Source organism: Tumidithrix helvetica PCC 7403, from assembly GCF_965232925.1.
Taxonomy (GTDB): domain Bacteria; phylum Cyanobacteriota; class Cyanobacteriia; order Pseudanabaenales; family Pseudanabaenaceae; genus Tumidithrix; species Tumidithrix helvetica.
This window is the reverse complement of sequence record NZ_CBDDRA010000013.1, coordinates 1-57,671: the sequence shown is the minus strand read 5'-3', so window position 1 is coordinate 57,671 and position 57,671 is coordinate 1. Positions and strand designations below refer to the sequence as shown.

Annotated in this window: 44 protein-coding genes and 2 pseudogenes (1 of these 46 running past the window's edge); 25 read left to right on the top strand and 21 right to left on the bottom strand. The window is 46.0% G+C overall.

All coding sequences use genetic code 11. The annotated features are described in order from the left end of the window. From ACP2WE_RS13370 to rlmN, 4 genes are all read left to right on the top strand, one after another. Window positions 1–727, top strand: partial view of a FecR family protein gene (locus ACP2WE_RS13370; RefSeq protein WP_425216052.1) — the 3' portion only. The gene continues 125 nt to the left of window position 1, outside the view; only the last 727 of its 852 coding nucleotides appear in the window; its start codon lies off the left edge, out of view; its stop codon occupies window positions 725–727. After that, on the top strand, window positions 708–3,134 hold the full coding sequence (locus tag ACP2WE_RS13365; RefSeq protein ID WP_425216051.1) for an EAL domain-containing protein: 2,427 nt from the start codon (window positions 708–710) through the stop codon (window positions 3,132–3,134). The genes ACP2WE_RS13370 and ACP2WE_RS13365 overlap by 20 nt, the downstream gene beginning before the upstream one ends. A gap of 47 nt (window positions 3,135–3,181) precedes the next feature. Continuing rightward, the gene (locus tag ACP2WE_RS13360; RefSeq protein WP_425216050.1) at window positions 3,182–3,721 is read left to right on the top strand and encodes a L,D-transpeptidase; all 540 of its coding nucleotides are present in this window, start codon (window positions 3,182–3,184) and stop codon (window positions 3,719–3,721) included. Window positions 3,722–3,787: 66 nt separating this feature from the next. Beyond that, window positions 3,788–4,831 carry a dual-specificity RNA methyltransferase RlmN gene (rlmN, locus tag ACP2WE_RS13355; protein WP_425216049.1) on the top strand — a complete coding sequence of 348 codons (1,044 nt, stop codon included), beginning with the start codon at window positions 3,788–3,790 and terminating at the stop codon, window positions 4,829–4,831. A gap of 370 nt (window positions 4,832–5,201) precedes the next feature. On the opposite strand, the gene ACP2WE_RS13350 is transcribed toward rlmN, so the two are convergent. Then, a complete protein-coding gene (locus ACP2WE_RS13350; protein ID WP_425216048.1) occupies window positions 5,202–7,037 on the bottom strand; it encodes a two-component system response regulator in 1,836 nt (611 codons plus the stop codon). A 274-nt stretch (window positions 7,038–7,311) separates the two neighbouring features. Further along, entirely contained in the window at window positions 7,312–10,791 is a 3,480-nt protein-coding gene (locus ACP2WE_RS13345) for a PAS domain S-box protein (protein ID WP_425216047.1), read from the bottom strand. A gap of 411 nt (window positions 10,792–11,202) precedes the next feature. Here ACP2WE_RS13345 and ACP2WE_RS13340 point away from each other — a divergent pair, with 411 nt between their 5' ends. Then, complete coding sequence (locus tag ACP2WE_RS13340) at window positions 11,203–11,703, top strand: porin family protein (RefSeq protein ID WP_425216046.1); 501 nt, start codon at window positions 11,203–11,205, stop codon at window positions 11,701–11,703. Between the two features lie 61 nt (window positions 11,704–11,764). On the opposite strand, the gene ACP2WE_RS13335 is transcribed toward ACP2WE_RS13340, so the two are convergent. The 3 genes from ACP2WE_RS13335 to ACP2WE_RS13325 form a co-directional block, all read right to left on the bottom strand. Beyond that, window positions 11,765–13,426 carry a SulP family inorganic anion transporter gene (locus ACP2WE_RS13335; RefSeq protein ID WP_425216045.1) on the bottom strand — a complete coding sequence of 554 codons (1,662 nt, stop codon included), beginning with the start codon at window positions 13,424–13,426 and terminating at the stop codon, window positions 11,765–11,767. 226 nt (window positions 13,427–13,652) lie between these two features. Then, window positions 13,653–14,282 carry an NADPH-dependent F420 reductase gene (locus tag ACP2WE_RS13330; protein ID WP_425216044.1) on the bottom strand — a complete coding sequence of 210 codons (630 nt, stop codon included), beginning with the start codon at window positions 14,280–14,282 and terminating at the stop codon, window positions 13,653–13,655. Window positions 14,283–14,374: 92 nt separating this feature from the next. Next, a complete protein-coding gene (locus ACP2WE_RS13325; RefSeq protein ID WP_425216043.1) occupies window positions 14,375–15,115 on the bottom strand; it encodes a type 1 glutamine amidotransferase domain-containing protein in 741 nt (246 codons plus the stop codon). Window positions 15,116–15,192: 77 nt separating this feature from the next. Between ACP2WE_RS13325 and ACP2WE_RS13320 the strand changes: the two genes are divergently transcribed. Further along, a complete protein-coding gene (locus tag ACP2WE_RS13320) occupies window positions 15,193–16,119 on the top strand; it encodes a LysR family transcriptional regulator (protein WP_425216042.1) in 927 nt (308 codons plus the stop codon). Window positions 16,120–16,269: 150 nt separating this feature from the next. Here ACP2WE_RS13320 and ACP2WE_RS13315 read toward each other — a convergent pair whose 3' ends face one another. Beyond that, window positions 16,270–17,232, bottom strand: coding sequence for a ParA family protein (locus tag ACP2WE_RS13315; protein WP_425216041.1), 963 nt, complete (start codon window positions 17,230–17,232; stop codon window positions 16,270–16,272). A gap of 204 nt (window positions 17,233–17,436) precedes the next feature. On the opposite strand from ACP2WE_RS13315, the gene ACP2WE_RS13310 reads away from it, so the two are divergent. Next, window positions 17,437–19,296 carry a hypothetical protein gene (locus ACP2WE_RS13310; RefSeq protein WP_425216040.1) on the top strand — a complete coding sequence of 620 codons (1,860 nt, stop codon included), beginning with the start codon at window positions 17,437–17,439 and terminating at the stop codon, window positions 19,294–19,296. A gap of 1 nt (window position 19,297) precedes the next feature. Here ACP2WE_RS13310 and ACP2WE_RS13305 read toward each other — a convergent pair whose 3' ends face one another. Both ACP2WE_RS13305 and ACP2WE_RS13300 read right to left on the bottom strand, forming a co-directional pair. Further along, the gene (locus tag ACP2WE_RS13305) at window positions 19,298–19,960 is read right to left on the bottom strand and encodes a retron system putative HNH endonuclease (protein ID WP_425216039.1); all 663 of its coding nucleotides are present in this window, start codon (window positions 19,958–19,960) and stop codon (window positions 19,298–19,300) included. Further along, window positions 19,938–21,266 (bottom strand): AAA family ATPase, encoded by a 1,329-nt coding sequence (locus tag ACP2WE_RS13300; RefSeq protein ID WP_425216038.1) that lies wholly within the window; start codon window positions 21,264–21,266, stop codon window positions 19,938–19,940. Before ACP2WE_RS13300 ends, ACP2WE_RS13305 begins: the two co-directional genes overlap by 23 nt. A gap of 63 nt (window positions 21,267–21,329) precedes the next feature. Between ACP2WE_RS13300 and ACP2WE_RS13295 the strand changes: the two genes are divergently transcribed. The 3 genes from ACP2WE_RS13295 to ACP2WE_RS13285 all read left to right on the top strand — a co-directional run bounded on the left by ACP2WE_RS13295 (window position 21,330) and on the right by ACP2WE_RS13285 (window position 27,223). After that, window positions 21,330–23,081 carry a DNA repair helicase XPB gene (locus ACP2WE_RS13295; RefSeq protein ID WP_425216037.1) on the top strand — a complete coding sequence of 584 codons (1,752 nt, stop codon included), beginning with the start codon at window positions 21,330–21,332 and terminating at the stop codon, window positions 23,079–23,081. 51 nt (window positions 23,082–23,132) lie between these two features. Next, on the top strand, window positions 23,133–24,155 hold the full coding sequence (locus ACP2WE_RS13290; protein ID WP_425216036.1) for a glucokinase: 1,023 nt from the start codon (window positions 23,133–23,135) through the stop codon (window positions 24,153–24,155). Window positions 24,156–24,310: 155 nt separating this feature from the next. Further along, a complete protein-coding gene (locus ACP2WE_RS13285; protein WP_425216035.1) occupies window positions 24,311–27,223 on the top strand; it encodes an ATP-binding protein in 2,913 nt (970 codons plus the stop codon). A gap of 64 nt (window positions 27,224–27,287) precedes the next feature. Here the strand turns inward: ACP2WE_RS13285 and ACP2WE_RS13280 are convergent, their stop codons facing one another. Then, window positions 27,288–27,668: a cupin domain-containing protein gene (locus ACP2WE_RS13280; RefSeq protein WP_425216034.1), complete on the bottom strand. Its 381-nt coding sequence runs from the start codon at window positions 27,666–27,668 to the stop codon at window positions 27,288–27,290. A 455-nt stretch (window positions 27,669–28,123) separates the two neighbouring features. Between ACP2WE_RS13280 and ACP2WE_RS13275 the strand changes: the two genes are divergently transcribed. From ACP2WE_RS13275 to ACP2WE_RS13260, 4 genes are read left to right on the top strand one after another with little or no spacing between them, the layout of a single operon-like run. After that, window positions 28,124–30,214, top strand: a complete 2,091-nt coding sequence (locus ACP2WE_RS13275; protein WP_425216033.1) for an ATP-binding protein — start codon at window positions 28,124–28,126, stop codon at window positions 30,212–30,214. Beyond that, window positions 30,211–31,224 (top strand): response regulator, encoded by a 1,014-nt coding sequence (locus tag ACP2WE_RS13270; protein WP_425216032.1) that lies wholly within the window; start codon window positions 30,211–30,213, stop codon window positions 31,222–31,224. Before ACP2WE_RS13275 ends, ACP2WE_RS13270 begins: the two co-directional genes overlap by 4 nt. Next, window positions 31,221–32,057, top strand: coding sequence for a VanW family protein (locus tag ACP2WE_RS13265; protein WP_425216031.1), 837 nt, complete (start codon window positions 31,221–31,223; stop codon window positions 32,055–32,057). Before ACP2WE_RS13270 ends, ACP2WE_RS13265 begins: the two co-directional genes overlap by 4 nt. 5 nt (window positions 32,058–32,062) lie before the next feature. Next, window positions 32,063–32,917 (top strand): YwiC-like family protein, encoded by an 855-nt coding sequence (locus ACP2WE_RS13260; RefSeq protein ID WP_425216030.1) that lies wholly within the window; start codon window positions 32,063–32,065, stop codon window positions 32,915–32,917. 53 nt (window positions 32,918–32,970) lie between these two features. Here ACP2WE_RS13260 and ACP2WE_RS13255 read toward each other — a convergent pair whose 3' ends face one another. The 3 genes from ACP2WE_RS13255 to ACP2WE_RS13245 form a co-directional block, all read right to left on the bottom strand. After that, window positions 32,971–33,996, bottom strand: coding sequence for a 2OG-Fe(II) oxygenase (locus ACP2WE_RS13255; protein WP_425216029.1), 1,026 nt, complete (start codon window positions 33,994–33,996; stop codon window positions 32,971–32,973). A 75-nt stretch (window positions 33,997–34,071) separates the two neighbouring features. Then, window positions 34,072–34,698 (bottom strand): 4Fe-4S single cluster domain-containing protein, encoded by a 627-nt coding sequence (locus ACP2WE_RS13250; protein WP_425216028.1) that lies wholly within the window; start codon window positions 34,696–34,698, stop codon window positions 34,072–34,074. A 179-nt stretch (window positions 34,699–34,877) separates the two neighbouring features. Beyond that, window positions 34,878–35,990 (bottom strand): NAD(P)H-dependent flavin oxidoreductase, encoded by a 1,113-nt coding sequence (locus ACP2WE_RS13245; RefSeq protein ID WP_425216027.1) that lies wholly within the window; start codon window positions 35,988–35,990, stop codon window positions 34,878–34,880. A 556-nt stretch (window positions 35,991–36,546) separates the two neighbouring features. Between ACP2WE_RS13245 and ACP2WE_RS13240 the strand changes: the two genes are divergently transcribed. Together ACP2WE_RS13240 and psbA are read left to right on the top strand one after the other, a co-directional pair. Further along, a complete protein-coding gene (locus ACP2WE_RS13240) occupies window positions 36,547–36,924 on the top strand; it encodes a winged helix-turn-helix transcriptional regulator (protein WP_425216026.1) in 378 nt (125 codons plus the stop codon). A 226-nt stretch (window positions 36,925–37,150) separates the two neighbouring features. Further along, window positions 37,151–38,230: a photosystem II q(b) protein gene (gene psbA, locus ACP2WE_RS13235; RefSeq protein ID WP_425216025.1), complete on the top strand. Its 1,080-nt coding sequence runs from the start codon at window positions 37,151–37,153 to the stop codon at window positions 38,228–38,230. A 142-nt stretch (window positions 38,231–38,372) separates the two neighbouring features. Here the strand turns inward: psbA and ACP2WE_RS13230 are convergent, their stop codons facing one another. Genes ACP2WE_RS13230 through ACP2WE_RS13220 form a run of 3 tightly spaced genes read right to left on the bottom strand, consistent with a single transcriptional unit; the run spans window position 38,373 to window position 40,618 of the window. Beyond that, window positions 38,373–38,771 carry a nuclear transport factor 2 family protein gene (locus ACP2WE_RS13230; RefSeq protein ID WP_425216024.1) on the bottom strand — a complete coding sequence of 133 codons (399 nt, stop codon included), beginning with the start codon at window positions 38,769–38,771 and terminating at the stop codon, window positions 38,373–38,375. A gap of 18 nt (window positions 38,772–38,789) precedes the next feature. Next, the gene (locus tag ACP2WE_RS13225) at window positions 38,790–39,812 is read right to left on the bottom strand and encodes a zinc-binding dehydrogenase (RefSeq protein ID WP_425216023.1); all 1,023 of its coding nucleotides are present in this window, start codon (window positions 39,810–39,812) and stop codon (window positions 38,790–38,792) included. An 8-nt stretch (window positions 39,813–39,820) separates the two neighbouring features. Beyond that, complete coding sequence (locus ACP2WE_RS13220) at window positions 39,821–40,618, bottom strand: aspartyl/asparaginyl beta-hydroxylase domain-containing protein (RefSeq protein ID WP_425216022.1); 798 nt, start codon at window positions 40,616–40,618, stop codon at window positions 39,821–39,823. A gap of 201 nt (window positions 40,619–40,819) precedes the next feature. Here ACP2WE_RS13220 and ACP2WE_RS13215 point away from each other — a divergent pair, with 201 nt between their 5' ends. The 3 genes from ACP2WE_RS13215 (at window position 40,820) to ACP2WE_RS13205 (ending at window position 43,862) form a co-directional block, all read left to right on the top strand. After that, the gene (locus tag ACP2WE_RS13215) at window positions 40,820–41,437 is read left to right on the top strand and encodes a Uma2 family endonuclease (RefSeq protein WP_425216021.1); all 618 of its coding nucleotides are present in this window, start codon (window positions 40,820–40,822) and stop codon (window positions 41,435–41,437) included. A 79-nt stretch (window positions 41,438–41,516) separates the two neighbouring features. Next, complete coding sequence (locus ACP2WE_RS13210) at window positions 41,517–42,992, top strand: dihydroorotase (RefSeq protein ID WP_425216020.1); 1,476 nt, start codon at window positions 41,517–41,519, stop codon at window positions 42,990–42,992. 48 nt (window positions 42,993–43,040) lie between these two features. Continuing rightward, a complete protein-coding gene (locus ACP2WE_RS13205; protein WP_425216019.1) occupies window positions 43,041–43,862 on the top strand; it encodes an alpha/beta fold hydrolase in 822 nt (273 codons plus the stop codon). A gap of 8 nt (window positions 43,863–43,870) precedes the next feature. Here ACP2WE_RS13205 and ACP2WE_RS13200 read toward each other — a convergent pair whose 3' ends face one another. Both ACP2WE_RS13200 and ACP2WE_RS13195 read right to left on the bottom strand, forming a co-directional pair. Beyond that, on the bottom strand, window positions 43,871–44,329 hold the full coding sequence (locus ACP2WE_RS13200; protein WP_425216018.1) for a RidA family protein: 459 nt from the start codon (window positions 44,327–44,329) through the stop codon (window positions 43,871–43,873). A 30-nt stretch (window positions 44,330–44,359) separates the two neighbouring features. Beyond that, complete coding sequence (locus ACP2WE_RS13195; RefSeq protein ID WP_425216017.1) at window positions 44,360–44,806, bottom strand: DUF3598 family protein; 447 nt, start codon at window positions 44,804–44,806, stop codon at window positions 44,360–44,362. A gap of 566 nt (window positions 44,807–45,372) precedes the next feature. On the opposite strand from ACP2WE_RS13195, the gene ACP2WE_RS13190 reads away from it, so the two are divergent. Then, window positions 45,373–48,024, top strand: coding sequence for a DNA/RNA non-specific endonuclease (locus ACP2WE_RS13190; protein WP_425216016.1), 2,652 nt, complete (start codon window positions 45,373–45,375; stop codon window positions 48,022–48,024). Window positions 48,025–48,234: 210 nt separating this feature from the next. On the opposite strand, the gene ACP2WE_RS13185 is transcribed toward ACP2WE_RS13190, so the two are convergent. Beyond that, complete coding sequence (locus ACP2WE_RS13185; protein ID WP_425216015.1) at window positions 48,235–49,653, bottom strand: aldehyde dehydrogenase family protein; 1,419 nt, start codon at window positions 49,651–49,653, stop codon at window positions 48,235–48,237. 92 nt (window positions 49,654–49,745) lie between these two features. Then, complete coding sequence (locus tag ACP2WE_RS13180) at window positions 49,746–50,783, bottom strand: nitrilase-related carbon-nitrogen hydrolase (protein WP_425216014.1); 1,038 nt, start codon at window positions 50,781–50,783, stop codon at window positions 49,746–49,748. Window positions 50,784–50,867: 84 nt separating this feature from the next. Between ACP2WE_RS13180 and ACP2WE_RS13175 the strand changes: the two genes are divergently transcribed. Together ACP2WE_RS13175 and ACP2WE_RS13170 are read left to right on the top strand one after the other, a co-directional pair. Then, entirely contained in the window at window positions 50,868–51,896 is a 1,029-nt protein-coding gene (locus tag ACP2WE_RS13175) for a VOC family protein (protein WP_425216013.1), read from the top strand. 52 nt (window positions 51,897–51,948) lie between these two features. Next, window positions 51,949–52,617 carry a hypothetical protein gene (locus tag ACP2WE_RS13170; RefSeq protein WP_425216012.1) on the top strand — a complete coding sequence of 223 codons (669 nt, stop codon included), beginning with the start codon at window positions 51,949–51,951 and terminating at the stop codon, window positions 52,615–52,617. A gap of 88 nt (window positions 52,618–52,705) precedes the next feature. Here the strand turns inward: ACP2WE_RS13170 and ACP2WE_RS13165 are convergent, their stop codons facing one another. Then, window positions 52,706–53,521: a DUF1838 domain-containing protein gene (locus ACP2WE_RS13165; RefSeq protein WP_425216011.1), complete on the bottom strand. Its 816-nt coding sequence runs from the start codon at window positions 53,519–53,521 to the stop codon at window positions 52,706–52,708. A gap of 116 nt (window positions 53,522–53,637) precedes the next feature. After that, window positions 53,638–55,377 (bottom strand): glycosyltransferase family 39 protein, encoded by a 1,740-nt coding sequence (locus tag ACP2WE_RS13160; RefSeq protein WP_425216010.1) that lies wholly within the window; start codon window positions 55,375–55,377, stop codon window positions 53,638–53,640. A gap of 194 nt (window positions 55,378–55,571) precedes the next feature. Here ACP2WE_RS13160 and ACP2WE_RS13155 point away from each other — a divergent pair, with 194 nt between their 5' ends. The 3 genes and pseudogenes from ACP2WE_RS13155 to ACP2WE_RS13145 all read left to right on the top strand — a co-directional run. Continuing rightward, window positions 55,572–56,921 carry a tetratricopeptide repeat protein gene (locus ACP2WE_RS13155; RefSeq protein WP_425216009.1) on the top strand — a complete coding sequence of 450 codons (1,350 nt, stop codon included), beginning with the start codon at window positions 55,572–55,574 and terminating at the stop codon, window positions 56,919–56,921. A gap of 206 nt (window positions 56,922–57,127) precedes the next feature. Next, window positions 57,128–57,438 (top strand): annotated as a pseudogene (locus tag ACP2WE_RS13150) (transposase family protein); the annotation flags it as partial. Between the two features lies 1 nt (window position 57,439). Then, window positions 57,440–57,671, top strand: a pseudogene (locus ACP2WE_RS13145) (ISAs1 family transposase); the annotation flags it as partial.

Here is a 57,671-nt window from a genome sequence, read left to right as displayed (position 1 = left end):
CGAGCAGGTACGTGGCGGAGCCGTAATTAGGAACCGCAATGGCATTCGTCAGGCGCAATTTGGCGATCGCTTGCAAGATGTGGGCGATGAAATCTCTACAGGCAACGATTCCAGCGTAGTGTTGAGAGTCGATACAGCGATTGGCTTCGTTCAAGTCGCTGAGAATACGACCCTTCGCATTTACTCGCTGCAAATGGCTTCAGACAACGGACGGATTACACAGTTGCAAATCTTGCGGGGTAGAGCGCGGTTGCAAGTCAGAAAGTTTACCAATTTTGGCTCCCGCCTTGAAATTTTTACGCCGACAGGAGTTAGCGGTGTCAGAGGTACGCAATTTGCAGTAGGGGTAGATCCGAGGGGCAAAACAACCGTGGCAACTTTAGAGGGAAGCGTGCTGACAGAGGCAAAGCGTCAAGGTGTTTTAGTCGGGGCTGGACAGCAAAATTTCACAATACCGGGAGAGCCCCCTAGCCCAGCGACCGTCCTAAATAACAATCCGCAGTTGTACTATGAAGTGATTAGAAACGTTAAAGGTTCCAATCGCCAAGTGTGGCTATCTGGGAAAATCGATCCGACCCATATGGTTACAGTCAATGGCATTCCTCAAAGTACCGATCGCTTGGGGCGTTTTTCAATTCCATTCCCTGCTACTTCGCGTATTCGCGCTGAAGTCATCGTAACCACTGCTTTGGGAAATCGGCGAGTTTATGAAATTACGCTTCTCTAATCTAGCTCGACGGTTACTTCCAGGCGGGGCGGCGATCGCGATCGTAGCGATTTTACTGCAACTGTCTGTATTTCAACCATTGGAATACCTCGCCTATAACAGTTTTACCAACTGGCGGGGCGAAAAGCCTTGGGACAATCGCATCGCGATTATTGCCATTGATGATTGGAGTATTGAGCGATTGGGGCGGTTTCCTTGGTCGCGCGATCGCTATGCCCAGCTTTTACAAAAACTTACGCCCGCCAAGGGTAGCGTCGTGGCAATCGATTTGCTGTTCTCAGAGACAAGCCCCCTAGACAAAAAGCTTGCCGATGCCATGGCAGGACATGGCAGTGTGGTGCTTGCGAATGCAGGGACGCAGCAAGGGCAATTCTTACCGCCAACCGAGGTTTTAGCCAATGCCGCGATCGCCACAGGACATATTCGCAAACATGAAGATATTGACGGTGTGACGCGAAAAATCATCCTGCAAGAACAGGGCGAGCCATCTCTAGCCCTATCGACGCTTCAAGCTTATACATTGGTGCACGCATCACCAAAACCCCTACCAGACTTAAATCATCCCCTGTGGCTCAATTGGATGCAGCGATCGCAGCAGATGCGGCAATATTCCTTTGTGGATGTGCTGGAAGGTAGGGTTCCAAGTAGTACGTTTCAAGACAAGATTGTACTCATTGGTGTTGCTGCCACGGGGCTAGATTCGCTACCAACTCCCTTCGATCGCAATCCCCCTGCCCACGGCGTTCACCTCCATGCTGCCATTTTACAAAACTTGCTCCAAGGTAATGCACTCAAAGTTGCCGATCCCCTCTGGTCTTGGGCGATCTTGCTTTTGGGTAGTGGACTGTTTTCGCTCTGCTTGCCTCGCGATCGCCCCATCAGACGATTTGTGGTTAGCATCGCCGCGATTTTAGGCTGGGCAATCCTTGGCTTTATCTTGTTTGCGAATGGCTACTGGATCCCAACGGCGATGCCGATCGCCCTGTTTGCCCTCACGGCAAGCGCGATCGCATTGCAAGAACAACTGCGGAGCAATCGCCTTCTGCGAGAGGCAAATGCTCATCTGACTAGGGATGCCTTTTACGATCGCCTCACGAACCTGCCCAACCGCGCCCTTTTTGTCGATCGCCTCCAACATGCGCTCGATCTCAACCTGCGACATCCTTACCTATTTGCCGTTATGTTTCTCGACCTAGATCGGTTCAAAACGGTGAATGATAGTTTTGGTCATTTAAGCGGCGATCGCTTACTGGCAGCCGTTGCCTATCGGTTAAATACCGCAATGCGTCCAGAAGATACCTTGGCAAGGTTTGGAGGTGATGAATTTGCCATTCTCGTAGAAGGTCTCACGGATTTAAGAGATGTGGTTGCGATCGCGGAGCGCATTCAAGAAGAACTAACTAAACCCCTCTTGGTGAACGAACGGGAGATGATCGTTACCGCCAGTGTCGGCATTGCCATTAGTTCGGAACGCTACCTTCGCTCTGAGGAAATGCTACGCGATGCCGATATCGCCATGTATCGCGCCAAATCCTTGGGTAAGTCTTGCTATCAGATTTTTGATGTCTCCATGCACGATCGGATTTTAGATCGGCTGCGGATGGAGAACGACCTGCGCCGTGCGATCGCCCAGACTTTCTCTCTAGAAGATTCCCAAGCGGTTCCAGAACTGCGGGTGGTCTATCAGCCGATTATTTCGCTCGAAACCTCAAAGATCTCTGGGTTTGAGGCCTTGATTCGCTGGCAACATCCCGAACTCGGTGCAATCTCCCCTGCGGACTTCATTCCCCTTGCCGAGGAGATGGGGCTGATTGTTCCCATTGGCTATTGGGTGCTGCGTCAGGCTTGCGCTCAGGTTCATGCTTGGCACGAACGCTTTCCTAGCGATCGCGATCTCACCCTCAGCGTCAATCTTTCGCCAAGGCAATTTTTGCAAGCCGATCTGGTCGAACAAATTGTAAAAACCATTCAGGAAACACAGTTTTCTGTAGCTTGCTTGCATCTGGAAATTACGGAAACCACGATTTTTAAAAATGCTACGCTCGGCGCAGACATCCTTGCCAATCTGAGAAAGTTGGGCATTCAGGTGTATATCGATGATTTTGGGACGGGTTATTCCTCGCTCGGTTATTTACATCGCTTTCCTGTAGATGGCTTAAAGATCGATCGCTCCTTTGTCCAAGATGATGATTGCCTTAAATCGGGAATCGTGGAAACGATTATTACGCTTGCCAACCAACTCAAGCTGAGTATTGTGGCAGAGGGTGTTGAAACCCTTCCTCAACTTGAAAGTTTGCGCGTGATGCTACATGAAAATGGGCAAGTGCAGGGCTATTTCTTTTTTAAACCCCTAGAAGTAGCGGAAGTAGAAACGCTTCTAGTCACAGGGTTGAAGCGTCAATCCTGATTTTTGAGATAATGATAGGTAGGATCTAGTTTGGGAGACGCACCCCTATGAAAAACTCGTTCAATTTCTCAAAACGCAAACCTTCGCAAAAATCTTGGCAAGTCACATGGTCGCGACTTGCTAGCACTGCCTTGATCGTTGCCGCGATCGCATTTGGGACAAATACTTTTTTAACGCCACTTGGTTCTGCTGCTAGCAACCCCAACGATACGGTCGCCAGTCTCAAGCGTTCTGAAAGACGTTGGATTGAAATTAAGTTACGCAGTCAACGCCTGTTTGCTTGGGAAGGCGATCGACGCATTATGGCTGTGATTATTTCCACAGGTAAAGCTGGCACTCCCACGCCCAAAGGTTCCTTCAGCGTTCAATCAAAACATCGCGTCGCCAGAATGCAAGGAGAGGACTATAACGTGCCTGATGTGCCCCATGCCATGTACTACTACGGTAACTATGCAATTCATGGTGCTTATTGGCATAACAGTTTTGGCATTCCCGTCAGTCATGGTTGTATCAATGTTGCCCCAGATCACGCAGCATGGTTGTTTAATTGGGCAACAGTGGGGACACCTGTGGTCGTAAGAGATTAAATAAATTCCAGTTTTTGATCCCCAGACTACAATAGTGGATGGATTATTTTATTTTTAGGAAGTCGGATGACTACTTCTGTCGTTGCAAAAAACACGCCGCTTTTAGGTTTATCTAAAGCAGAGCTGAGTGATTGGGTCGAAGAACGCGGACAGCCTCGCTATCGGGGTAGCCAACTCCACGATTGGCTTTATCACAAAGGCGTGCGTAGCCTTGAGGAAATCTCGGCATTTCCCAAAGCTTGGCGGCAGCAAGTAGCTAAAACCTTCGTAGGGCGATCGCAAATTCATCTGCGCAAACCAACCCCTGACGGCACGGTCAAGTATTTGCTGAAACTAGAGGATGGGGCGATCGTTGAAACGGTAGGTATTCCCACCAGTAAGCGCCTCACTGTCTGCGTTTCTAGTCAGGTAGGTTGCCCCATGGCTTGCGACTTTTGCGCCACAGGTAAAGGTGGCTTTGAGCGCAACTTGGGCAGACATGAAATTATCGACCAAGTGCTGACCGTGCAAGGTGACATGGGACAGCGGGTGAGTCATTTGGTGTTTATGGGCATGGGCGAACCCTTGCTCAATGTCGAAAATCTCGTTTCCGCGATTCAAGTGCTCAATCAAGATGTGGGGATCGGTCAGCGCAATATCACCGTTTCCACTGTCGGCATTCCCAATCAGATTGTCCGTTTTGCCAAAAGCAACTTGCAAGTTACTTTGGCTGTGAGCCTTCATGCTGCCGATCAAGCCCTACGCGAGCAGATTATTCCTTCGGCAGAAAAATATCCGATTGAGAATATTTTGAATGACTGTCGGCAGTATGTGGAAATGACTGGGCGACGGGTGAGTTTTGAATATACGTTATTATCAGGCTTGAATGATTCGCCTCAGCAGGCTACCAAACTAGCGCAACTGATTCGCGGCTTCCAGAGCCACGTTAACTTGATTCCTTACAATCCGATCGCGGATGCTGACTACAAACGTCCCAGCGATCGCGCCGTGAAGTTATTTGCCCAAACCTTGATGGATTTGAATATCACCGTGAGCGTTCGTCGCACGCGGGGTTTAGAAGCTGATGCTGCCTGCGGTCAACTTCGCAGTCAACAAAATTCATCCCGTTAGTCTCAAGAATTTTGCTTTGTACGAACCGCAGCACCACATATGGCGGTATTGGGTTGCCAAATTGCTCTGAAGGTTCCTTGGTTGCGATCGCCTTGCTTGGTAACAAAACCTCAGTTCGAGATAAGAAAAGCTGAAACCCTTTATCTGAGCTATTGATGCCGTAAATGCCAAATTCTCCCCAAAAAATCCCATTTATCCAGCAAATCAGGGCAGGCACGGGGGCGCTGCCCCTACGAATTGTGGTAGGGGCGCTGCCCCCGTGCTCGCCCTGAACGCTTGTACACCCTATGTTTCGTTCTCAATACCTTATCCCGAATTCACGTTAACAAAGTCAAAGTTTCCTTCGACTGGCTCAGATTCCTTAACTCTGTTAAATAATAAATGAGAGACAACTTTCTTGGAGGATTTTGCTAGTTACCAGATTGACATCCATTGGTTTACCCAAAAAGTACCCTTGAGCGAATTCACAATTTAAACTTTTTAGCTGTTCCATTTGCTGGGCGGTTTCAACCCCTTCTGCCGTGACCGTCATGCCTAAGTCATGGGCTAAATTTACGATCGTTCTCACAATTCCTAAGTTATCTTTGCTGATTTCCATGAGGGTGATAAAAGAGCGATCGATCTTTAAATTTTCCACCTTTAGATCGTGTAAATAACTCAGAGAAGAATAACCCGTACCAAAATCGTCAATACTGACATGAATTTGACGAGCTTTAAGTGCATCGAGCAGTTTGAGAACGACTTCACGCTGTTGCATGAGTGCATTCTCAGTAATCTCTAAGGCGAGGTTTTGGGTGTTGACCTGATTTGCTGTGATGGTTTTGTCCAAAAAGTCTAGAAAATCTGGCTGAGTTAGTTGCTGCGCTGACAGATTGACTTGCATGCGAAACAGAGGACTCAATCCTTGTTCTTGCCATGCTCTAAGTTGGGCGCATGCCATGTCGAGCACATAGCGATCGAGCTGAATAATCAGTCCAGTTTCTTCTGCCACAGAAATAAATTCCCCAGGCATAATTAGACCGCGCTGGGGGTGTTGCCAGCGGACAAGTGCCTCCACACCTTTGAGCGTATTCTTTCTTAAAGATACGATCGGCTGGTAGACGAGATATAGTTCCTGCGTTTTGAGGGTCTGGTGCAGTTCGTTCTGAATCTCAAAGAAGGATAGAGCGCGATTGTGCATCGCTGCATTAAATATCTGAATATTCGCCCTTCCCGCTCCCTTTGCTTGATGCATCGCCGTATTCGCATCTCGTAACAGATGCTTGGGGTTTTTGTAGGCGCGATCGCCCTGAACGATCCCGATACTAACTTTGATATGGATGAGGTGACCGTCGATCCCAAAGGGTAATTGAGTTTCTTGAAGGAGCTTTTCCGAAATTCTCATCGCTTCGCTCATCTGCGGACAATTCTCTAACAAAATCGCAAAGGTGTCATTGCCACAATGGGCTAAGAGCGTTCCCGATCGCAAACAACTCTCTAAACGGTGGGCAATCGAAACGATCAAGCGATCGCCTGCTTGGTGACCTAGAGAATTGTTGATCGATGGCAGTTGATCGCACTCCAGCAAAATCAAGATGAGGTTTTCATCAATCGCTTGCAGATTGCGATCGAAGATTTGCATGAGTCGTTGGGTCAAAAAAATACGGTTGGGAAGATCGGTGAGCATGTCATGCATCGCAACATGCAACAGTTGATTTTGCATGCGCGTGCGCTCGGCAATTTCCAGTTCTAATTGCGCCGTGCGTTGGATCACCCGAGCCTCTAGTTCGCTATTCAGCTTTTGAATTTGCGCTTGAGCGAACCGCAGATCGAGGTGATTTTTAACGCGAGCCAAAAGTTCTTCTGCTTGAAACGGCTTGGGAATGTAATCGGTGCCACCGATGCCAAAGGCTTTGACTTTATCGCTTGTACGATCTAAGGCACTCAGAAAAATAACTGGAATTTCTTGAGTTATAGGATCGGATTTGAGCCTCTGACAGACCTGATAACCATCCATCTCTGGCATATTAATGTCGAGTAAAATCAAGTCGGGTAGTGCTGCCTTTGCCACCTTTAGCCCCGTTTGTCCGCTCAGGACACTCCGCACCTTATACCCCTGATGCGTGAGAATCGTCGTTAATAATTCAAGGTTTTCGGGGACATCATCTACGATCAGGATGTCTCCCTTGCTGCTGTTGGCTTGAGCTGGCGTAGGTTGAGATGTCATTACATTTACTGCGCAAAGGGTTGGGAAGCCTAAAGACATTGATGATTTGTTACAATTCTACACTCTACATATATAATTCGTGATTTATCCATCATTGAAAAATTACAAATTACAGCAAATTCGCTTCAAAAGCACTACAGGCAGAAATCCAAAACCCAATGCGGGGCCACGCCCTGCGATCCATTCTCGTGGTGAATTGGCTCAAAAACTGCTGTAAAACAATCCTAAAGGTTTGTAGAGATCCAAAACGTATCCATCGATCGCAATGAAATTTCTATTGCTGTGCAAGTGCTGCTTCTGCCAGGTCCGCAATTGCGTCGCAGCGAAAGGTTTTGACCAGTTTTAACAGGGCGATCGCTACTTGAGGCTCGGTATCAGAAATTCCCCCCACCAATTGGCTCACCCTCTCTGCATCAGCAAAGGTAGCGGCTTCATAGAGTTGCTTTATCCAGCTACTCGGCAAGAACACCAAACTTTCTAAGACCTGAGCGTTGCTATCGGACTGATCGCGATCGCTTGGGATTGAGGTGCGATCGTCTTCGGCATAGATATATTGCACACCAAGGTGTTCGCGTATCTTCTCAAAAATCAAATCGTCGCGAAAGGGTTTGCGCAGGTAATCGTTACAACCTGCGGATAAGATTGTGGCTTTTTCTTGTTCCAAGGCACTCGCTGTCAAGGCAATAATGGCAGGGGCCTGTCCTTTGACATGGGCGCGAATTCGCTGCGTCGCCTCATAGCCATCCATCACGGGCATCCGCATATCCATCCAAATCAAATGAGGTTGCCAATCTTCCCAAATTGCTACGGCTTCTCGACCATTTTGAGCTTCGCGCAGGTCAAAGCCTAGGGGTTCCAATAATTTCACCAGCAGGGTGCGGCTTTCCCATTTGTCCTCTACGACGAGAATGCGATAGGTGGGCTGATCGGGAGCGAGTTTGACTACAGAACGATAGGTCGGAGTGCCTTCAAGCGCGATCCGTGCAGCCAGTTTGAGGGGGATGTCAAACTGAAACACACTACCTTGTTCGGGGGTACTTGCCACAGTGAGGTTGCCACCTAGTAGTTCTACATATTTTTTGCTAATGGTTAAGCCCAAACCAGTACCTGTCTGAGACTTTTGTCCAGAAGTAGTTTGATAAAAAGGCAGAAACAATTGCTTAAGTTCTTCGGAACTGATGCCCAGTCCAGTGTCTCGAACTTCAAATTTGAGGGCTTGATTGGCAACACTCGCACGCAATGTAATGCTGCCCGTGGCAGTAAATTTGACGGCATTTCCCAAAAGGTTAATCAAGATTTGACGGAGCTTTGCCTCATCCGTTTCCACATACTGGGGTACTGTGGGCGTGCGTTCAAAGATCAGCATCAGATCTTTTTCTTGGGCTTTGAGCCGAAACATCTCTTCGAGAGATTGAAGTAGTCCATGCAGATTGAAAGCATGGAGATAGATCTCCATCCGTCCAGCTTCGATCTTATCCATATCGAGTACATCGTTAATCAGAGAAAGCAGATGTTCGCCACTGTTCTGAACGATTTGCAAATTTGCTGCCGCAGCCTGTTGAAAAAAAGTTGGATCGCGCTTGAGGTCGCGTTGCATTACTTGAGTAAAGCCCAGAATCGCGTTGAGGGGGGTGCGCAGTTCGTGACTCATATTGGCAAGAAAGCTGCTTTTGGCTTGATTGGCAGATTCGGCTGCCTGTTTGGCTGTTTCTAGATCGGAATTTTTCTGCGCTAATTCTTCTTCGGAACGCTTGCGATCGGTGATATCGGTTCCCACCCCAAGCAGTTCCACCACGCGACCGCGATCGTCTAAGATGGGCTTAACAATCCAAGTCCACCACAACCGTTTGCGATCGGAGTTAATATATTGCCCCTCTCTCATCAGAACCATTTCGGGTTGTAGACTAAACTGCTCGTAGAGCATTTCTAGATCTTGTATCGAAAATTCGCTTTCTGGAAGAATTGTACCAACTGCCGATCGCCCGATAATTTCTGGTTCGTGATAGCCTAAGACCTCTAAGCCGTATTGATTGAGGAAGAGGACAATACCCTCTACATTTACGCGCATAATAATACAGTTGACGGTCTGCACGAGATCGCGATATTTTTGTTCGCTTTGTCGCAAAATTAGTTCTGTTTGTTTGCGCGAGGTGATATCCTCACCCACCACCAGTAGGTGTGGCTTTTCATTTAGCTGAATAATCTCACCGCTAAAAATGGCACTGCGAAGTTCTCCCGATCCCGTGCGATATGAAGTCTCAAAATTGCGCACCAATCCATTCGCATTCAGTTCGCGATAGAATCGATTGCGATCGCTATCCTCGCTCCAAAAGCCAATCTCAAGGGTGGTATAACCAATTACTTGTTCGCGACTGCGTTCCGCATATTTCAAAAAAGTGTCGTTGACATCTAGGTAACGGCTTGTCTCTAGAGAGACGATCGTAATCGCCAATGGGCTGCCGTAAAAGGCTGAGGCAAACTTTGCTTCTGACTCCCGTAGTTTGGCTTCGCTTTGGCGGAGTTTCTCTTCGGCTTCTTTGCGATCGCTAATATCTAAGATCACCCCATCTAACCATTGCACCGTCCCGTCATTGGCATAGTAGCCGCGCCCCGTTCCGCAAACCCAGCGAATGCTGCCGTTGGCATGAATTATTCGATAGTCGATCGAGTAGGAACTTCTTGCGGCAATGGCTATGCGCGTTTGCTGCATCACTTTTTCCACATCCTCTGGATGCACGATATTGCGCCAGAGGCGAGAACTGTTGATAAAGGACTCAGGGGAATATCCAGAGATCTCAGTGACTCCATGACTGAGGAATACAATCGTCCAATTATCATCGCAAAGACAGCGATAAACGATCCCAGGAACATTGGCTACGAGCGTTTGAAACTTCTCCTCGCTCTCGAGGCGAGCTTTCTGTTCTTGTTTGAGCGTAGTAATGTCATGTTCGGTAACTAGAAAATAGTCTCGCCCTTGCAGTTGAATCGCCTCAATGGAAAGAAGCATCGTTTTGAGCCCTGTCTTGAAACGCAGAAAAGCTTCAAAATCACGCACATATCCTTCGTTTTTTAACTGCTGATACATCCGATCTCGTTGGGCTAGATCGATCCAGAGATTTAAGTCTAAGTCTGTGCGACCAATCACCTCCTCGCGGGTAAAGCCAGAGTGATACAGAAAGGCTTCGTTCGCATCGACAATTTCACCATTCTCCAATTCGAGAATATTTAAGGGTGTAGGGCTATAGTAAAAAGCCTTGGGAAACTTTTCTTCGGCGGCTTGCAAAGCTTGGGCTGTGGTTTGGCATAAAAGCTCTAACTCCTCTAGTCGCTGGGTTTGTTGGATGCGTTGATTTTGGAGCGATCGCAGCTCGAGCTGCGTCTCAACTTGAGCCAACACTTCTCGTTTGTGGAAAGGAGCCGTCAGATAGCCTACGCCCCCAACCTCAAATCCCTTATCTTTGTCTGCGATCGCCGTTTCCCCAACTAGGAAAATTACAGGAATATCGGCGATCGTTGGCAGAGCTTTGAGCTTTTGGCAAATCTCATAACCGTCCATGTCAGGTAGCATGAGATCCAATAAAATTAAGTCGGGTAGGGATGTTGGGCTAATCTCTAAAGCTGCTGAGCCCGTGCGTACAGATTTAACACTGTAGTTACTCTCATCAAAGATCGTTGTAAGAAGGTGACTTTGCTGTTGCTCGTTGTGGGCGATCAGAATGGTTGCCTTAACAGATGCTGTGTCGAAGTTACTCATAGAGACTCTTGGGAATGGCAGCAAGTCCCTAAATTATAGAGGGTTTTCAACCATCAGTCTATTTTCTCCTTAATCAAGAATTGCTTAAGAGAACAACCTCGGATTCTTTATATATTCCGTTGGGATGACGCAAAATATATTTTTTTGTTCCTTTGCCTATTACAACAACAAATAAATTGAAATCTGCATGGTTTTCTAATAAGAAATAGTCTACTTATCCTTTATATAGATATAGTTTCAGCTAAAACAATATTTGTGCGCCTAACGGCATACCTCTAAGGATATAGATAAAAAAGGCTGTTTTAAAAAATACGAGAAAACATAATTCTTGCCAACAAATTTAAACAATCTTGGGAACAACATCAATAATTATCGAGTCAATAGGTTCATGTTTAGCAGGAAATACCCAATATGAATTCTCTTACCAAATTATCTATCCCTTTCGCACTTGGTCTTGTTGCAATTACCGCGATCGCCTCATCTGCATCAGCCGAAGAACCCAGAATCCCAGGTAGCTACTTGGGCGCAGGTGTCTCGCTCAATGCCCTTGCCACTACCCCATCTGCTTTAGGTGCAAATATTACAGGTCGTTTAAAGTTTGACAATTCACCTATCTCGCTTCGCAGTACAGTTCTATTCGGCAATGGTGGAACCTCTGTAACTCCCACGGTTTCCTATGATCTACCTGTTGGCGATCGCACCAATGTATATTTAGGCGCTGGTGGCTCCTTTAACTTAAATAACAACAATACGCTAACTGGCAATCGCCAATCATTTGTGATTCAGCCAGGGGCAGAAATTAGTCTCAGCAAGCAAGTTCTTCTCTATGGTAATGCGATCGTTCCCATCAGTGGCTCGACCATTGGCTCCGCTGGAACTTCCGTTCAAGGCGGTGTAGGCTTCCAATTCTAAATTCGACCTCTAAATCCTAGTTTATCTACCTCGCCCCCTACCGTTTTGGAAGGGGGCTTTTTTATCCTGCTTGTGAGTTTGGATAATGAATGGATTGTAATGCTTGAAGGCGATCGCCAGTAAAATAGACTTCAGAAAATTTCTGTAATTGCAGTTTGTCAAGGCGGCGTTTAACTTGTACAGAGGACGTAACAATCCAAACTTGGCGATCGCGTTTTAGGGCATCTAATACACTTGTTTCTATAGCCAGTGCAGCCGTTACACCAATTTCTGGAACTTCACTCAAGTCTAAAACTAGAGCTTGGTAATCTTGAACGATCGACATTCGCTGCGAAATAACTTTGGCAGCCCCAAAACTCAGAGGTCCCCCCAACTGAAACAGCAAAATCTTACCCTCAGCCTGAGCTAATAATTCCCGTTCTTCAGGATTAAGGTTGTGGGCATAAGCAGGATCGGTAATGGCTTGGATGCGATCGCTTTGAAGTTCAGTTAAGCGCTTGATCGTTAATATATTCGCAATAAAAGCACCCACAACGACTGCCGTAATTAAATCTATAAATACAGTCAAAAACAATACCAAGTACATTAAACCAGTACCTGTAAAAGAGAGATGGTGAGCGCGTTTAATGAAGTTCCAATCAATAATATCAATGCCAACTTTAAGCAATAAACCCGCCAACACCGCATGGGGAATCACCGCCGTCAGTGGTCCCGCCACCAGAACTACCATCAGCAACACCACCGCATGAATCATTCCCGATAACGGGGTTTTCCCTCCTGCTTTGACATTGACTACCGTCCGCATGGTTGCTCCAGCCCCTGACAAGCCCCCAAATAGCCCTGCTAATACATTCCCAATCCCTTGTCCAATTAGCTCCTTATCTGAATCATGCTGGGTTTGGGTAATACTATCGGCAACGAGGGAAGTCAAGAGTGAATCGATCGCCCCCAAAAAGCCCAAAGTCAAACCATAGCGCAGCATATCCGCTAACTCTCGCAGACCAAATGTGGGCATTCGCAACTTTGGTAGTTCGCTAGGAATTGCTCCAATCCGAGAAATATCGGCATTCTTAAAAAATAGAACTGACAGGATCGTACAGACGATTAAAGCCATCAGAGGTGAAGGAAAAACTCGGTTTAATTTTGGCGGCGCGACAAAAACTAAGAAAAGCGTCAGGATTCCCAGTCCCATTGCCACAGGATTGGGCTGGCTTATATAACTCGGTAATTGCTTCAACGTGTCTAATACCGCGCCTGTGCTTGCATAGCCCAGTAGTGGTGGCAACTGCAACAGGATAATTATTACGCCGATCCCTGACATAAAACCAGAGATGACAGTATAGGGCATGAGGGTAATGTACTGCCCGAGCTTCATGACACCTAGTAAAATCTGGAACAATCCGCCTAACATCACGACTGTAAAGGCGAGCGCAAGGGCAGTTTCGAGATTGTCTTTGTAATTTGCGATCAAGGAAGCAATCACTGTGGTAGCGACTACGGTCATTGGTCCTGTTGGTCCTGAAACTTGTGCAGGTGTGCCCCCAAAGAGTGCTGCAAAAAAGCCGACAAAGATCGCTCCATATAGTCCTGCGATCGCACCTGCACCAGAGGCAACTCCAAAAGCTAAGGCTAGTGGTAGTGCCACAATCGCTGCCGTCACTCCCCCAAACAAATCGCCGCGCCAATTCCGAAAATGAATTTTATTGACTAGCTGGATGGACATAGATATAAATATTTACGGTTATTCAGGCGGAAGAAAAATTGGACATAGCCTTAGATTAGCGCGGATTCAAATCTGAAGTGCAACACCCTGTCCCAAGGACGCCTGAATCATTTCGAAAAATATGACGTTAGTTAAAGACCAGTAATCATGCAGAACTATGGTTAATAAACCTCTATGCGATCGCTAAATGCCGAAACCAAGTTGGGGTAATATTCTTCACGATTGCTCAAGGTCGTTTTAGCAATTTGAACGCAATACCTCGCCCTAGCTTTTGTCCATAGGCCAACTTGCCCCAAAGTTGCGCGATCGCTTCCAGCAAACCCGAATTCGATAGAGAACCCGCATCCACTGGATCGAAACCAAGATCGGCAGCTAAGGTGGCGGCTACGGCTTTGGCGGCGTCATCGTCACCTGCATAGAACATCGCGATCGCTTCGGAACCATACTGGGGATCTGCCATATTTTCCCAGCCTGTCGTGTTGAAAATCTTGACGACCTTCGCAGTGGGAACGAGTTCCGCGACCCTTTCTCCGCCAGAGATAGGATGATATTGAGAAGGTTCGCCAGTGAAGTTAGGATTGGTGCAGTCCAGTAAAATCTTGCCCTCTAGGTTGCCCAGACTAGGTAGTAACTCCTCCACTGCTCCCCAAGGCACGGTGAGAACCACCACCTCGCCAAACTCGGCGGCTTCTGTCATCGAGCCTGCTTTGGCATTTCCTCCCGTGCGATCGAGTCGTACTTGCAGATCGATCGCACTGCGATCGCGCACGCCAAATAGAACTTGATGCCCCTGCTTTGCCCATCCCTCACCCAATGTGCCGCCGACATTACCTGCTCCAAGAATGCCAATCTTCATGATTCCCTCCTAAATTCCATTTATTTTGGTATAGCGTTTAGCTATTGGCTATTAGATGTTAGCGATTGCAGGCAGGATGCCTGCGCTACGGGTTATACGCCCAATGCTTCGATCGCCAGTTTGGCAGTCAGTTTGCCAGAATATTGCTGTTGTCCTGTCACAAGTCTTCCATCACGTATAGCGAATTCTTTAAACAAGCCACCCGTGATGAAATTGGCTCCCAACTTTTTGGCTTCATCCTCAATGCGGAAAGGCATGACTTTTTGACCCACAATGCGATCGGCGAAGTCTTCTTCCACATTAGCGAAACCTGTCATGGTTTTACCTTCGATCAAGGGCTTCCCATCTGATAATTTCACGTAGAGGAGGGCACAGGTTCCGTGGCATAGGGCAGCGGTTACCTTTTCGGCTTCGTAAAATTCGGCGAGGAGTTGATGCAGTCGCGTTTCCGTAGGAAATGTAAACATCGGGCCCTGTCCGCCTGCTACCACGATCGCATCAAAATTCGCAGCGCTGACATCATCAAGGCTGGGGGTATTTTCTAACAATGCCATCAGTTTAGGGGTATGGATGAAGCCCATACTGAGAATATCCTCGGCAGAATAGCCACTGGCATCGCGCGGATCGCTCAAGCCATCAAATTCCACCTTGCCGCCCTTGGGACTGGCGATCGTCACCTCATAACCGACTTCGATAAATTCGTACCAAGCATGGATGAGTTCTGAAGCCCAGAAACCCACTGGCCAACCCAATGTGGTAGAAATCGCAGGATTAGAGACGACCATCAAAATCTTTTTTGACGAGGTTTTGGACAGATTTAACGTCTTACTCATGGTTCTTCAGCGTTTGTCTTGTGCTTTCGATCTCGATTTTCGCTACGATCGTCTCATTTGTCTAATTGATTATTGATATGAATGATATTCATCACATGAATATGGCAGGAGTAGATTTAAATCTACTCGTCGTCTTCGATGCCCTCATGCAGGAGCGCAATGTCACCCGTGCTGCTATGCGGATTGGACTGAGCCAACCAGCCACCAGTAGTGCCTTAGCCCGCCTGCGCCATCTGTTTGACGATCCATTACTGGTCAAAACACCTTCGGGAATGCAGCCTACGCCCAAAGCCCTGCAATTATCAGAAGTGCTGCGATCGGCGTTATGGCAAATTCAGTCTGCGATGACCGAGCCAGAACGCTTTCTTCCCGAAACATCAGAGCGGGTATTTCGCTTGGGGATGTCAGATTATGCGGAGATGGTGTTTTTACCGAAGCTGATGCAGCAGTTGTCGCACCAAGCCCCCCATCTTCAACTTCAAGTCAGGGCCACCGATCGCCAAGAGGTTCTGACTTTGCTAGACGAAGATCGGATCGATTTAGCGATCGGCTTTCATCCGCAACAGGCAGCATGGCATCAAAAACAGGAGTTATTTAAGGAGCGATTTGTCTGTGTCTGCCGCCAAAATCACCCCTCAGTGCGATCGCCCTTGACATTGGAAACCTACCTCGCAGCATCGCATCTCCTGGTATCCCTGCGCGAAGATCCGATCGGGCGCATTGACCGAAATTTAGCGGAGCAAAACCTGCAACGGCATATTGCCTTGAGCATCCCGCATTTTCTGCTAACGGGTTTTATTTTGGCGCAAACCGACTTGTTGGCAGCCTTACCAGAAAGACTAGCTCGTGTTTGGATGGAACTTCAGCCTTTACAAGTCCTACCCTTACCCATCCCCGTTTCAGGTTTTGCTGTCTCGATGCTATGGCACACCAAAAATCAAAACGAATTAGGGCATACCTGGTTGCGATCGCTGTTTGGTCAAATCGCCGCAGTTGAAACATAAGGATCGTGAAGTAAATAACTCCGAATACTTGCGTAGCGATGGTCTTGAAAATTACGAAGACTATGCATTTTGCAAGCATGGCGATCGCTCAGAGCAGCAATCTCTCTCTGAGTTTGTTGAATATTCGGTTTTAGCTTTGCCAATGGAAAATTATTCCAAATCAACCAAACTTAGCCTTGAAGTTTGTTCCTTCTTTCCTAAAGAAACTTCCAGCTTTTTCAAAAGCTCGGCGGAGACTTCAGCAAATGCTTTTGCACTACCTGAATTTGGATGAGCTAAGGATACAGGCACAAAGTCATCTACAGCTTTAGCAATATTGACATCGTTGGGAATTTTAGTGTTAAAAATTTTTGTGCTACTAAAGTCCGCACTGACTCGATCCATCACCTTCTTGTAATATCGGCTGAGCGTAAAGCCTGCTGACATCGTAAATACGATACCCAACAGTTGAATATTAATGGACATGTCATCTCGATAGATCTCACGCAGTTTCTCAATACGTCTTTCTAGGAGTTGAATGCCCACCACAGACAAAGGCTCAGGCTTTGCAGGCATGAGGTAATAATCGCTGGCAATAATACTGCTGCGGGTAAGTAGGTTATACCCTGGCGCACAGTCGAGAATGATCAAGTCATAGTTTTTAATGGCAGGAGCGAGAATGCCCTTGATTAAATTTTGCTCAAACTTGCTCCAAGTCTGTTGAAAAGTTTGTTTTTCCTCATACAGTTGCGATCGGTTGTACAACATTTCCGAAACTAAAAATTCGTCGTATAGATCGATATCTCCCACGAGTAGATCTAAGCCGTTGACTTTGCAAACATGGGGAATGACTATATCCTTGACTTGGTATACTTTTTGGGCTGGGGCATCGACCTGTACGCCATAATTGGCGATCGCTTGACTGACCAAATGCCGCAGGGTGCGATTTTCTTTTCTACATTTGGCAAATTCGGCTGGCGAAATCATGCTTAGGGTGGCGCTGATCTGGGTATCTAAATCTACGACTAAGACCTTTTTACGATGGATTTTAGCCAAACAGGTGGCAATATTTACAGTTAAGGTGGTTTTTCCAACGCCACCTTTCATATTTACTGTTGCAATCACTTTTCCCATGATTTTCTAGCCCCAAAATACATACATAGTTGAATCGCTGTTAAGTGCATCAACAATACACTTTATTCCTACTTTCTTATCAGCCCGTTGCTATTTTATTGGCATTCTAGTTAAACTGCGATCGCTTCTGGGAAAATATGATGCATCTCAAATCCCACCACGCAAATGTTAGGCTAAACAAAAAACTGTCTTTGTAGCTTTGCCATGCCGCGTCACCAAGAAGCGCCCCTCACAAGTCTCGTCCAAGCCTTAGAGCGAGAGAGTGCCGATTACATAAAAAAACTTGTGGCACTTTTAAATACGGGAACCAAGCCAACTCGCAAAGCCGATCTGATCGCTTTGGTTTGTGAGTCCATGCAGGGTAAAAAGTTGCAAGATCTTTGGTCGCAACTCGATACGCTTCAACAGGCAGCGATCGCTGAGGTCGTCCATTCCTCCAGTCCTTTCTATCAAGATGATGCTTTTGTCGCCAAGTATGGGGAAGCCCCTAATTGGGGTAGTAGCAGCACTTACGGATGGAATCGCGAACCTTCCTTATTGAGTCTATTTTTTTACCAGGATGAGATGCCACCCGATCTTAAGCTGGCTCTGCTCAAGATTGCACCCAAGCCCAAACCGACGGTCATGAAACAAGCAGGAGATAGTCTGCCTGAAACGGTCATGCTTCGGCATGAACCGCGTTACCATAATGTGAGGGAAGGGCGAAAAATAATTATCAAAGAGGCTCCATTAACCGTATGCGAAATGGAACGCTCAGCCCTTCACGATTTGGGCGGCATCTTACGATTGATTCAATCTGGGAAAATTAGTGTTAGCGATAAAACTTCCCTGCCAGGTGCGGCGTCGATCAAAGCGATCGGGGTAATACTCCAAAACAAAGACTTTTATGACGACGAACAGCGCAAACAGCGTGCTGATGCCAAGAGCTATTTCGAGGAAATCGGTGCAATTAAAGCTTTTGCTTGGGCAATGCTCGTACAGGCAGCTAACCTAGTTGAGATCTCCAATAAGAAGTTAGTTCTCTCAAAAGCGGGACTAAAGGCATTACAAGACCCTCCCGCCAAGACCATCCAAACGATTTGGAAACGCTGGCTCAAAACAACATTGCTCGATGAATTTCGTCGCATCGATCATATCAAAGGTCAAACGGGCAAAGGGGCGCGAAGTATGACCGCTGTAGCAGGCAGAAGGGCTGTGATTAATACGGTATTGACAGAATTTCCAGTGGGAATGTGGATTGCTTTTGATGAGTTTTCTCGCTATATGCTGGCAACTAACCGCAAATTTGAGGTTACGCGATCGGCTGAACATCTCTACATTAGCGAATCGGGTTATGGCAATTTATACGGTTCTGCTGATTGGAAAATCTTGCAAGAACGTTATATGCGTTGCTTGTTGTTTGAGTATGCCGCAACGCTGGGCATCATTGATGTGGCATATATCGATCCTGGGCAAGCAGAGCAAGGCTTTAGCTCTCTTTGGGGAGCAGAGGATTTCACCTTTCTCAGTCGCTATGATGGCTTAATGTACTTCCGTCTCAATTCTTTAGGTGCTTATTGCTTGGATCTGCAAAAGGAGTACGTTCCTTCTGCGATTCCCTCACGTCCTGTTTTGCAGGTGCTACCTAATTTAGAGATCGTGGCAAGCGGTGAGGATTTGACATCCGTGGATACGCTCGTTCTCGACCTTTATACAGAGAAAGTCTCGGATGTTGTCTGGCGACTCGATCGCCAAAAACTCTTTACAGCCCAAGAGAGTGGACATTCGATTGATGAGTTGCTAGATTTTTTGACGGCAAAGAGCAGCACAGCGCTACCTCAGACCGCAGCGCAATTTTTCTCAGATGCTAAAGAGCGCACAAATAGTCTGCGAGATCTGGGAACAGCTAAACTGATCGAATGCAATCAAGCGAATTTGGCAGTACTGATTGCCAATGATTCCCGCACGAAGAAGTTCTGTCAGTTAGCAGGCGATCGCTACTTGGTCGTTCTCTCTGAAAACGAAACTAAATTTCGTAGCGCCCTGCGCCAAATGGGTTACGTCATCCCCATGACAAGAAATTAGTCTATGGTTGTTGTAACTGATTAATCCGCTTTTGAAGATAAAAAATAGCAACTTGGCAATAAGCTCTGTATCTACCCTGACTATCTTTGCTACTCCATTCCTTGAGTTTTTGCTTTAAAAGAGGAATAGTTGCACTTTTGCTTGGCGATTTAATTTCTAGCCCTTTTTGAAGAGCTTTAAGTATTGCCCGTCTTTCATCACAGAGGCTCTGTAGATTGAGGTTGAGGATCTTACACAAATCACGATCGATTACTGGATTATTATCAATAATCGAATCGCCAGCATAGATTCTACCATTGCTTGAATATTTAAGGATTTTCTCGCAGTTCCTCATGAAGTTTGTTGGATCTAGGCTAATCTCGTGGTTCCCTTTACTCGTATCACAGTGTTGTGACCCTTTTATACCAAGACCCTTACAAGCACCCAGCATGTTTGAATAGTTTAATTGAAGATGTGGATGAGTCTTTTGTGGCTTAAAGTGCTCAACTTTCATATTTGCCTCTGTAATCCCCTGCATACAGTAGCAGCAAATATACCCTTGTTCTTTAAGCAGTGACTGCCTCAAATCGCTGCCTACATGATAGCCAGAATAAGTTGCATTAGGAGTGGAGCGATATTCAATTAACGATGATGGTTCCGTTTTATTCTTCAAGATATGCTTCATTACTATTTGCCTCATCACCATCCGTTAGAAAGCTTATAAGAGCATTCGCTTCTACTACTTCCGAATCATGTTCCCCCAGCAGATCGGACAGTTTCTGCAATTCTTTCTTTGCTTCTTCTATACGTCCTTCATCGATTAAATAGAAACATTTATCTATCTGTTTTTGCGATTCATCAGGTCGCTTTTTGACATTCATTAACTCAAATAAGATTGAATTACTATCTCTGCCGTATGTATAGGGTGTATTCTCTACAAGCTTAAAGTCTTCCAGAATAAACACATTCTCTTTCCTTACATTACTAAGAACTTGCGGCGAGTGCGTAGTAACGATGAATTGTAAATTAGGGAATGTTTGAGTAAGCGCAGGTATAATTCTCCTCTGCCACTGAGGATGTAAGTGCAATTCTATTTCATCAATCAAGACGATACCACTACCCTGTAAAGGATTCTCTAAGCTAGGATTTGCGATCGCTAATCTTCTCGCTAAATCACCAACCATTGCCAGCAAGTTTTTTTCGCCATCTGAAAGCTGATCAATAACTAGTTCCTGCTCCTGCTTACTAACAATCATCCGTAGAGGAGAACGTCTCACTTTCAGATTAGAGAATTCTGGCATTAGGGAAGGAATAGCTTCTCGGACAGCTTGTAAATGCTTGTTTACGTAGGCAGGATCGTTGTCTAGCCTAATTTCATTTTCTAAATCTTCCTCATTTCTAAACCAAATAAAGAAATCAGCGAAATCAACTTTTTTGTCAACTGATTTAATGTAAGCAGATAGCTGATTAGACTCATGTTTTCTGTAGCTTTTTAGAGGAAATTCAACTGCTTTACGATCGCTTGAATAGTAGGTGACTAGAGGTATGTTTGCATAGGAATCTTGACGCAACTTATTTTGTATATATTCATAGAATTCTTTAGTGGCATTAACTACATTACTACCTTCGCCATAGACATGACCATAAAACAATGTGGACTTAAATTCTTCCCCATAATACAAACGATGAGCCATTTCTCTATTTTGAGTAAGCGATAAATCAAGATTCCGTGAGTTTTCCAATAAAACAATAAGTTGATTATGAGTTTCTTCAAATCCATTAGTAATATCATGCACAGTGATACTTTGTGGCGGACTGTCAGGAATTTGACCCGCTGAAGCTAATATTGATAAGAACAAAGCGATACAATCTAAAACGCTTGACTTCCCCGAGCCATTTACGCCAATTAAGACAGCCAAGTTGGGCGGAAACTTTAAAGTGAGTTCTTTGAAGCCTCTAAAGTTTTGGATATGTAGTTCTTCTATGCGCATAGATTAACCTTGTGGGGGTAGTAACATAATATTTTAGCTGCCTTATGAGTTGGTTTTGAGCATATGACCTATATTGCTGAGAATGCTTTGATCGTGCAGAGCGATCGCTCCATTTTATTAGAAGTTCACGCACCAACTGCTGAGAAAGCTAGAGCCGCGATCGCACCCTTTGCGGAACTGATCAAAAGTCCTGAGCACATTCATACCTATCAGATTACACCTCTAAGCATTTGGAATGCTCGTGCGACAGGTATGGCGATCGCGGAAATGCTTGCGGCACTGCAAACCTATGCCAAATATCCTGCCCCTGAAGCGGTTCTGCAAGAAATCCAGATTTTAGGTGAGCGTTACGGGCTGACTGCGATCGAGCGGCTAGAAACTACAGAATCTACAGAACTAGAGTCTTTATCCCAAATCCCCTCCCTGCAATTGCGCGTTGCCAACTTACCCCTCACCGAGTTATTAGTCAGAGACGATCGCGTTAAGGCATTTTTAGGAGTTCGGCTCGATCCGCTGCGATTCCAAATTGACCCTGCCGATCGCGGTTTGATTAAGCAGGCACTGGTTGCCGTGGGCTATCCCGCCGAAGACATGGCTGGCTACATTGCAGGGGACGCTTTAGCGATCGCCCTGCGACCGCAAACCCAATCTGGTCAGGCTTTCACCCTGCGCACCTATCAAAAAGAAGCAGCAGAGGCTTTTTATCAGTCGGGCCGCGTTCGCGGAGGGAGTGGCGTAATTGTGCTCCCCTGTGGTGCAGGGAAAACCATTGTCGGCATGATTGCCATCAGTCTCGTGCAGCAAAACACCCTAATTCTCACAAGCAGCCTTACCTCTGTGCATCAGTGGCGAAGAGAATTGCTCGATAAGACCGATCTGCCTGAAGACGCGATCGCGGAGTACAGTAGCGAGTCCAAACAAACCGCACCCGTAACGCTCTCGACCTATCAAATGTTGACCTATCGTTCTCAAAAAGATGGCGACTTCCCTCACTTTGAGTTGTTTAACGCTCAGGCTTGGGGCTTGATTATCTATGATGAAGTTCATCTGTTGCCCGCACCCGTATTTCGGATCACGGCGGAATTACAAGCAAGGCGAAGGCTAGGACTGACTGCCACATTAATTCGCGAGGATGGGAAGGAAGGGGATGTGTTCGCACTGATTGGACCCAAGCGGTATGATGTGCCTTGGCGAGAGCTAGAGAGTCAGGGATTCATCGCGATCGCGGAATGTACGGAAATTCGGATCGCACAGACGGAAGCGCGTCAAATGGAATATGCACTAGCACCCCGAAGGATGCAGTTTCGGATTGCTGCGGAAAATCCCTCTAAATTTGAAGTCGTTCAAACTTTGCTGACCAAAGAAGCAGGGCATCGCATTCTGGTCATCGGTGAATATATCGATCAATTGGAAGAGATTGCCAACCTCACCCAGTTGCCCTTAATTACTGGCAAAACCAAGCAAAGCGAACGCGATCGCCTCTATGAAGCCTTTCGTCAGAAACAAATTGCAGGGCTGATTTTATCGAGGGTCGGCAACTTTGCCGTGGATTTACCTGATGCCGATGTGTTGATTCAAGTATCAGGAAAATACGGTTCTCGCCAAGAAGAAGCCCAAAGGCTGGGGCGAATTTTGCGACCAAAAGCCGATCGCCACCACGCCCATTTCTATAGCCTCGTTACGCTTCAGACCTGCGAAGAAGAATTTGCCCGTCACCGTCAACTCTTTTTGACCGAGCAAGGTTACACCTATCACATTACGGCAGTATGCATCCCGCAGGGAATCGCCGATCTTGGCAAAAATCATCCAAAATAGTTATGGTGTGCGTATAGACTAGAGAAAACTAAGTTTTAACTTCATCGCTCTATGGGAATCATACTGGCAGGAGATGTAGGTGGCACAAAAACCCTATTGTGTTTAGCCGAGCCACAAGCAGAAGGGAACCCTAAAGTTTTATTCGAAGCCCGTTATCCTAGTGCTTCCTACGAGCACCTATCCTTAATGGTAAGGGTCTTTTTACATCAGGCACAGGAAGAACTAGGCTATGAGCCTCAACCGAGTAAGGCATGTTTTGGCATTGCAGGTCCCGTGATTGATGGTACTTCTGAGCTAACCAATCTGGGCTGGTTATTAGAGTCCCAGCATCTTAGCGAAGAACTAAATATTGAGGGTGTGAAATTAATTAATGATTTCGCCGCGATCGGTTATGGGGTGTTGGGAATGCAGAAGTCCGATCTATGTACTTTACAGGAAGGCAAAGCGATCGCCAAAGCACCAATCGCAATTCTTGGGGCAGGTACGGGTTTGGGACAAGCATTTTTGACATGGCATGGGAACAGCTACGAGGTCTATGCTTCCGAAGGCGGTCATGCTGATTTTGCACCGCAGACAGAAATCGAAATTGGTTTATTGAAATATCTGGTGTCCCGTTATTCGCGCGTGTCCGTGGAACGGGTGGTTTCGGGTAAAGGCATTGTTGATATCTATCGATATCTTAGGGATAGTGAATTTGCACAGGAGTCCGAGCAAATCTGCGACTTGGTTCACAATTGCGATCTAGGTAAATCAGACCAAGATCCAGCCGCCACGATCTCTGCCGCCGCCTTGGCAAAGGAGGATGTGATCTCAGAGCAAACCATGCTTCTATTCACCAAATTGTATGCTTCAGAAGCTGGGAACATGGCATTAAGACTCCTTCCCTATGGTGGGCTCTATATCGCAGGTGGCATTGCTCCTAAAATTTTGCCCCTGCTGCAACAGCCGCAATTCTTAGCAGCGATCAAACGTAAAGGCAGAGTCAGTTATCTATTGGATAATATTCCCATTCACATCGTTACCCATGCTGGAATCGGTTTGATTGGAGCCATGCTTTACGCCGATCGCCTCTAACTTGACCTCAAAAATCTTACCTGCAAGATGCCTGCGCTACGGGCAAACGAAAATTCATGAAGGATGGCGCTATAAACTGAAAATTTAATGTAAACTGCTTGTATTAGGCTGATTAGGCTATAGAGAGAGCAAAGTTTTACTGAGCGATCGCGAATATGTTTAAAAAAATTAGCATCCGCACAGTCCTCGTCTTTCTGTTTACGCTCCAAACGGTGGGTGTCGTCGGACTCGTCAGCTATCTTTCGCTCAAGAATGGCGAGCAAGCTGTGAACGATGTTGCTAATCAACTGCGGGAAGAGCTATCGATCCGCATTGACGATAAGCTCAAAACCTATGTCACCATTCCCCATAGAATTAATGATTTGAATGCCAATGCCCTAGCCAAGGGAGAAATTGACCTCTTAAAAGCCAAAGGAGTGAATTTCTTTTGGCAGCAAATGCAACTGTTTCCCGCAATCAGCTATGTCTATTGTGGTAGCGAACAAGGGGACTTTCTAGGGGTAGGGAAACTTGCTGACGATCGCTCGCTCCGACTTGTTACGGGGAGTCCAAGCACAAAGTTCCTGCGTTCCTACTACAGCTTAGATGTAACGGGTAACCGCGCCCAATTGACTAAAGTCAGCGATAAGCCCTACGACCCTCGCGTTCGTCCTTGGTATAAAGCGGTGAAGGCTGAGGGGAAAACAACTTGGAGCGAAATCTATTTAGATACCAATACGCAACTACCAACCATAACAGGGGCAACACCAGCCTTCCATCCTCAAAATGCTGCCTTGGTTGGGGTTTGTGCCGTGGATTTCTTTTTACCGAAGGAAGTCAGCCAGTTTTTAACCACGCTAAAATTGGGCAAGACTGGTCATGCGTTTATTATGGAACGCTCTGGTCTGCTGGTGGCAACTTCAACGGGGGAATCACCAACCATTGGCAGCGAACCAAACTTTAAGCGCTTGTCAGCAACGGAAAGTCAAAATCTCCCAATCCGTTCAACGGCAACCTACCTTCGCGATCGCTTTGGTAACGATCTGCAGCGCATCAACGAAAATCAACAACTCGACTTTGTGTGGAACAACCAGCGCCAATTTGTCCAGGTATTGCCCTTTAAAGACGGTCGCAATTTAGACTGGCTAATTGTCCTAGTAATTCCCGAATCTGATTTTTTAGAGCGCATTCATGCAAATACTCAAACCACGATTCTACTTAGCTCATTGGCGATCGCAGTGGCAGTTCTCATTGGGATTGTCGCTGCTGGTTGGATTGTGAAGCCGATCGCCGATCTGAATACTGCTGCCAAATCTCTCGCAGAGAACGATGAGAATACAAGGGTTGATATCCATCGTCGAGACGAAGTAGGAGAACTCGCACAATCGTTCAATAGGATGGCAGAGTGCATCCATCAATCTTTTGTCTCTTTACGCGATCGCGAAACCCAGCTCAAGCAATTCCTCGACGCTATGCCCGTAGGGATTTTAATTGTCAATCCACAGGGCGAACCCGATTACATCAACCAAGCGGGACAGTTATTATTCGGACAGGATCTCGATCGCCACAATCCAGCACCAGCAAGTTATCAGTTCTATGTGGCTGGCACTACAGAACTTTATCCAGAGGAGATTGCTCCCCTATCTCAGGCATTACAAGGGAAAAGCATTGCCACAGACAACATCGAACTGCGTTACCAAAACCAAGTAATTCCATTGGAAGTACGGGGAACGCCCATTTATGACGAGGCGGGAAATATTACCCATGCGATCGTGGTTTTTCAGAACATCACCGAACGCAAACAAGCTGAGAAACTGCGCGAAGACTACAATCGCACCCTCGAGCAGCAGGTTGCAGAGCGCACTGTAGAATTAGAGAAAGAAATTACCGAGCGCAAAGCTGTAGAAATCTCTTTGACTAAGAGCGAAGCCCGCAGTCATGCAATTCTTTCAGCAATTCCCGATTTGATGTTCAATGTCACGGGCGATGGCATTTACCTAGGGTATATTTATTCTGATAATACAATCGATCTATTGCCTTCGGATTTCGATCCTGTGGGGAAACATATTTCGCAATTTCTGCCTGAGGAAATCTGCGATCGCCATCTCTTCCACATGCATCAAGCCCTGATTACGGGAAAAATCCAGATTTACGAGCAGCAAGTCCTTGTCAATGGCAAGTTGCAAGATGAGGAAGTTCGCATCGTGGTTAGCGGTCAAAACGAAGTATTGTTTATGGTTCGCGATATCAGCGATCGTAAACAAGCAGAAGCCGCTTTATACAAAAAGAATGCCGAGTTAGCGAGTGCTTTAGAGGAACTAAAGAATACTCAAAAGCAACTGGTAGAGTCAGAAAAGAATGCGGCGTTGGGGGGTATGGTAGCAGGCATCGCCCATGAAGTGAATACTCCTGTTGGCAGTAGTTTAATGGCAGCTTCCATTCTTGACAATGCTACCCGGAAGTTTAAGGAATCTTTCGATCGCGGCGAACTCAAGAAATCCAGCTTGCAGGCCTATTTAGAAAAAGCCAAAAGTAGTTGTGAAATTCTATTAGCGAACTTACAACGTGCTGCGGAACTGATTCAGAACTTTAAGCAAGTTGCTGTCGATCAGGCGAGTTTAGAACAGCGTACCTTTGCCGTCAAACAATATATCGAAGGGGTTCTAATTAGTCTGGAACCTCAACTCAAACATACACCGCATAAAGTTAGCGTACATGGGGATGCTGAAATTGTGATGCGGAGCTACCCAGGGGCATTTTCGCAAATTGTCACCAATTTAGTGATGAATTCTCTGACACATGCCTATCATGGCATTGATAAGGTAGGGCAGTTGCGTTTCGATCTGACTCTGCAAGAGGATAATGTCTTGATTACCTATTCTGATGATGGTAAAGGGATTCCAGCCGATAGTTTAGCCAAAATTTTTGAGCCGTTTTTCACTACCGCTAGAGATAGAGGGGGCAGTGGGCTAGGCTTACATATTATCTACAATCTTGTAACGCAGAATCTTAAGGGAACCATTGTCTGTGAAAGCGCAATGGGTGTAGGCACAAAATTTATTCTCACCCTACCTCTCGTATTATCCTGAGCCCAATTTTAATTGATCGGGAATCTGGCATCACAAAAGGCGATCGCGCGATCGCTATAATCAACTATTTCGCTATACTTTGCCCATCCTCTATCAGGGTAAGCTGATACCCAGCATCGGCTGGAGATACAACGGAAATAAATATTAATGGCTCGTTTCCATGATTGAATACGCCATGCACAGAGCCGATCGGAGCAATGACCACATCGCCTTCCATAATTGGCTTGGTCGTACCTGCTCGATCTAGATAATATTCTCCCTTACCGCTCAATATCGTCCAAGTGTCTTGACCATTCGGATGCAGATGTGCGGCGATCTCCTGACCTGGCTTGATGTACCATGCCACAACGACAGCATCCTTAGATTCCGTAACAACTGAGCGAATTGGCTCTCCATCTGCTGGCTGGAAAAATTGAGAACTTTTAAATACTCTAGTTGTACTCATCCCTAATTTTTTTTGAGAGTAGATTTTGCCTATAGAAACATTATTATCTACAGAGTTTTCCAAGCATAAGAGTATCTCATCGATCGCCTGCAAAAATTGTCTCATCAATAACCTTATAAATATTTTTTCAAGGTTCAAGCCTTTTAACAACAGATGCGGCAGCAATCCTAAATGACACAGAAGAGATTCTTTCTTCTGCATAGAATCGTAGAGGCAATTCATGAATTGCCTCTACACCCAAATCATCAAGGATTGCTATAGATTTCTGTAATTAATAAAATATATCCAAAATAATAATGGGATTTAGAGCGAAAATCTAAATATTTTTCCTAAAAAAGCTGATATTTAAGCCTAAACCCCTGAAACTGGATATATTTAAAGATTGAGGGTAAAATATAACAATGAAACAAAGCTAAGATTTAACTCAAGGTCTAATGGAAAGGCTTAGGCGATCGATGATATCTACAGATAATGACGAGCTAGTTTTCACAGAAGAAGATGAGGAGTTAACTTTTGTAGATGAAGAAGATGAGAAATCTTCTAATCTTGGTATTCAAGCTCGCTCTTCTGAAAATCACGACGAAATTCCTTCATTACAGCGTGGGTCGAAATGGAAAGTTTTGATCTGCGATGACGATCGCTCTGTACATGCAGTCACAAAACTGGCATTAGATGGCTTTAAGTTTGCAGGCAAAGGACTAGAGATCGTTTCAGCCTTCTCTGGTTCAGAGGGTATTAAAGTTATGGAGCAGCAACCTGATATCGCTGCCATCCTCCAAGATGTGGTGATGGAAACCAATGATGCGGGGTTGCGAGCCGTCAAATATATCCGTGAAGTCTTAAAAAATCACTTAGTGCGAATAATTCTGCGGACAGGTCAACCAGGGGACTTTCCAGAATCCTCGGTAATTGTGAACTATGACATTAATGACTACAAATCAAAAACAGAACTGACCGAACAGAAACTATTTACAGCCCTAATTTCCAGCCTGAGAGCCTACAGTGGGGTGATTCGTCTCGCTGAAAGCCGTCAAGAGTTGGCAAAGCTCAATACCCAACTCAAATCATTTAATCAGAATTTAGAAAAACTCGTCCGAGAACGTACTGTGGAGCTAGAAGTTGCCAAAGCCGCAGCAGAGAATGCGAATAAAGCCAAAAGTCAGTTTCTTGCCAATATGAGTCACGAACTGCGAACCCCTCTGAATGGGATTCTCGGCTATGCTCAAATCCTTAAGCGCAGTAAAGACCCAGAAAAACACCAAGATGGCTTAGAGATTATCCAGCGTAGCGGACAACATCTCCTGACATTAATCAATGACATTCTCGATCTCTCTAAAATCGAAGCCGATAAATTAGAACTTCATCCGACTGAGTTTGACTTAGCCGAATTTCTCAAGAGTCTGATTGATATTTTTACCATCCAAGCAAGTAGCAAAGGCGTAGAGATTCTCTATAAACCGATTGGACAAATTCCAGAAATTGTGAAAGGAGATGATAAACGGCTGCGGCAAATTTTATTTAACCTACTGGGTAATGCTGTCAAGTTTACGGACAAAGGTACTGTTACGCTGGTGGTTCAAAGTACGAGCAACAACAGAATCCGCTTTGATGTCACAGATAGTGGCGTGGGCATCGCACCAGAGGACTTACCCAAGGTGTTCCAATCGTTTGAACAGGTGGGTGATAAGGCAAAAATGCATTCAGGCACAGGACTAGGTTTACCCATTAGCAAGCGACTTGTCGAAATGATGGGAGGAGCGCTACAGGTAACCAGTACCCTCGGGCAGGGGAGTACATTTTGGCTAGAAATCGATTTACTTGCTGCCGCGAATTCGGAAAATACAGCTCAGATGCAGAGAAGGCTGCTTGACATCATTGGCTACAAAGGGAAGAAACGCAAAATTGTGGTGGCAGATGCCAAACCATCAGACCGTTCAGTGCTAGTAGATATGCTCTCACCACTTGGATTTGAAACGATCGAAGCGGTCGATGGCATTGATAGTCTGCGAAAAACAGCGGCAAGTCTCCCTGATGCCCTCTTACTAGATTTGAATATGCCCAATGGGGATGGCTGCGCGGTTACCCGTAAACTGCGTCAGACGCCGAGATTTAAAGATACGGTCGTAATTACGATCTCAGGGGATGTATTTGAAAGCGATCGCCAAAAGAGCCTAGCTGCTGGTTGCAATGACTTTATTCCCAAACCAGTCACGATGAAGACCTTAATGGATGCACTACAAACCCATCTGGGCATAGAGTGGGAATACCGAGATGAGGGAGCTACTGCAGCGATCGCAGCTAAACCTGCCATGGCAAGTTCTGTACCCGCAAGTCTCGTGTTACCGCCAGTTCAAGTCATGCAGGAGCTACTGGAACTGGCAGAAATGGGCGATCTAGAACTACTACAAGAGCGTGCCGAAAATTTAGAAAAATCCGATCGGAGACTGCAACTGTTTACAGGGGAAATTATTAAATCTGCCAAAGGATTCCAACTTCGTAAAATTTTAGACTATCTCAACGCCCAGATGGAGGTAAAAGCGTCATGACAGAACCCAAACAATCCAGTGGCACAATTTTGGCAGTGGATGATAATCCCACTAACCTAAGCGTACTCGTCGATTTACTCAAGGCAGATGGGTTTAAAGTGCTGGTTGCCGATCAGGGGGAATTGGCAATTAAACAGCTTCAGCGCGTCCGACCCGATATGATTTTGTTGGATGTAATGATGCCTCCAGGCATCGATGGCTTTGAAACCTGCCGTCGCATTAAGGCAAATCCTGATACCCAAGACATTCCCATCATTTTTATGACGGCGCTCTCTGATACTTCCAATAAATTAGAGGGCTTCTCGGTGGGGGCGATCGACTACCTGACCAAACCGATTGATGGCGAAGAGGTACTAGCCAGAGTAAAAACCCACTTAGCGATCGATAGTCTTAGAAAGACCCTAATTGCCCAAAATTCCTCTCTACAGACTGAAATCTCGCCTACACAAGCATCCTCAACGGGTAGTTCCATTGGAAATCCTAAGCTGTTAAGAGAGAAGTTCACACAAAGTTTCGATACCATCTCACAGATTAAGCCTCAGCTTGCTACTAGTTATTGGGAACTTTTAGCGTCTCTAGAGAAAAATCTTCAAGAGATCCAGCAGGAAATTTTGGGAGATGTGGTCGAGAGCCCTAAACCAAAGCAACCAGCCATAGAAATTGACACAACTGGAATTGTAAACCCTTGGCGAGAACTGCTACAAAATAAGATCACCTTAGAACAAGCGATCGCTACGCTTGTCGATCCTAAGGGAAATGTCGCACTTAACTTAATTGATGCCGAAATTAGCACCCGATTCACCAAGGAGTTTAAAGGTATACGGCATCTACCGGCTTTGATCCCGTTGCTACTTTGGCAGGGATATTACTATCTCGGCTGTCCGATTGAAATTCCAGATCTGGAACTTCAAAAACTGAGTAACTTAATTCGAGTCAAAATAAAGCTTGTGCGGGTTAGTGCCAAAAGCTGTACAGCTTGGTTTGCCGCGCGATTTAACAATGCATTATGAAAACATATGATTTTCCCAAACAGATAAAGCGTAGTGAAATTAGGCTATGGATAGGTCGGCTTTTTTATGTGCTTAAGCGTCAGTTAGCATGGAAATTTTCTGGCATCAAATTCGCAACCTCAAAGAAATCAGATCGCAAATTAGAAAAGCTCCCTGTTCGAGTCTTCGCCCATCAATCGTTGTTAATACGTCAACTCAAAGATGTTGAAATGTATCTTCAATATAACAAAGTAGAAAATTTGCGATTAGCGATCGCCCGAATCGATCGTGTAGTAATCAAGCCTGGAGAGGTTTTCTCCTTTTGGTATCTCATCGGTAATCCAACCCAAAGGCGAGGATTTAAACTAGGCATGACACTTAATAATGGGAAAGTCAAACCAGGCTATGGTGGTGGTTTATGTCAATTATCCAATCTCATCTATTGGATGGCGCTGCATTCTCCCTTATCGATTAAAGAGCGATGGAGACACAGCTACGATGTTTTTCCTGATGTCAATCGTTCTCTGCCCTTTGGTAGTGGGGCAACTGTTGCTTATAACTACATTGACCTGCAAATTGCAAATCACACAGGGAATGATTACCAGCTATGCTTTTGGTTGACAGAGCAGAATTTATGTGGAGAGATTCGTTCTAATGTCGAAACTTTATATGAATATGAAGTCTTTGAAAGTGGGCACATCATTACTGGACCCTTGGATGGACGATATATGAGACATAATGAACTCTTTCGCACCGTAAAGAATCGGGTTACGGGTGAACTCTTAAAAGAAGAGTTTGTGACGGAAAATAATGCGTTAATGATGTATGCACCTTTACTAACTTCTGGTAATTGAGCGCTATGACACTTTCTAACACCGACCCTATCCCAGAAAATTCTGCCTCTCAGATCCAGTCAACCATCTCTCCCCATGCTTCAGCATGGTATCGTCCAACATTTTCGCCCGAGCATGGCGTCTATGTCGTACTGCTGGTATCGTTTCTGACGGGGGCAGCGGCAGCACAACAATGGACGCTAACCACAACTTTGGCTTTAATCTGTGGGTTTGCGGGTTTTCAGGCTGAGCATCCATTGGTGTTGCAAATTAAACAGCGGCGCAGTTGGAAACCTCGTTTTTTGACTTGGGGCGGAGTTTACACTGGGATCTCGCTAAGTCTTGCTGGGTATCTGTATCTACAAACGCCTCTGTTGCTATGGCTGTATTTGGGCGCGATCGCTGCCTTATCGATCGATGCGATCGCGGTTTTCTATCGAAAGCAAAAATCTGTATTCAACGAAATCCTTACTTTTACTGCCGTTTGCCTCGCTGCGCCATTTGCCTATGCTGCCACTAATGGAACGCTAACTATTTCTGTGTTTGGATTGTGGCTGTTGAACGCGCTCTTTTTTAGCAGCGCCATTTTTACAGTGAAACTGCGCAAACCCAAGACTGCCTCGCTGATTCCAGGGATGATTTATCACGCGATCGCCAGCTTAACGATCTTAGGTCTTTGGCTCAGTGGGTGGCTTGCCGCAATTCCAGCCTTAGCTTTTGGTGTCGTGCTGCTCAAGTTTGGCTTGATTTTGGGGCGACTCGAATGGTATCAGACAACGCGAATTCAGAATGTGGCAATCTTGGAAACTTGCTCAGCCGCAATCTTCTTGGCAATTGTAGCGATTTCGCTACTACCTGCCCACCTTGCCACAGGGATTTAGTCATGGGGTGGAATGATACAAAGCTAAACAGGAGCGAAGTATGCCAAACAATCTTAATTTCGTACCCAACCTGTAACGGCAAAGCGGCTGTCTAAAAATTCCCTAGACGGGCAGCTTACAGGCAGAACTTCATGCAGGCAACGGCTTAGAAAAATAGCAACACTGTTATTTTTAGGCTGAATCGTTTTGTATGACTTCGCCGCAACGTAGAAATTATTCTCTATCTTGCTATCGTATAGTAGTAACTCCCCACCAGTAAAGGCTTTAGGCTCGTGATGGAAGTAATACACAAACGTCCATACGCGATTTGCCGTATCGGGGCTGCCATTATCATTGTGAATTTTGTAGTAATTGCCGTCATTATTCATGGTTAACTGCGATTCAATTCTGCTCGGCGTGAAATTTTGAATGCCCAGGGAAGATAGAATCTGCGGCGAGATCGCAATTACCCGATTAATTAGCAATTGCGAAAATTCAGGAAATTCGTAAAGCACCTTGGTGCGGCGATAGTCAACGTCTTTCGTGTAAATCTTTGCAGGAACAAAGTTCGCTGCTTGCGCTTGCGTGTATTGCAGAAATCTGGCTAGCTCTTGCGTGGAAAGGAAATTTTCAAGAATGACGTAGGGAGATGGCAAAACTTCGCTTTCGTCTTCATCCTTCTCTGATTTTAGCTTGTGCTGTTCTGGGGCGATCGCTATTCGACCAGCCTCTAAGTTAGAAACAGGTTGGATAAGAGGTTGCTTGCGTTCTGGAGCAATTTCTATTGGACTCGTCTTTTTTTGTTGGTCGGCGATCGACCACATCCTCGCGTGATTTTGATAACCCTGCTGCGTCACGATAAAGTTACGCCAAGAGAAGCTATAGAGAGGTGCTTGGCGGTTGAGCCATTCCAGTAGGGAGGTATCGAAATCGAGTAGAACGCCTAGTTCTTCTGTTGTAATCCAGTAATCTGAATCAGCTAAATGCTTTACCAAATCTAGCTGCTTGAGTAGGGCATCTATTTTGATCGGTTTTGATTTTTGCTCGGGCGGACTCGATTTCGGATGGGATTTTTGGATAGCCCTTTCTTTCGTAGCCATAGAGTTTCTCATTGCAGATCGTCTTCTCCCCAAACCTAAAAAGTAATCGTTTCCATAGCGGTCAAAGCGGAGACCTCAATTATTTTCTACTTCGTACCTGCGGTATCCCGTAAACAAGCGATCGCCATTTTTCAGGATATGCACCTCAATTCGATCGCTCGCCCAAGTTACCTGGTTTTGCAGTTGAGGATTAAAAATATGCAGTCGCTGATTGCTGGATGAGACGGGGGAACTGGGTATATTCACCGCCAATGATTCCACATAGGGCCCATCAAGCAGCAGATCGAGTTCTGCCAGTAATTCCGCTGCCCCGGGAGGACTGCCAGGACTGCTTAACTCTTCTAGCGTAAACCCCGTAAACGACATCACATTAAGACCTGCGGCTTTTACCTGACGCGCTAATTCTGTCAGGGCTGGGGCTTGCCAAAATGGTTCCCCACCTGAGAAAGTCACACCTGTATTGCGCGGATTGCTGAGAATTTGTTGGGTCAGGTCTTCAACAGGGATGAGTTGATTGAATTCAAACGACCAAGATGCTGGGTTAAAGCATTTGGGACAGCGACGAAGACACCCTTGCACCCAAACTACAGCTCGGCAACCAGGACCATTTACCTCTGATTCGTTCACATAACCCATCAGGTTCAAGCGATCGGTAGGAATTTTAAGTAGATCGATGTTTGGTTGCAAAGATTTCCTTCTCATATGGAAGCTCCTATGGGTAGCGATGGAACCTAGAAAAATAGCAGGGGCGATTCATCAATTGCCCCTACTGAGTAAATCAAATAGGATTGCTATTTACTCATACTAGGAATCTTAGTCAGAATTGCAAGGTAGTTACCCCTCAGCCCCTATAGTTACTGCAAGTAAAGGATAGGGAATGGCTATCGCATTGCAGGTGTTCTAAAGAAATCGTTAAGTTTCTGTTGAGCTGACCGATCGGTGAGCGATGCCATCAACTCTGATACGGGCAGGATTTGCTCGACTGGTTTAATCGCACCACTGGAAAATACGAGCCCCTGTTCGATATCCCCTTGGGCAGCTCTGGCGAGGGCTTGGATCAAGCAGTAGGATTCTCCTCTGTCTCGACACATGCAGGACTCTAAGCAATTGGCAATGCATCGTTTTTCTAGATTCGGCGAACCCGCTAGGACATTCTCTGCGAATTGATTTTGGATAGCACGCGCAGGTTTCCCCACGGGACTAGGAACGACAACGACATTCCGGGCTTGAGCCTGAAGATGAAACTCTTTATAGCGTCGATCCGCTTCACATTCTTCAGTGGTAATGAACCGCGTGCCAATTTGGACGCCATCGGCTCCGATCGCGATCGCGCGATCAATATCCCCTCGATCCCAAATTCCGCCACTGACGATTAGGGGAATCCGCGTTCTAAAGTGTCGAGTTAAGTAGTTCTGTAATTGGGCGATCGCGGTTTCAAGGGTGTCTGTATCGCTTTCTTGACACTGACTGGCAAAATGTCCCCCGATCGCCTTGCAATTTTCGAGAATGAGCGCATCGGGTAAACGCTGATACCTTTGTTGCCAAGTTTCACACAACGTCTGAGCTGCCTGTAAGTTCGCCACGATTGGCACGAGTGCCACATCTGGATAATCTTCCATATATTCTGGTAGGTCTAAAGGCAGACCTGCTGCTGTCACAATTAGATTAGCGCCATGAGCTGCTGCTGTTCGTGCCATTGCCAGATAATCTCTAGTGGCGACAATAACATTTACGCCAATGATGCCATCAGGACTAATCTGTCGCGCGAGTTGTAGTTCATCCATCAGAGCCAGTTGATTGGCAGCAAAAAACTGTCTTTTCCCAAAGTAAGGCGAGTTTAGCCCAATGCCTAAACTCGCAATCAGACCGATGCCACCAGCATTGGCAACAGCACCCGCTAGCCTTGCTCCTGATATGCGTACTGCCATGGCTCCTTGCAGAATGGGATAGCGAGCAATATGTTGCCCAATGTGAAGAGGAAGAAGTATTGACATGGAAAGAATTTTGATTGATGTCTTGAGTATGGGCGTGGTACAACATCCGACATCTTGATCTTTTGGATATCGGAGGTCTAGTTTTTATCCGTGACGCGTTCGCATGCTCCCAAGAGATGGCGTTCGTTTCGTCCTATCTGTTTCTAGTACATACAGCACATTCGAAGAAACCGCATGATTAAATGAAGCGATCGCCATGTTTCTCGAACGTTTACTTTGAACTCTAAGCGGAGAGTTGCTGATTCAGATAGGACAACTGAATTGACCATGAAATTGATTATTCTTAAAAGTTCCTAAATCACATCTTTTCCTAAACCCGCACCCTACACAAGTCAGTTACCCGATCGATGCCATAGTGACTTGAAGTAAAAAATTAGGATTACTTCTAGGGTTGAGCTGTTTATAAAGAAATGTTGTGCCTTTGTCAGAATCGATCGCAAGCACCCTAGAAAATATTTATAATTCCTAAAGGGTTTGAGGGAGCCTCGGTTTCTCAAGGTTAGAATTCGGGTTCCCAAGGTTAGAATATTGAGAATATTCAGTGGAAATAAAGTTCATGTTGTCAACCGATCGGTGCCAAGAAATTAAATGCCCAATTCAATTTGTGGTGGACTTGTTGGGCAACAAGTGGTCAATTTTGGTTTTGCGGGAACTGGTTGGTGGCGATCGCCGCACCTACGAACTACAGGCTGCGCTCCCTGGTATCAGCACCAAAACCCTCACCCAGAGACTTCGAGAATTAGAAGCCTCTGGCTTAGTCGAGCGCCGCATCTTTGCCGAAATTCCACCCCATGTTGAATATTCTCTTACCCCCAAAGGACACCAGATTAAGCCAGTTATGGTAGCTCTACAGGAAGTGGGAACGCAGTGGCTGAGTCAGGATCCCTGTGTTTGTGCTTTAACCGATGGGAATCTAGCCGTTACCACTCAATAACGATTGACAGGTTTTGAAACCTTTCAAGTTGGGGAATTTTCCTAGGATTTCCTGCGGTTTTCCTTGCGTTCAAAACTTTCCAGAGTGCGATGGCTATTGAGGAATCACTCGTTGCAGGTCAGGAGCTTTTCAAAAAAATTACCTAAACTATTGCTTATATAATTATATAGTTATATATTAAATACAGGTTCTGACATTTCATACCACTCATTATTTCATTACAATCATGACTAGGATTTTGGAACGTCGCGATCGCGACAGTTTATGGGAACAGTTTTGTAACTGGGTTACCAGTACAGGAAATCGGCTCTACATTGGATGGTTTGGGGTGTTGCTGATTCCAACCGCTCTGGTGGCATTAACGATCTTTGTCTTAGCTTTTATTGCTGCGCCTCCAGTAGATATTGATGGGATTCGCGAAGCCGTCAGTGGCTCTTTGCTCTATGGCAACAACGTCATTACCGCTTCAGTTGTACCCACCTCTAATGCGATTGGACTGCACTTCTATCCGATTTGGGAAGCAGAATCGATGGATGAATGGCTCTATAATGGCGGGCCTTATCAAGCGATCGTTTTTCACTTTCTGATTGCTATCTATGCCTACATGGGACGCCAATGGGAACTCAGCTATCGCTTGGGAATGCGTCCCTGGATTCCTGTTGCTTTCTCTGCACCCGTCTCAGCGGCTACGGCTGTGTTGCTGATCTATCCAATTGGTCAGGGAAGTTTCTCTGACGGTCTGATGTTGGGTGTTTCAGGAACCTTCAACTTTATGATCGTGTTTACAGCAGAGCATAACGTACTCATGCATCCTTTCCACATGCTAGGTGTAATTGGGGTATTTGGAGGAGCCTTATTCTCAGCCATGCATGGTTCGTTAGTGACATCCAGCTTGATGCGTGCGACCAGCGAAACAGAGTCGATCAATGCTGGCTATAGATTTGGTCAGGAAGAAGAAACCTACAACATTGTGGCAGCCCATGGTTACTTAGGTCGCGTTTTCTTTCAACATGTCAGCTTCAACAATTCGCGATCGCTACACTTCGTGCTGGCAGCATGGCCTGTGGTCGGTATTTGGTTTGCTTCCTTGGGGATCAGCACCATGTCCTTTAACCTGAATGGATTTAACTTTAATCAGTCCGTGCTTGACGATCGCGGACGCCCAGTCCCGACTTGGGCTGATGTGCTCAACAGAGCGAATATTGGAATTGAAGTGATGCACGAACGCAACGCCCATAATTTCCCGCTCGATCTGGCATTTGCTGAAACTCAACCAATCGCGCTAGTCGCTCCTGCGATCTCTTAACGAAACTAGCTCAACTTTGTCGATTTGTTTGAATATAGGTTCTGCGCTCTATAAAGAGCGCTTTTTTATTTTTTACTGCCTGTTAGCTATATCGCGGCGATATCGTTTTTGTAGACTTCGACTGACTGACTGTTCGAGTCTTTCAATTCGATTTACCGTCGCTACCAAAGTATTCTCGATAGCCACAAATTTTGTCTCCTCGCACATCAAAGGATACAGCTATGCGATTTTTATAAGGTTCGCTCCGCATCCTTCCTTCATCTCGAAACTCAAACACAACCGTTGTCTCATTGCTGGTAACGCGCTCTAGGCTAGTCAGTTTAATGGTTTGACCAAACACTTCAGAAACATAGAGGAAAAAGGCTTTTGCCCTTTCCTTGCCAACGTTTAACCCTTGGTATGGGCCTACTGGAAACCAAAATGCAAAGTCTTCTGTAAGCAGATCCAACATGGGATTCCACTCGCCTGTTGTCAAACCATGCTGTAGGTTTTCAAAAGCCTGATGGGCAGTTTTTAACGTATTTTCTGAATTCTCTGTCATGGGGATTCATCGAAATGACTAAAACCTGACAACCACTTTGCCACAATTTCGTCCCCCCAGTAGGTATTCGATGGCGCTAGGAATGGATTCTATGCCACGAAACTGAGTTGGGTCGATCGCAACCTTGAGTTTGCCAGTGTAGAAGAGAGTTAATAAGCGATCGCGGGCTTCGGCAGCGTACTCTTGATAGAGAGGCATCAAAAAACCACGCACAGAAGCAGCTTTCCAAAATAGTTTGTGATAAATGCGAGGTTGGGCGATTTCCTCTGTGCTTTTGCCATATTCGGAAATAAAACCCACCACAATTAAACGCCCCCGCATTGCCAAGTTTTCGACGCAGGTGTCAAAAACTTGTTTGCCGACACAATCAAAAACTAAGTTGATGCCCTTGGGATATTCAGTTTTGAGGACTTGAGCGAGATTTTCGGTGTGGTAGTTGATAATCCGATCGCACCCTAGTTTTTTCAGCAACGCTGCTTTTTGCTCCGAGCTGCAAGTTCCGATGACATGATTCCCTGCTAACTTTGCCAACTGTACGGCAATATGACCCGTTCCTCCTGCTGCTGCTGTTACTAACACCACTTCATTGCTTTTCATTTCTCCTACTCTTTCTAGCGCCACTAAAGCGGATATGCCTGTGGGCATGAGGGTTAAGACTTCTGGGGTTGCTTGGCGCACTTTAACCGCAAGATTTGCAGCGATCGCTTGGTATTCCCGATAGCCTCCCCCCCGCAGAGTGGTAGCTACGGCATCGCCAATTTGGAAATCTTGGATATCCTCTCCGACAGCAACAACTTCGCCGACCGCTTCTACACCCAGATCGAAAGGAGGTGTAAGGTTTACATAGGGAACTTTACCTTGGCAAAGCAGGGTATCAAAACCACTATTGATTCCAGCAAATTTATTTTGAATTAAAAGTTGATTCGCCGCAGGTTGTGGAATGGGAAGTTCGACAATTTCAACCGCAGATTGAAAATCTTGGTGAAATTGCTTGGCGATTAATTTCCTGTAAGTTTTTGCGTTCTTTTCCAATGCTTCCATTTACCTTTTTACCCTAAAACTTTATCCCACTCTAGTTGATGTGCCAAACCATACTTGATGAAATCTTCTTCTTTGGCGCGATCGCTTTTGCCAAAAACGCCTAAGCTGTAGGGATTGTCCTGCATCCTTTGCGCAACCTGTTCTCGTTCAAACCGAATCGCATCGGCTCTGTCCCAATCGGGTTTAAAAAAGTCCACAACCAAAACCGTGCGATCGAAATGGGTATAATTGTGGGGGCAATGGGGATAGCTGTGATCTAAGATCATGAATTTTCCGACCTGCCAATAAAGGCGATCGTGGCATATTTTCATCGCGACATCCCCCTCGGGCACGATCAATCCTAGATAGCCGCGATTCATATGAGGGTTATCGTTGACATGGAGCTTGATATCTAGGCCAGGGTGAAATGTCCCAAAATAAACATTTCGCAGGATATTCGCTTCGACTGAGTTTACCTGTGCGATCGCTTCAGCTAAACTTGGGAAATATTTTTGGCGTAAGGCTAGGGCTTTGACTGAAGCCTCCTCTGTTCCAAAATTGGGATATTGGATTCGATGAAACTGAATATATTCCTCAATAAACAAACCTTGAAATAAAATCCCCAAAGCGCTGTATTTTGAATTGCCTTTGACTTTAATTGTTTTACTCTTAGGCCCTAAAATATCGTAGGTGAATTTTAATTCCTCATTTGACGCATTCTGAGTAAAGTCGGTAAACTCATCTCTAATCGTTTGCCAACCATCTTGAAAACCTTTGAGAAAAGGAAATTGCTGTGGATCGAGATGGTATTCATTAAAACTTTCCACGATCTTGTCTCCTAACGATCGAAATTGTCAGATAGTTCAAAGGCTACAGTTTTGCTGTAGCGAGATTGCCGAATTGAGTTCGCTCGCTCCTTAGATTGGGTTTCGTTGCGTCCCTAAAATCGGCGATCGCACGAAACTTGTTGATAAAATTACAGATGATATTATCATGACGGAAGTTAAGGCGGAAAATGAGGTGACTCCATGATCCAATCATTGCATCAGCCGATTACGTTTGACGAGTTTGTTGCGTGGCTGCCAGAAACCTCTGAATGCCGCTACGAATTACACCGTGGGGAAATTGTTGAAATGCCAAAACCGAGAGGTATGCATTCAAAAGTGTCAGGCGATTTAGCTTACGACTTAGGCGCTGCCATCCGTCAGGCGAACTTGCCTTATTTCATCCCCAGAGAATGTATTGTTCGCTCTCTGGATGGCGATTCTGGATACGAACCAGATGCGATCGTTTTAGATGAACTTGCGCTAAGGGATGAACCAGATTGGGAAAGTGGTTCGATTGTCACTATGGGTAAATCGATCGCGATCGTTGTGGAAGTCGTTTCAACCAATTGGCGGGATGATTACTTCACTAAGCTTGGAGAGTACGAAGCCCTAGGCATTCGGGAATATTGGATTGTGGATTATGCTGCACTGGGTGGGCGGCGCTTTATCGGCAATCCCAAACAACCTACTTTTACAGTCTGTCAATTGGTGGATGGAGAATACGATATGCGGCAATTTCGAGATGGCGATCGCCTTGTCTCGCCTACCTTTCCTGACCTAGCCCTGACCGTCGATCGCTTTTTTGCATCTGGACAATAGAACGAGATCGTCCTCTCAAATTGATTTATCCGATCTTGAGCCGCGATCGCTCTTTAAACATATTCGTGTGAGGTCTACTGTGTCTGAAACTCCAGTATTCGATCTAATTATTAAAAACGTGCGGGTAGTTCGTCCCTATCAGGATGCGATCGAACTACTGGACTTAGGGATAAAGGATGGGAAATTTGCCAAGATCGAGCCGAATCTTAGTCCAGACGAGGGCAAAGAGGTATTTGACGGCAAAGATCTGTTGGGATTTCCTGGGGTGGTTGACGCCCATATGCACATCGGTATTTATCAAGCCCTCGATCGCGATGCTGTGGCTGAAACCAAGGCTGCGGCAATGGGAGGGGTGACGACCAGCCTAAATTACATCCGAACTGGGCAGTACTATCTCAATAAAGGCGGATCTTACAGAGATTTTTTCCCAGAGGTATTAGCACTTTCGCAGGGAAACTTTTTCGTCGATTACAGCTACCACATTGCACCCATTAGCGCGACTCATATCGATGAGATGCAAATGCTATTTGAGGAATATGGCATTGGATCGTTCAAAATCTTTATGTTCTATGGTGGCTATGGATTGCATGGACTGTCTGACCAACAAAATCTCTTCTTGATGATTCAAAAAGAAGAAAGGTACGACTTCGCTCACTTTGAGTTCATCATGCGCGGTCTCACTAAGCTAAGAGAATTGCATCCAGACGCAAGCGATCGCCTTAGTCTCAGCCTCCATTGTGAAGTTGCCGAAATTCTCAATGCCTACACCAAAATCGTTCAGCAAGATACTAGCCTTACGGGTTTGAAAGCCTATAGTGCAGCCCGTCCGCCCCATTCCGAAGGCTTAGCCATCTGCATCGCTTCCTATTTAGCCCATGAAACCAATTGTCTGAATATCAATCTCTTACACCTCAGTTCGCGTAAAGCAGTGGAAGCGGCTTTGATGATGCAAACCGTCTTTCCTCACATCAATTTTCGACGGGAAGTCACGATTGGGCATCTTTTGTTAGATGTAGATGCCCCTACGGGCAAATGGGCAAAGGTGAACCCACCCATCCGTCCTCGCGCCGATGTGGAATATCTGTGGCAAGCCGTACGCGATCGCCAGATTGATTGGATTGTCAGCGATCACGCCTGTTGTGCGGCGGAGCAGAAAGCTAGCCTCAAAGATCCCAATAATATTTGGTTGGCAAAATCGGGCTTTGGAGGTACGGAATACCTGCTTTCTGGCGTATTTAGTGAGGGAAGTAAGCGCGGTATGTCCTACGGTCATATGGCTGAGTTGCTAAGCTGGAATCCTGCCCAAAGGTTTGGGTTGAGTTCCAAAGGGGATATTGCTGTTGGCTATGATGCCGATCTGGTATTGTTAGATCCCAGTGAAACCTTTGTGGTTCGTGCGGCTGAGTCAGAGTCACAGCAGGGCTATACGCCCTTTGAAGGAATGGAGTTAACTGGACGAGTCAAAACCACCTTTTTACGCGGGATGCGAATTTACGATCGCGAACAAATCCTAGGCGTTCCCAGTGGACGTTATTTAAACCGCAGATCGAAGTAGCATGTATTCACGACTACGATCCTAAATGAGTAGGGATGAGGTTTACCCATGAATCGAGGTATCAAGAGAGCATTTTTAGACACCGAAGACGGACAGATTCTTTATCGCATCGGTGGTGAGGGCGAACCTCTGCTTTTGCTACACATGAACCCCCGTAGTAGCGATGAATATCGCGAACTCATGCCCATCCTCGCTCAGCACAGACGAGTGATTGCCATGGATTTGATGGGGTTTGGTGACTCTGACAAGCCCCCGAGAATGTATGCGATCGCCGACTACGCCAAAACAGTTATCGCACTTTTAGACGAATTAGGCATCGAAAAGACGAGTATTTTTGGCAATCATACGGGTGCATTTGTGACGGGGGAGGTAGCTGTTGCCTATGGCGATCGGGTTGAAAAAATCATCTTGGGTAACGTCGCTGGTTTTGGGGAAGGCGGACAGGCAGAGCTGTTTAGAAGATTTGAAGAAGGATTTAAGATCGAAGCAGATGGTTCGCACCTGATCAAAAGATGGTTAGCGCGTTCTCGCTACGTAGGTTCTGCCGAATTAAATCACCGTTGGGTTTTGGACGACTTAAAATGTTTTGGTCATCCTTTATATGCAGTTTGGGCAGTGGGCAATTATTGTCTAGATGCACCCGAAAGATTTCGAGCGATCGCTTGTCCAACGCTGATTATCTGGGGACTGGACGATATGCAAGAATTTGAAAAGCAGAGTCTAGCAAAGGTTAACGATCGCTATTTTCTTTCTCAAGCCATTCCCCATGGCAAAGTCGTGGAATTTGAAAATGGCACAATTTGCATGATGAATCAAATGCCTGAAGAAGTGGCGAAGACCGTAATCGACTTTCTGAACGATTCAGCATAGCTGAGGCTCTAGCTTCCCAAGATTGCCGTACACTTAATCTCTACGATCAGTCCTTGTGTCGATAAAGCCGTGACACCAACGCCCGTCCAAGTCGGGAAGTTATGCGTGAAATAGCGATCTTTGACTTGGATAAACAGGGGCAGGTGTGGAATCGTAAAGGGTTGTTGCGATGAAGTCTGAGGAGGCTGAGGCTGTAAATTGCCAAGATTCACCCCTGTGACATGGTAAGTCACCATTTCGACTACATCGTCAAAAGTGGCTCCTGCGGCTAACAGCACGTTTTTGACATTCTCAAAAGTTTGAACGAATTGAGCTTCTATTCCCTCTACAACCTGTAAATTGCGATCGCGTCCTACCTGTCCTGAGATATACAATGTATTCCCTACTTTAATGCCGGGGCAGTAGTGATATTTTTCGTATAGGATTTCCATCCCTTTGGGAATAATAACTTCGCGAGTATTGCTCATGCCTGATATCCTCTGATTTTTGCATACAGTTTATCGCATCCGCTCTTCTTGAATGAGGGTGCGGCGATCGATTTTACGATCCTTGAACCATTGCCAAGTGCGAGCGCGATAATTATTGCAGGGGCTAATTTGAATCATTTCGTACAAGTAGCTGCCCAGCATTCCTTTATAGGAAAAGTACAAAATAACTGTGGAATCATCGACTTCCCATGCTTTGCCATCTATCCGTTCCGTGTCAAACCATAAGGCTTTATCTCGATAGGTTCCAGGAAATTTATGCTCTTCCTGCCTACCATCAGACCAAGTGTAGCGATTGGTTTGGTAATAGGGAAAAGCACCCTCTGTGGGAAATTCGCAGGTTAAGTGAGATGCATGGCGATCGAGGATGTTTCCTTGCAGATCGACCAATGTATAGGTTCCGATCCAATCTCCTTCATGGCGGACAAGCACTGGCATTTCTTTTCGAATAGAAGCCACGATCGCACTCCTTGTTACTTACAGTATTTTGGCAATAACCACCTAAACATCATGATACCTGTCACTCATAAGTTGTAATACAAATAACTTTTCTTAGTGCTGCGACTCATAGGCTTGAGCCTCAGCGTTTGTCGCACTTGATAAATAAAAGGGGAATTGGATGGCTTGTAAAAGTTTGCAAGGTCAGACATACAAGCAAGAGAAGTAAAGATCAAATTATTGAAAATGCCTTAATAATTTAGATTTATTAAGTACGGTAGACAGATTTAGGGTTACACGGTAATTTCAGTATTATATCGTAGTTCTATCGACCGCTAATGCAAGGCTTGATAATATATGATAAAAGCCTGAAACGCGGTGTATAGAACTAGTCGTTGGAATCGACATTATCAAACGACTTCTAGTTAACCGTTGAGCGTAGCCAATGCGGTTCAACTAAACCGTTAGCCGAAATTTAGGAGGGAAAGAACAGAAAAACACTAACAATGATGGCTACATGACATTGAACATTTTATCAAGATGTAATTGCCTAATTCTGTTCATAGTTTCAATTTCAAGTGAAAAATATGATAAAAGTTCCAGACAGAATTACTCGGGCAGCACTTCGTCGGATCGAGATAGCGCAACCAACTATTCAAAATGTCAGTAATTACATTCAAAATGGGATCCCTCTCCAGGCTGAGCCAGATCGGGATCGGGCTGTACAAAGAGTTGCAGCGATTGCTCGCATCAGTTCGGAAACTGCCTCTCGGATTGTAAACAATGAAGATCCATCTGCACTGGGACTCACAGGCGAATCCCTACGCAAAGCCGAGGCTATTCAAGGCAAGACGATTGACTATGTTGGTGTTGCATGGCTAGAAGCAGGCCGAATTGCTACTCACGCTGTTGCACGGATTGTCTTCTTGGATGGTCAGCCACAAGGCACAGGATTTCTTGTTTCTGATCGGCTGTTTTTAACGAATAATCATGTCATCGCAGATAAAGCTTCAGCGCGGGGGATGCTTGTCGAGTTTCGGTATGAGCTCGGTTTAGATCAGCGCCTCCCAGCACCTATTCGATTTGAACTCGATCCAGATGCCTTTTTTGAAACTGACGAGACCGACGATCTCGACTTTACGCTTATTGCCCTTGGCCGACCAATCAACAGTGGTGTAAGTGTATCAGAATTTGGCTGTTGCCCTCTCAGCTCAAGTAGTGCAAAACATACAGTTGGCGAGCCAGTAAACATTGTTCAGCACCCCAACGGCGACTACAAGCAAGTTATTGTGCGCGAGAACCGGATAGTGCATCGAGGGAATACCGTTCTGCATTATGTTGCCGATACCGAACCGGGTGCTTCCGGTTCGCCTGTTTTTAACGATGAGTGGCAAGTAGTTGCCTTACATCATTGGGGAGCCCCCCATCGGGAGCAATCTAGAGGTAGCCAACGTTTAAGGACTGATGTCAATGAAGGTATCCGAGTTAGCGCTATTGTTCATGAACTACAGAAGCGACTGTCCGGGATGACGACCCTGGAGAGACAGTTACTTGTTGATGCACTTAAGGCTCCAGCCCCAGGAGAGTTTGGTACCCGCAGGATTCGACAGAACCCAAGTGATGGAGCCCAGTCCTTATCGTCAATAATTACAGAAAACAATTACCCTAGCTATACCATGAATAATGGAGCAACACTTGCCGTTTTTGAAGGAAGTAGTGAGCGCGGAGGTGGTGCGCCTGCAAACCGGATTGACCGCAACTATTCAAATCGTCGTGGATATTCCGAGAGGTTTCTAAGTGGCTTCCAAGTGCCAATGCCGCAACTCAATGCAACGCAACGCAGCCAAGCAGCAAGGGTCAGTGGCGTTGGGGAAATCGCCAATCCTTTTGAGCTGAAGTATCAACATTTCAGCGTGGTCTTGAATGCAACCCGCAGGATGGCATTCTTCTCAATCTGTAATATTGATGGTGCCAAGCGATTCAGGATAGACCGAGATACGGGAAGGGCTGTTAGTGGACCAGAAGCTACAGAAACTTGGGCACTGGATCCTCGTGTTCCAGAAGAAGTCCAACTCAGTGATGCCTTTTATGCACGTCTGCGGCGAGATCTGAGAGCGCCTGACGACGACTTCTTCGCTCGTGGTCACCTCACCCGTCGAGAAGATCCTAATTGGGGTACCACCAATTCTGCTGAGCGTGCCAATGATGATACCTTTCATCATACGAATGCCTGCCCACAAGTCCAAAAAGCCTTTAATGGTTCTCAAAAGGCTTGGCAAGGAATTGAGAATTTTATTCTTGATTCAACTGACGATGCCAATCTCAAAGTTACGGTCATCACTGGACCAGTGTTTAGTGATGACGATCCCGAATATGAAGATGAAGAGTTTGGCCCAATTACTATACCCCAGATTTTTTGGAAGGTTGTAGCCCGCGTTGAGAATGGCAAGCCAATCGTCTTTGCTGTTCTGGCCGATCAAAGTGAAGCTACTGATGCTCTATTTGGAGCTAGACCTGAATCTAAAGAGGCTGCATTTGTCTGGCCCAAAAAACTTAGTAAAGAATATATCTCTACGGTCAAGAAAATTGAAGAGCTAACAGAACTCGACTTTGGCGATCTTGGAAATCATGATATTTTTGCCGAGGGACGCTCAGAAAACCGTTCAGCAGGACAGGAAATAAAATCTCCAGAAATTCTGTTTCCTAAAAGTTTTGTTAATGTTAGTGAAGGCTTCGGTAGATATACTTCAATCAATAGTTTTCTAGTCCATTGGGAACAGACGCAAGCTGAGCGTGCCGAGTCGCCAGAGGAAGAAATAAGTCCAGGGGCTGAGAGAGCTGAACGAAGAAGACCTAGACGTCGTCCACCCGAGCCACGAAAGCGCAAGGTTGTTAAGATTGAAGCTAAAGTTGCTCGTGTCTTTGCTGACGATCTTAGTGGAGCTAAGCATCAGCAGTTCACGATTATTCCAACAAAATGGGTGTCAGGGGATGCTAAATCCGAAGTGGAATCAGCCCAAAAAGGTCTTACTGAGGTCAGAGTAGCTGTCCGCTTTGGTGATAGCCGGGGGCTCCCAGACCGTATTCCCGGCATTCGCACTGATGTTGAACTTGAAATCAAGGGTGAGTGGATTTCTGCGAAAGATGCTTTTGATGTTGGCGGTGAGGATATCCCAGTGCTTCATTTTACCCACGATCCTCTCGGCTTTATATGTACTCCTAGTGATTGTTTCAGCTAACTAAATAGATCTTTCTAAAATAGTTGCTTCCCTTGCTATGATTATCTTCAACTCATAGAAAGTTCAAAAAGTACAAGCCTTGGCTAACAAGCGGCTGCACTCGGAACGGATTGCTACTCTATCGGTTATGATTCAAAGTGTATCGTTGTTAGGTGAGCTGCATGACGTTATTTTTGCTTTGCAAATATTTCCTTATTCTAATCTTTTCTCTTATCGATCGCTAAACCACCAAGGATCGGGAGTGGAGTTTGTTTTCACCAAAAAAGTCTTTTTTCGCAGAAACCGCATTAAGCCAGCCGCTCCCATGCGCGAACCACCCAACCCAGAGTATTTAAACGAATTTTTCTCTCCCTCATAAATTAAAGCCGTAAGCGCAGCATCGTTAATAGAAATCGCACCCGCATCTATCTGTTGTGCAACGGCTAAGGCTTCCGTTTCGGTTCCTGCAAAAACAGCAGCACTGAGTCCGTAAATTGTGTCGTTCGCCAAGTTAAGCGCATCTTCTACAGTTGCAAAAGCCATGACGGGTAAGATCGGCCCAAATGTCTCCTCAGTCATCACTTTCATGGCATGAGTAACTTGAGTCAACACTGTCGGACGACACCACCATCCTCCATCCCGCTCTTCTACTTGACCGCCACAGCGTACAATTGCCCCTTTTGCGATCGCATCCAACAAATGTTCGCGAATGATTGCGGCTTGTCTCTCGGCAATCATTGGGCCAATTTCGCCACTTTCAACGGTGGGGTAGGCTAATTTTAAGCGATCGGCTTTGGTAACTAGCTGGTCTACAAACTCGGCAAAAATAGATTCCGCCACGTAAATACGTTCGATGGACAGACAGGACTGCCCCGTATTGACTACCGAACCCCACAGGATTGCTGATGTCGCTAATTCTAGATTGGCGGATGCCAGCACGATCGCGGGGTCTTTCCCTCCTAATTCCAAACAGGCAGGAATAAAGCGTTGTGCGGCTGCGGCGGCAACTTTGCGACCTGTGGCGACACTACCTGTAAAGCAGACTAGATCTACAGATTCGATTAAAGCGGCTCCCGTTTTACCATCACCTTCCACAAAAGTTAAGACATCGCGCAGATTGGGAACGTCACGGATTGCTTGCATCAAGGGTGCAACGAAGCGAGAAGCAATCTCACTGGGTTTGACGATCGCAGCACAACCCGCTAGTAGGGCTGGAATCGTATCGATTGTTGACAGTAAGAGCGGAAAATTCCAAGGGCTAATGATCCCAACTAAGGGATAGGGAACCGAGGTCTGTTGGAGACGAACAAACGGGATTGCCGTGGCTTTCTCTGATTCTTGTAACAACTCTGGCGCTAACCTACACCAGCGATCGATACTGGAGAGAAACGAATCAATTTCTAGAACCGAAATTGACAATCTGCCCGTATCCTCGACCAAAGCTTCGGTTAGGCGATCGCGCTGAGATAATACGGCTTGCTTCCATTGCTGTAAGGCTTCAATCCGACCTTCGATGCCTATTTTTTGCCAGTGTGTTTGGGCTTGACGCGATCGCAGGCATTGCCGTTCTAACAGATCGCCAGATGGGGGCACAATCGTATGGTCGAGTTTTCCAGTGCGGGGATTGCGGACTGCTATGGGTTTCGTCATTAGATAGGAAACGAGGAGGAGAGTAGGACGCGGGAGACAAAAGCGGGAGTTATTTTCTTTGTTAGTTTTCTGCTTTATTCGTTAGTGGTGGGTCAGATGATTCCTAAATCGGCTAAGCGATCGATCGCAACCTGTTGAGTTTGCAAGAAATGTTTGCGTTCTATTTCCTTGTCCAACATCGTATTGGCTGGATAGAAATGCGCTTGGCTGTAGCTGGCTGCGAAGAGTTCAAATCGTTGGCGCGACAGTAAATTATTTAGCCCTGGTCGGCGGCGGTAGCGGCGTAAAGCAGCTAGATCTATTTCAGTAAAAGCTGCCATGCTCTCGCCTGTAGCGGTCTCGGCTAAGACCAATCCTCGATAGTCGATAATTTTAGAGCCGCCATCGGCAGAAGCGGAGGGAATGGGTGTATTCACTATGCCTGCCGTATTAGCGGAAATTATATATGCCATATTCTCGACCGCACGGCTGATTTTAGCGGCTTCTTTCGGCGATCGCTCTTTGCCATACACTTCTGAGGTAGAGTGTAAAAAAATCTCCGCCCCGCGCATTGCCAAACATCTCGCCACTTCTGGATAGAGAATTTCTTCCGAGGCTAAAGCTGCCAAATTGCCAATTTCCGTCTTAGCAACTGGAAATACCCCCTCTAACCCGTAGCAGTCCAAATACTTATCCCAGACATCGTGCGGTGTCGGCGCAAACATCGAATTTAACCGTCGATACCTCAAGACAACGGAACCACTAGGGGCGATCGCAAAGCAGGTTTGAAAGTACAAATCTGGGAAATTGGGATCGAGTTCGTAGGCATTGCCCGCCAAAAAGATCTGATGCTTTTGAGCAATTTTACCGAGCGCTTCATACTCGGCTCCAGCCATTTCCAAACAGGCTTTTTCCGCCCAGACCGAGAGGGATTCTCCCATAGGGAAGCCTGTCAGAAAGTATTCTGGCAAGACGATCAAACGACAGTCAGAGCCAATAAACGCAATACTCGCTGCAATTTGTTGTGCCAAGCGATCGATCGCCTTTTGCATCAGGGCAGAGGCTTCAGCGCGATCGCGGGCTTGATTGACGGCGTGACAAGTTACCTGAAGTGCTAAAGCTCGAAATGATTCGATCGGATTGGCTTCCATAGCGTTTATCGAGAGAACCAAGTATTGTTACCTTATGATAAAGCCGATTACCATTCGGGGAAATAAATTTCACCCATTCAGATTATGACTGAGAAGCGATCGCCTGGAATTACAGGTATCTACGAGGTATGTATTGGCGTTTCGGAACCCATTGCTGCGATTCAATATTGGGCGCAATTTGGCTATCGCATCGATCGCATGGGCGAATTATCCGCAGAAGTTGCCCAGCAATTATATGGGGTGAATTCTGGGTTGCGATCGATTCGCCTCGCTCACCAAAATGCCGATCATGGGTTGATTCGGTTGATGGTTTGGCAAAACCCCACAAATGATGGCTTGGGGATGGGGTCGATGAAAGTTAAGGGCAATCGCTGGGCGACTACTTTAACCGCAGATCTATTGAATTTCTTAAACCATGTCGAAGAGGCTGCCAAAGCAGGGTTGCCGATTCAGCATACAAATCCTCACTGGGAAATTATCTACAACAAAGAGAGGAAAAGCCGTCCTTTCATCGATCCAGCGATCGGCGTGCGAGAAATGTTGGTACTGCAACCCTCGACGAGACAGGTTCTGTTTCAACGATTTGGCTATACATTGCCCGATTACGGCAACATCGATGCAAACGCCGCGTTTAAAACTAGCCAGTTCACCCACATGGGCATGGTAATTCAGGATGACAGCAAAGAAACGCTCAAGTTCTATGAAGAAGTTTTGGGCTTGCTGCGGGTACGAGACGATGTAGAAACTAGCTACGAATCATCGCTGGCGGGTCGAGAGATTTTTGATTTACAACCTGGTGAAAAGTTTGTGGTTACTGCTTTTGACGATCCGCGATCGTCAAAAACGGACTTCATGGCAGCCCGTTCTGGGAGACTCTACACGATCAGATTTCCCAATTCTCTGGCGTTAGATTCGCAATTTGAGCTGGCGAAACCAGGTTGCTTGGGGATGTGTTTGTATACCTATCGCACGGATGGATTAGAGCTGTTTAGCGATCGCCTGAAAGCAAGTCAAGCTCAAAATATTACCGATATCGTCAGGAATGAGTTTGGAGAAAAGAGTTTTTCCTTTGTGGCGCCAGATGGTTATTTTTGGACGTTGCTAGAAGGTTAGAAAGCATTTATTGAAGATCGTGCTGAAATTTTTTAGGTCTGGCGACAAAACGATGGGGATTGGAGCTAAACTCTATTGCCTCTGGGCTACAGCCGCAATTTGCCTAGCAGTCGCTCTGGCTGGTCGCTCACCTGAGAGCATCACCCGCCTCTTGGTGATTGCGTTCCTCTTTTGCCAAATCGCCTGGCGTTCGATCTTGGTGCAGGCGCTCCCTTGGTTTTCGCCAAAGGTGCGATTCATTCTGCTTGGGACTATCCTTGCTCTGGTGGTGGAGGGCTTTCATATGCTCTCTAAGCCAGTTTTTCTATCGCTGCGGATTGGCTGGGATACGTCCTTTACGCAAGGATTGCTTTACTATATGCTCGATCTGCTCTTTACCGTGCCGGCCTATCTCGCGATCTTCTCGGTTATCTGGTATTTCATCAACCGATTTCATTATCCGCTCTGGCATTATATTGTTCTGATGGGATTGGCGCAGGCACTAGGTGATGGTGGTCTCTTCTTTTTCTTTAGCGCTCCGCCGATGCTCTTATTTCTGCCCTATCCGATGACGAACTATCATGCGATTAATATCATTCCATTTTTGGCGGTGCGCGATCGCCTGAGGCATGAGCGATCGTCGAGTGCGATCGCCTACCTCGCCGTTCCTGCCGTAATTGGAACGTACCTGATCTGCGGCACAATCATAAAATTTATAGGTAGAGCTTTTGGACTTGAATAGAAAAGAAAGCAAAAAATGCCCAGAGCATAGGCTGCACGAATAGAACATGAGATACTCGATTCTCGTGCAGGATGGCTGTATGGATTCTTTAAATCTCCTCGACTGCTGGTAGTGGAAAAGTTTCTCCAGCTAAATAAGCATCGAAGTGCTTTTGGAAATACAGCCAAGAGGTAAGATCTTCTACATCCAAGAAAGATGCTGGTGCATTTTTATAGAGAGGCACGCGAGTATTCATTTCATCCTGAAGCAGTTGGGGCAATTCGCTAAAACCGCTGACTTTACTGCCATAAGCACTGTAAATTAGTTGACCAGAGCGATCGCCCATTTTCATCCAAGGAAGCCAAGGGCCGATTCGATCCCAAGAAAGCTGTAATTGAGAAACTGAGAGGATTTCAGGATTCAATAGCTCTTCGGTGGGAACGGTTAGTTTAAACAACTCGGCTGCTTGATAAGTGGGATTGGGACTATACTCGGCAAATTTCGGCTCTGTGGCAAGGGGGTTCGGGTAAGTAGCAAATAAATCGAACACAAAGGTTGTCCTATTGTCATCTACTTGGGCGGGAAACTTGTTCTTAAAGCAGCCCTGTACTGGGTTATTGGCAACATGCATCACCGTTACTAACTCCCCCGTCCAGGGATTTTCCCACTTTCGCAAAATTTCTCCCGTTTCTGGGTGAAGATAGTAAGTCAATTCCCTAGAGGTAAAATCCCAACTTCCCTCTTCCTTAGGAATACACCTGCTGACACTCACGCCTACCATCTTAAATAGGCGGTTTCTCTTTTCACCTGGGACAAAAGCATATATTGAGCCTGTCCAAGTCAGAAAGATGGATTGATTTGGCTCAAGGGATGAGCGAGTCTTTACCCAATGTTGTGCTTCAAAGTGGCGGATTTCAGCAACCATCTATAGTAGATTCCTCAGCTTGTAACTAACTTTACTGGGTAGCCTATAAAATTCATTATTTCTGACATTCTATAGGAGATGTGCAACTTTTGTCTGAAAAACAAGCAATCAAACTGCTATTTAGGAACTCGCCATAGCCCACCTGCGCCCGATAGAACTTCTAAATCTTGTCCCTTTGCCCGAAAATAGAGTCGCAATTTACCTGAAGGGCGAAATACCAGCCAATCAGAGTAGGTTTTAGATAGCTCTGGTGGCTTTTGCGTGCGAGCGAAGCTCAGGATCTGAAGTTTCACCTTATCTTGGAGTCGATAGCTGAGGGAAAGCAAATCGCCTAGATTTGTGCCATCTTCACCATCGTCGATTAGCAAGACTGGCTGAGGCATCGCATTAATTTGGTCAGCCATTTCTGCATTAAAGTAGCTGGGGACGTTACTCCACCAAGTATTTGACAGGGCACTCACAGTGCTAGAGGCAATACTGCAGGTAAAGAGCAATGCTAATGTAACGCGCCAAAACCAGTGGTAGCCAAAGAACTTGGCTTCATTTTTAACTTTGTCTCTGGCTTCTTCTTCGGTTTTTTCCCTAGCCTGTTCTTGAGGTTCTTCTCTAAGTTCTTCTCTAAGTTCTTCTCTAAGTGCAAATTGGGGGATTGCTGCTTGAATTCCTAGATTTTTTGCCAGTAGATAGGCGATCGCTAACTGTATGCCAGGAAAGCAAGCGATCAGGTAGCGGCTAACCGCACTACGCCGACCGCCCATGATGATATCGGGCAAAACCAAAATTAAGAAGGGCACAAAAATTGCCGTGAACACAAATAGCCAAGTTTCTCGCCTAGTATGGCGATAGAGTACGTACAAACTCGCCAAGATCAAGAGCAAAATCGGCAATCTCAGAATGTACGTCCAAACATTATCAAAGCCTACATCCAAATCTAGAAATAGGGCAGTGAAGCTGAGCATCCAGATTCTGCTGACAAATGGCCAAGAGATTTCACCCCCTGCCCAACTAGTCGTGCTTAAAGCTCTTTGATAGTTCCCCGCTAAAACCATGAGCCAAGGACTATAGAGAAGTAGAGCGACAGCGACAGAGATCGAATACTTCAAAAAGCTCAAAAAGGAAGATGGTTTTAAAGATTCGCTTTGAGAATTTCTGTTTGCGATCGCATTCCATCCACTCAGCACAACTGAATAAACGCCATGCCCGACGATCGTAAAGCTAAAAAATGGATGGGTATAAAGCCCGATCGCATTGGCAATGGCATAGATTCCCCAACTTTGCCAAGATTGCCCAGTTCCCCCAGCATTAAGACGCATGGCTCTCAGAAAGCAGAAACTGCTGCCGATCGCCGCCACGGTCAGCAAGCTATATTGCCGGGCAATTTGCGCGAAAAGAATATCAAAAGGAGAGAGTGCCAAGAATGCCACAGCCAGTAAAGCAACCAAAGGGGAACCAAAGAGTTCCATTGCCAGCCCATACATGAGGGGAAGCCCGAGCAAACTCAGTAAAGCGGCTAGCAAACGCATAGAGGCAATGTCACTGCCCACGATCTGCATCCAATAACGTGCGATCGCGTAATAAAGTGGAGGATGCTGAGGATCTTCGGAAGCGAGGGATTGAAAGGTGTCTGAGAGCGTACTATTGGGTTTGAGCTGCTGATATTTGAGCAATTCTTTTGGTAAGAAGGTGCGATCGGTAAAGATCTCATTACCAATTTCAACGCTGCGATAACCTGCTGCCCTCAGGGAGGTATAAACTTCGTCGTGCCAATAGAGTTTATGCCCGAGTTCTGTAAGGCGAAACCCAATGCCGATCGCAATCGCGATCGCTAATAAAATCGAGAGTATACGTTTTTGCATGAGTCTAACGATCCATCAACAGCTACTTTGAAACAACCAGTACGAATTTTTTTAAAAAATACTTTTGCTGCTTTGTAAGTACCATAATCCCGTGAGTTTCAGCTATATTTCTTGATAATTTGTTGTTACTGTAGGCTCTAATGCCTTGTTCTAGGCAGTAAATTAAGCCTTATATCCTCAGTATCTCAAACACTATGGCGCAGGAACACTATAACCAGGGAATCGCGAAGGCTGTGGCAGGAGACTATCTTGGGGCTGTCCATGCCTTTAGCCGTGCCTTGCAGGCTAAGCCTGAATGGGTTGAGGCATATTACCAACGCGGCTTAGCCCTATTTGACTTGGGCGATCGCCAAGGTGCGATCGCCGACTATAACCAAGCCCTCACGCTTCAGCCAGAATTTCTCGATGCTTACTTGGGGCGGAGTATGGCGAGGCTGGTGACTCAAGATTTAGAGGGGGCGATCGCCGATGTCAATCAAATTATTCAACTTACAGGTTCTGAGAATCCTAAAGCGGCAATGGCTTATCAGACTCTCGGACTGATTTATAAAAAATCAGGGAAGCCGATCGAAGCGATCGCGGCATACAAACGGGCTGCGAATTTATATCTCACCCAAAAAGATGAAGTGAGTTGTCGCCGTTGTATTGAGAGCTATCAAAAACTGCAAGCCACGCAACCGCCTTCAATAGAGGACTTTTTTCAACAGGTAACGAATAAAGTCAAAGCCAAAGATTATCTGGGTGCATCGATCGATCTAAATTGGATGATTCAACTCGATGCCCAAAATATCAAAGCTTTTTGTCTGCGTGCCGTGGTGCAGAGTAAATTGGGCGAGCACAAGCAAGCGATGCAAGATGTCAATCAAGCCCTGTTCCTCAATCCCCAAGATTTGGGAGCAAAAATAACTAGGGGAATGATTCGGACGGAGATGGGCGATGCTCAGGGTGCGATCGCGGACTTCGATCGAATCTTACAAGAGTATCCTCGTGCCATGGAGGTATATGTAGCAAGGGCGGAGGCAAGGTGTAAACTCCGCGATTATCGACAGGGTATTGAAGACTTCTCACGGGCGATTAGTCTCCAACCCGACAATCCCGAACTCTATTGCGATCGCGCTGAGGCTCGGAATCAGTTTGGCGATCTACAGGGAGCGATCGACGATTATCAACAGGCAGCCAATCAATGGTTTAACCATGGCGATATGAAGCAATATCAGCGGGCGCTCGATCGGATCAAATCATTGCAGCAAGCGATCGCTGCAAAGGAATCCGACCTGAAAAAGAGAACGAGCGATGTTATTGAGGATTTACTCGGCGATCGGGGAAATTATTCTGTGAATTATCCCACCTCCAATCCCAATGTTTCGCTGCCTAGTTTACCTAGTCCAGAAATCCAGCAAAAGCTCCTAGGTTTAGTGGGTGGCAATATGGCGATGGCACAACGGCTGATCGATATTGCCAAACAAAACTATCCCAATATGCCTGAGGAATGGTATTGGAAGAAAGTGATTTTTGATATTGAAAGTGATTCCGACAGAAACTAAAGGTACAGCGTAAAGTCTTATCTTCCCTAAACTTTCCTAGCTAACGTCAGTTCGGGATAAGAAAACCTGAAACGCTATACATCCCAAGGATCCCCCCCAGCCCCCCTTTTTCAAGGGCAGGGCTGTTTCATTCTTGAGATAGAAGAAATAAAAAAGATAAATATAGGTAAATATATGGTTGTTTACCTATATTTAGTCTGAAAGACGTGGAAAAGAGCTTAATTGACTATCTCAAAGAGATCCCCGATTTTCGCGAACGGCAAGGATGTCGTCACCCACAGTGGCTAGTCCTACTCATCATCATCATGGGTATCACAAGTGGTTATTGGAGTTATCAAGGACTAGGAAGATTTATCGAACGCCATCGACGAGACTTGATTAAATCCCTAGCAATTCCGCAAGCAAGAGTGCCATCCTACTCAACCGTTCGTCGAGTAATGATGGTTTTAGACTATAAAGAATTGGCAAAAGTATTCAACCAATGGGCAAGTCAGTATGGCAATCTACCCAGTCATGANTGGGTAAGCATTGATGGCAAAGGACTCAAAAACACAGTGACAGACTACGATTCGGCAGAGCAAAACTTTATCAGTATTGTCTCCCTCTTCACTCACCAAAGAGGACTTGTGCTCGGGGTAAAAGTGATGGAAAACAAAAAGACTAGTGAGATTACAACGGTACGAGAACTGCTAGAAATCCTAGATTTGAAAGGATTCGTGTTTACCCTAGATGCCCTGCACTGCCAAAAAA

Coding starts and splice junctions, on each gene's coding strand:
- ACP2WE_RS13365 (WP_425216051.1), top strand. CDS start 708: ATGAAATTACGCTTCTCTAATCTAGCTCGACGGTTACTTCCAGGCGGG.
- ACP2WE_RS13360 (WP_425216050.1), top strand. CDS start 3,182: ATGAAAAACTCGTTCAATTTCTCAAAACGCAAACCTTCGCAAAAATCT.
- rlmN (WP_425216049.1), top strand. CDS start 3,788: ATGACTACTTCTGTCGTTGCAAAAAACACGCCGCTTTTAGGTTTATCT.
- ACP2WE_RS13350 (WP_425216048.1), bottom strand. CDS start 7,037: ATGACATCTCAACCTACGCCAGCTCAAGCCAACAGCAGCAAGGGAGAC.
- ACP2WE_RS13345 (WP_425216047.1), bottom strand. CDS start 10,791: ATGAGTAACTTCGACACAGCATCTGTTAAGGCAACCATTCTGATCGCC.
- ACP2WE_RS13340 (WP_425216046.1), top strand. CDS start 11,203: ATGAATTCTCTTACCAAATTATCTATCCCTTTCGCACTTGGTCTTGTT.
- ACP2WE_RS13335 (WP_425216045.1), bottom strand. CDS start 13,426: ATGTCCATCCAGCTAGTCAATAAAATTCATTTTCGGAATTGGCGCGGC.
- ACP2WE_RS13330 (WP_425216044.1), bottom strand. CDS start 14,282: ATGAAGATTGGCATTCTTGGAGCAGGTAATGTCGGCGGCACATTGGGT.
- ACP2WE_RS13325 (WP_425216043.1), bottom strand. CDS start 15,115: ATGAGTAAGACGTTAAATCTGTCCAAAACCTCGTCAAAAAAGATTTTG.
- ACP2WE_RS13320 (WP_425216042.1), top strand. CDS start 15,193: ATGAATGATATTCATCACATGAATATGGCAGGAGTAGATTTAAATCTA.
- ACP2WE_RS13315 (WP_425216041.1), bottom strand. CDS start 17,232: ATGGGAAAAGTGATTGCAACAGTAAATATGAAAGGTGGCGTTGGAAAA.
- ACP2WE_RS13310 (WP_425216040.1), top strand. CDS start 17,437: ATGCCGCGTCACCAAGAAGCGCCCCTCACAAGTCTCGTCCAAGCCTTA.
- ACP2WE_RS13305 (WP_425216039.1), bottom strand. CDS start 19,960: ATGAAGCATATCTTGAAGAATAAAACGGAACCATCATCGTTAATTGAA.
- ACP2WE_RS13300 (WP_425216038.1), bottom strand. CDS start 21,266: ATGCGCATAGAAGAACTACATATCCAAAACTTTAGAGGCTTCAAAGAA.
- ACP2WE_RS13295 (WP_425216037.1), top strand. CDS start 21,330: ATGACCTATATTGCTGAGAATGCTTTGATCGTGCAGAGCGATCGCTCC.
- ACP2WE_RS13290 (WP_425216036.1), top strand. CDS start 23,133: ATGGGAATCATACTGGCAGGAGATGTAGGTGGCACAAAAACCCTATTG.
- ACP2WE_RS13285 (WP_425216035.1), top strand. CDS start 24,311: ATGTTTAAAAAAATTAGCATCCGCACAGTCCTCGTCTTTCTGTTTACG.
- ACP2WE_RS13280 (WP_425216034.1), bottom strand. CDS start 27,668: ATGAGTACAACTAGAGTATTTAAAAGTTCTCAATTTTTCCAGCCAGCA.
- ACP2WE_RS13275 (WP_425216033.1), top strand. CDS start 28,124: ATGATATCTACAGATAATGACGAGCTAGTTTTCACAGAAGAAGATGAG.
- ACP2WE_RS13270 (WP_425216032.1), top strand. CDS start 30,211: ATGACAGAACCCAAACAATCCAGTGGCACAATTTTGGCAGTGGATGAT.
- ACP2WE_RS13265 (WP_425216031.1), top strand. CDS start 31,221: ATGAAAACATATGATTTTCCCAAACAGATAAAGCGTAGTGAAATTAGG.
- ACP2WE_RS13260 (WP_425216030.1), top strand. CDS start 32,063: ATGACACTTTCTAACACCGACCCTATCCCAGAAAATTCTGCCTCTCAG.
- ACP2WE_RS13255 (WP_425216029.1), bottom strand. CDS start 33,996: ATGGCTACGAAAGAAAGGGCTATCCAAAAATCCCATCCGAAATCGAGT.
- ACP2WE_RS13250 (WP_425216028.1), bottom strand. CDS start 34,698: ATGAGAAGGAAATCTTTGCAACCAAACATCGATCTACTTAAAATTCCT.
- ACP2WE_RS13245 (WP_425216027.1), bottom strand. CDS start 35,990: ATGTCAATACTTCTTCCTCTTCACATTGGGCAACATATTGCTCGCTAT.
- ACP2WE_RS13240 (WP_425216026.1), top strand. CDS start 36,547: ATGTTGTCAACCGATCGGTGCCAAGAAATTAAATGCCCAATTCAATTT.
- psbA (WP_425216025.1), top strand. CDS start 37,151: ATGACTAGGATTTTGGAACGTCGCGATCGCGACAGTTTATGGGAACAG.
- ACP2WE_RS13230 (WP_425216024.1), bottom strand. CDS start 38,771: ATGACAGAGAATTCAGAAAATACGTTAAAAACTGCCCATCAGGCTTTT.
- ACP2WE_RS13225 (WP_425216023.1), bottom strand. CDS start 39,812: ATGGAAGCATTGGAAAAGAACGCAAAAACTTACAGGAAATTAATCGCC.
- ACP2WE_RS13215 (WP_425216021.1), top strand. CDS start 40,820: ATGATCCAATCATTGCATCAGCCGATTACGTTTGACGAGTTTGTTGCG.
- ACP2WE_RS13205 (WP_425216019.1), top strand. CDS start 43,041: ATGAATCGAGGTATCAAGAGAGCATTTTTAGACACCGAAGACGGACAG.
- ACP2WE_RS13200 (WP_425216018.1), bottom strand. CDS start 44,329: ATGAGCAATACTCGCGAAGTTATTATTCCCAAAGGGATGGAAATCCTA.
- ACP2WE_RS13190 (WP_425216016.1), top strand. CDS start 45,373: ATGATAAAAGTTCCAGACAGAATTACTCGGGCAGCACTTCGTCGGATC.
- ACP2WE_RS13185 (WP_425216015.1), bottom strand. CDS start 49,653: ATGACGAAACCCATAGCAGTCCGCAATCCCCGCACTGGAAAACTCGAC.
- ACP2WE_RS13180 (WP_425216014.1), bottom strand. CDS start 50,783: ATGGAAGCCAATCCGATCGAATCATTTCGAGCTTTAGCACTTCAGGTA.
- ACP2WE_RS13175 (WP_425216013.1), top strand. CDS start 50,868: ATGACTGAGAAGCGATCGCCTGGAATTACAGGTATCTACGAGGTATGT.
- ACP2WE_RS13170 (WP_425216012.1), top strand. CDS start 51,949: ATGGGGATTGGAGCTAAACTCTATTGCCTCTGGGCTACAGCCGCAATT.
- ACP2WE_RS13165 (WP_425216011.1), bottom strand. CDS start 53,521: ATGGTTGCTGAAATCCGCCACTTTGAAGCACAACATTGGGTAAAGACT.
- ACP2WE_RS13160 (WP_425216010.1), bottom strand. CDS start 55,377: ATGCAAAAACGTATACTCTCGATTTTATTAGCGATCGCGATTGCGATC.
- ACP2WE_RS13155 (WP_425216009.1), top strand. CDS start 55,572: ATGGCGCAGGAACACTATAACCAGGGAATCGCGAAGGCTGTGGCAGGA.